This window comes from Streptomyces sp. NPDC049970, from assembly GCF_040660235.1.
Taxonomy (GTDB): domain Bacteria; phylum Actinomycetota; class Actinomycetes; order Streptomycetales; family Streptomycetaceae; genus Streptomyces.
Genome location: NZ_JBFALP010000015.1, coordinates 32,342 through 88,676 on the forward strand (window position 1 = coordinate 32,342; position 56,335 = coordinate 88,676).

At 70.7% G+C, this 56,335-nt stretch carries 51 protein-coding genes, 8 tRNA genes, 1 other RNA gene and 2 pseudogenes; 20 read left to right on the forward strand and 42 right to left on the reverse strand.

Annotation, left to right across the window (positions count from 1 at the left end):
* The 5 genes from AB0I83_RS23460 to AB0I83_RS23480 all read right to left on the reverse strand — a co-directional run.
* A partial coding sequence (locus AB0I83_RS23460; RefSeq protein ID WP_363306085.1) for a DEAD/DEAH box helicase occupies positions 1–2,050 on the reverse strand: 2,050 nt, incomplete at its 3' end.
* A 240-nt stretch (positions 2,051–2,290) separates the two neighbouring features.
* On the reverse strand, positions 2,291–2,851 hold the full coding sequence (locus tag AB0I83_RS23465; RefSeq protein WP_356843377.1) for a hypothetical protein: 561 nt from the start codon (positions 2,849–2,851) through the stop codon (positions 2,291–2,293).
* A gap of 111 nt (positions 2,852–2,962) precedes the next feature.
* Positions 2,963–3,346 carry a CrcB family protein gene (locus tag AB0I83_RS23470; RefSeq protein ID WP_356534917.1) on the reverse strand — a complete coding sequence of 128 codons (384 nt, stop codon included), beginning with the start codon at positions 3,344–3,346 and terminating at the stop codon, positions 2,963–2,965.
* A complete protein-coding gene (locus tag AB0I83_RS23475; RefSeq protein WP_363305997.1) occupies positions 3,343–3,753 on the reverse strand; it encodes a CrcB family protein in 411 nt (136 codons plus the stop codon). The genes AB0I83_RS23470 and AB0I83_RS23475 overlap by 4 nt, the downstream gene beginning before the upstream one ends.
* Entirely contained in the window at positions 3,750–4,103 is a 354-nt protein-coding gene (locus AB0I83_RS23480) for a metallopeptidase family protein (RefSeq protein ID WP_356534913.1), read from the reverse strand. The genes AB0I83_RS23475 and AB0I83_RS23480 overlap by 4 nt, the downstream gene beginning before the upstream one ends.
* 123 nt (positions 4,104–4,226) lie before the next feature.
* Here AB0I83_RS23480 and AB0I83_RS23485 point away from each other — a divergent pair, with 123 nt between their 5' ends.
* The 4 genes from AB0I83_RS23485 (at position 4,227) to AB0I83_RS23500 (ending at position 6,125) form a co-directional block, all read left to right on the forward strand.
* The gene (locus AB0I83_RS23485; protein ID WP_363305998.1) at positions 4,227–5,759 is read left to right on the forward strand and encodes a metallophosphoesterase; all 1,533 of its coding nucleotides are present in this window, start codon (positions 4,227–4,229) and stop codon (positions 5,757–5,759) included.
* A gap of 80 nt (positions 5,760–5,839) precedes the next feature.
* Positions 5,840–5,912, forward strand: a tRNA-Glu gene (locus AB0I83_RS23490).
* 39 nt (positions 5,913–5,951) lie between these two features.
* A tRNA-Asp gene (locus AB0I83_RS23495) sits at positions 5,952–6,026 on the forward strand.
* Between the two features lie 22 nt (positions 6,027–6,048).
* Positions 6,049–6,125 (forward strand) — tRNA-Phe (locus tag AB0I83_RS23500).
* 38 nt (positions 6,126–6,163) lie between these two features.
* Here the strand turns inward: AB0I83_RS23500 and AB0I83_RS23505 are convergent.
* Both AB0I83_RS23505 and AB0I83_RS23510 read right to left on the reverse strand, forming a co-directional pair.
* Positions 6,164–7,009: a cytochrome c biogenesis CcdA family protein gene (locus tag AB0I83_RS23505; RefSeq protein WP_363306000.1), complete on the reverse strand. Its 846-nt coding sequence runs from the start codon at positions 7,007–7,009 to the stop codon at positions 6,164–6,166.
* A complete protein-coding gene (locus tag AB0I83_RS23510) occupies positions 7,006–7,800 on the reverse strand; it encodes a thioredoxin domain-containing protein (RefSeq protein ID WP_363306001.1) in 795 nt (264 codons plus the stop codon). The genes AB0I83_RS23505 and AB0I83_RS23510 overlap by 4 nt, the downstream gene beginning before the upstream one ends.
* A 260-nt stretch (positions 7,801–8,060) precedes the next feature.
* On the opposite strand from AB0I83_RS23510, the gene hrpA reads away from it, so the two are divergent.
* The 3 genes from hrpA to AB0I83_RS23525 all read left to right on the forward strand — a co-directional run bounded on the left by hrpA (position 8,061) and on the right by AB0I83_RS23525 (position 12,699).
* The gene (hrpA, locus tag AB0I83_RS23515; RefSeq protein ID WP_363306002.1) at positions 8,061–12,023 is read left to right on the forward strand and encodes an ATP-dependent RNA helicase HrpA; all 3,963 of its coding nucleotides are present in this window, start codon (positions 8,061–8,063) and stop codon (positions 12,021–12,023) included.
* Between the two features lie 113 nt (positions 12,024–12,136).
* Positions 12,137–12,211: transfer RNA gene (locus AB0I83_RS23520), tRNA-Asp, on the forward strand.
* A 140-nt stretch (positions 12,212–12,351) separates the two neighbouring features.
* A complete protein-coding gene (locus AB0I83_RS23525; RefSeq protein WP_363306003.1) occupies positions 12,352–12,699 on the forward strand; it encodes a DUF6274 family protein in 348 nt (115 codons plus the stop codon).
* A 536-nt stretch (positions 12,700–13,235) separates the two neighbouring features.
* Here AB0I83_RS23525 and bldC read toward each other — a convergent pair.
* Together bldC and AB0I83_RS23535 are read right to left on the reverse strand one after the other, a co-directional pair.
* Positions 13,236–13,442: a developmental transcriptional regulator BldC gene (bldC, locus tag AB0I83_RS23530; RefSeq protein WP_003949541.1), complete on the reverse strand. Its 207-nt coding sequence runs from the start codon at positions 13,440–13,442 to the stop codon at positions 13,236–13,238.
* Between the two features lie 659 nt (positions 13,443–14,101).
* On the reverse strand, positions 14,102–14,947 hold the full coding sequence (locus AB0I83_RS23535; protein ID WP_363306004.1) for a hypothetical protein: 846 nt from the start codon (positions 14,945–14,947) through the stop codon (positions 14,102–14,104).
* Positions 14,948–15,124: 177 nt separating this feature from the next.
* Here AB0I83_RS23535 and AB0I83_RS23540 point away from each other — a divergent pair, with 177 nt between their 5' ends.
* Positions 15,125–16,216: a Glu/Leu/Phe/Val dehydrogenase dimerization domain-containing protein gene (locus AB0I83_RS23540; protein WP_363306005.1), complete on the forward strand. Its 1,092-nt coding sequence runs from the start codon at positions 15,125–15,127 to the stop codon at positions 16,214–16,216.
* Between the two features lie 342 nt (positions 16,217–16,558).
* Complete coding sequence (locus AB0I83_RS23545; RefSeq protein ID WP_356534898.1) at positions 16,559–16,816, forward strand: DUF3073 domain-containing protein; 258 nt, start codon at positions 16,559–16,561, stop codon at positions 16,814–16,816.
* A gap of 153 nt (positions 16,817–16,969) precedes the next feature.
* Here AB0I83_RS23545 and purM read toward each other — a convergent pair whose 3' ends face one another.
* Positions 16,970–18,043: a phosphoribosylformylglycinamidine cyclo-ligase gene (gene purM / locus AB0I83_RS23550; protein ID WP_356534897.1), complete on the reverse strand. Its 1,074-nt coding sequence runs from the start codon at positions 18,041–18,043 to the stop codon at positions 16,970–16,972.
* Between the two features lie 60 nt (positions 18,044–18,103).
* Positions 18,104–19,630 carry an amidophosphoribosyltransferase gene (purF, locus tag AB0I83_RS23555; protein ID WP_356534895.1) on the reverse strand — a complete coding sequence of 509 codons (1,527 nt, stop codon included), beginning with the start codon at positions 19,628–19,630 and terminating at the stop codon, positions 18,104–18,106.
* 570 nt (positions 19,631–20,200) lie between these two features.
* Here purF and AB0I83_RS23560 point away from each other — a divergent pair.
* Both AB0I83_RS23560 and AB0I83_RS23565 read left to right on the forward strand, forming a co-directional pair.
* The gene (locus tag AB0I83_RS23560) at positions 20,201–20,293 is read left to right on the forward strand and encodes a putative leader peptide (RefSeq protein ID WP_363306006.1); all 93 of its coding nucleotides are present in this window, start codon (positions 20,201–20,203) and stop codon (positions 20,291–20,293) included.
* Positions 20,294–20,318: 25 nt separating this feature from the next.
* Positions 20,319–20,822: pseudogene (locus AB0I83_RS23565) on the forward strand (sulfatase-like hydrolase/transferase); the annotation flags it as partial.
* Between the two features lie 69 nt (positions 20,823–20,891).
* On the opposite strand, the gene AB0I83_RS23570 reads toward AB0I83_RS23565, so the two are convergent.
* From AB0I83_RS23570 to purS, 8 genes are all read right to left on the reverse strand, one after another.
* A complete protein-coding gene (locus AB0I83_RS23570) occupies positions 20,892–21,740 on the reverse strand; it encodes an META domain-containing protein (protein WP_363306007.1) in 849 nt (282 codons plus the stop codon).
* Positions 21,741–21,792: 52 nt separating this feature from the next.
* Positions 21,793–22,593, reverse strand: coding sequence for a sterol carrier family protein (locus AB0I83_RS23575; RefSeq protein ID WP_363306008.1), 801 nt, complete (start codon positions 22,591–22,593; stop codon positions 21,793–21,795).
* A gap of 49 nt (positions 22,594–22,642) precedes the next feature.
* The gene (locus tag AB0I83_RS23580; protein WP_363306009.1) at positions 22,643–23,836 is read right to left on the reverse strand and encodes a hypothetical protein; all 1,194 of its coding nucleotides are present in this window, start codon (positions 23,834–23,836) and stop codon (positions 22,643–22,645) included.
* A 116-nt stretch (positions 23,837–23,952) separates the two neighbouring features.
* A complete protein-coding gene (locus AB0I83_RS23585) occupies positions 23,953–24,780 on the reverse strand; it encodes a M23 family metallopeptidase (RefSeq protein WP_363306010.1) in 828 nt (275 codons plus the stop codon).
* A gap of 28 nt (positions 24,781–24,808) precedes the next feature.
* On the reverse strand, positions 24,809–25,333 hold the full coding sequence (locus AB0I83_RS23590) for a helix-turn-helix domain-containing protein (protein WP_363306011.1): 525 nt from the start codon (positions 25,331–25,333) through the stop codon (positions 24,809–24,811).
* 107 nt (positions 25,334–25,440) lie between these two features.
* Positions 25,441–27,690 carry a phosphoribosylformylglycinamidine synthase subunit PurL gene (gene purL / locus AB0I83_RS23595; RefSeq protein ID WP_363306012.1) on the reverse strand — a complete coding sequence of 750 codons (2,250 nt, stop codon included), beginning with the start codon at positions 27,688–27,690 and terminating at the stop codon, positions 25,441–25,443.
* On the reverse strand, positions 27,687–28,367 hold the full coding sequence (gene purQ / locus AB0I83_RS23600) for a phosphoribosylformylglycinamidine synthase subunit PurQ (protein WP_363306013.1): 681 nt from the start codon (positions 28,365–28,367) through the stop codon (positions 27,687–27,689). The genes purL and purQ overlap by 4 nt, the downstream gene beginning before the upstream one ends.
* The gene (gene purS / locus AB0I83_RS23605; RefSeq protein WP_015610108.1) at positions 28,364–28,615 is read right to left on the reverse strand and encodes a phosphoribosylformylglycinamidine synthase subunit PurS; all 252 of its coding nucleotides are present in this window, start codon (positions 28,613–28,615) and stop codon (positions 28,364–28,366) included. Before purS ends, purQ begins: the two co-directional genes overlap by 4 nt.
* Positions 28,616–29,002: 387 nt before the next feature.
* Here purS and AB0I83_RS23610 point away from each other — a divergent pair, with 387 nt between their 5' ends.
* The 6 genes from AB0I83_RS23610 to AB0I83_RS23635 all read left to right on the forward strand — a co-directional run bounded on the left by AB0I83_RS23610 (position 29,003) and on the right by AB0I83_RS23635 (position 32,059).
* Positions 29,003–29,338: an Lsr2 family protein gene (locus AB0I83_RS23610; RefSeq protein ID WP_363306014.1), complete on the forward strand. Its 336-nt coding sequence runs from the start codon at positions 29,003–29,005 to the stop codon at positions 29,336–29,338.
* A 152-nt stretch (positions 29,339–29,490) separates the two neighbouring features.
* Positions 29,491–29,562 (forward strand) — tRNA-Gly (locus AB0I83_RS23615).
* 79 nt (positions 29,563–29,641) lie between these two features.
* Positions 29,642–29,714 (forward strand) — tRNA-Gly (locus tag AB0I83_RS23620).
* Between the two features lie 247 nt (positions 29,715–29,961).
* Positions 29,962–31,341, forward strand: a complete 1,380-nt coding sequence (locus AB0I83_RS23625; RefSeq protein ID WP_363306015.1) for a histidine kinase — start codon at positions 29,962–29,964, stop codon at positions 31,339–31,341.
* The gene (locus tag AB0I83_RS23630) at positions 31,338–31,961 is read left to right on the forward strand and encodes a response regulator transcription factor (RefSeq protein WP_363306016.1); all 624 of its coding nucleotides are present in this window, start codon (positions 31,338–31,340) and stop codon (positions 31,959–31,961) included. The genes AB0I83_RS23625 and AB0I83_RS23630 overlap by 4 nt, the downstream gene beginning before the upstream one ends.
* Positions 31,962–31,983: 22 nt before the next feature.
* Positions 31,984–32,059, forward strand: a tRNA-Gly gene (locus AB0I83_RS23635).
* Positions 32,060–32,100: 41 nt separating this feature from the next.
* Here the strand turns inward: AB0I83_RS23635 and AB0I83_RS23640 are convergent.
* From AB0I83_RS23640 to ffs, 6 genes are all read right to left on the reverse strand, one after another.
* A complete protein-coding gene (locus tag AB0I83_RS23640) occupies positions 32,101–33,027 on the reverse strand; it encodes a phosphoribosylaminoimidazolesuccinocarboxamide synthase (protein ID WP_356534871.1) in 927 nt (308 codons plus the stop codon).
* A 229-nt stretch (positions 33,028–33,256) separates the two neighbouring features.
* Positions 33,257–34,711, reverse strand: a complete 1,455-nt coding sequence (locus AB0I83_RS23645; RefSeq protein WP_356534868.1) for a N,N-dimethylformamidase beta subunit family domain-containing protein — start codon at positions 34,709–34,711, stop codon at positions 33,257–33,259.
* Between the two features lie 184 nt (positions 34,712–34,895).
* Positions 34,896–36,686, reverse strand: a complete 1,791-nt coding sequence (locus tag AB0I83_RS23650; protein ID WP_363306017.1) for a hypothetical protein — start codon at positions 36,684–36,686, stop codon at positions 34,896–34,898.
* A gap of 432 nt (positions 36,687–37,118) precedes the next feature.
* Complete coding sequence (gene purD / locus AB0I83_RS23655; protein WP_363306018.1) at positions 37,119–38,372, reverse strand: phosphoribosylamine--glycine ligase; 1,254 nt, start codon at positions 38,370–38,372, stop codon at positions 37,119–37,121.
* A 143-nt stretch (positions 38,373–38,515) separates the two neighbouring features.
* On the reverse strand, positions 38,516–40,771 hold the full coding sequence (locus tag AB0I83_RS23660) for a DNA polymerase III subunit gamma and tau (RefSeq protein WP_363306019.1): 2,256 nt from the start codon (positions 40,769–40,771) through the stop codon (positions 38,516–38,518).
* A 79-nt stretch (positions 40,772–40,850) separates the two neighbouring features.
* An RNA gene (gene ffs, locus AB0I83_RS23665) (signal recognition particle sRNA small type) lies at positions 40,851–40,947 on the reverse strand.
* A 132-nt stretch (positions 40,948–41,079) separates the two neighbouring features.
* Here ffs and AB0I83_RS23670 point away from each other — a divergent pair.
* Positions 41,080–41,167, forward strand: a tRNA-Ser gene (locus tag AB0I83_RS23670).
* 63 nt (positions 41,168–41,230) lie between these two features.
* Here AB0I83_RS23670 and AB0I83_RS23675 read toward each other — a convergent pair.
* From AB0I83_RS23675 to AB0I83_RS23745, 15 genes and pseudogenes are all read right to left on the reverse strand, one after another.
* Positions 41,231–42,508, reverse strand: a complete 1,278-nt coding sequence (locus AB0I83_RS23675; RefSeq protein ID WP_363306020.1) for a site-specific integrase — start codon at positions 42,506–42,508, stop codon at positions 41,231–41,233.
* Positions 42,509–42,584: 76 nt separating this feature from the next.
* Positions 42,585–42,812 (reverse strand): excisionase family DNA-binding protein, encoded by a 228-nt coding sequence (locus tag AB0I83_RS23680; protein ID WP_363306021.1) that lies wholly within the window; start codon positions 42,810–42,812, stop codon positions 42,585–42,587.
* Positions 42,813–43,273: 461 nt separating this feature from the next.
* Positions 43,274–44,746 (reverse strand): ATP-binding protein, encoded by a 1,473-nt coding sequence (locus tag AB0I83_RS23685; protein ID WP_363306022.1) that lies wholly within the window; start codon positions 44,744–44,746, stop codon positions 43,274–43,276.
* Positions 44,747–44,749: 3 nt separating this feature from the next.
* On the reverse strand, positions 44,750–45,583 hold the full coding sequence (locus AB0I83_RS23690) for a DNA primase (protein WP_363306023.1): 834 nt from the start codon (positions 45,581–45,583) through the stop codon (positions 44,750–44,752).
* Positions 45,580–46,083, reverse strand: a complete 504-nt coding sequence (locus tag AB0I83_RS23695) for a DNA (cytosine-5-)-methyltransferase (RefSeq protein WP_363306091.1) — start codon at positions 46,081–46,083, stop codon at positions 45,580–45,582. Before AB0I83_RS23695 ends, AB0I83_RS23690 begins: the two co-directional genes overlap by 4 nt.
* A 234-nt stretch (positions 46,084–46,317) precedes the next feature.
* Positions 46,318–46,857, reverse strand: a pseudogene (locus AB0I83_RS23700) (DNA cytosine methyltransferase); the annotation flags it as partial.
* Positions 46,858–46,942: 85 nt separating this feature from the next.
* Entirely contained in the window at positions 46,943–47,548 is a 606-nt protein-coding gene (locus AB0I83_RS23705) for a hypothetical protein (RefSeq protein WP_363306024.1), read from the reverse strand.
* A gap of 11 nt (positions 47,549–47,559) precedes the next feature.
* Positions 47,560–47,748, reverse strand: coding sequence for a hypothetical protein (locus tag AB0I83_RS23710; protein ID WP_363306025.1), 189 nt, complete (start codon positions 47,746–47,748; stop codon positions 47,560–47,562).
* A 44-nt stretch (positions 47,749–47,792) separates the two neighbouring features.
* Positions 47,793–48,053, reverse strand: a complete 261-nt coding sequence (locus AB0I83_RS23715) for a hypothetical protein (RefSeq protein WP_363306026.1) — start codon at positions 48,051–48,053, stop codon at positions 47,793–47,795.
* Positions 48,053–48,304, reverse strand: a complete 252-nt coding sequence (locus AB0I83_RS23720) for a hypothetical protein (protein WP_363306027.1) — start codon at positions 48,302–48,304, stop codon at positions 48,053–48,055. Before AB0I83_RS23720 ends, AB0I83_RS23715 begins: the two co-directional genes overlap by 1 nt.
* Before the next feature lie 139 nt (positions 48,305–48,443).
* Entirely contained in the window at positions 48,444–50,678 is a 2,235-nt protein-coding gene (locus AB0I83_RS23725) for a cell division protein FtsK (RefSeq protein WP_363306028.1), read from the reverse strand.
* Positions 50,679–50,816: 138 nt separating this feature from the next.
* Positions 50,817–51,203, reverse strand: coding sequence for an RRQRL motif-containing zinc-binding protein (locus tag AB0I83_RS23730; protein WP_363306029.1), 387 nt, complete (start codon positions 51,201–51,203; stop codon positions 50,817–50,819).
* Complete coding sequence (locus tag AB0I83_RS23735) at positions 51,203–51,838, reverse strand: GGDEF domain-containing protein (RefSeq protein WP_363306030.1); 636 nt, start codon at positions 51,836–51,838, stop codon at positions 51,203–51,205. The genes AB0I83_RS23730 and AB0I83_RS23735 overlap by 1 nt, the downstream gene beginning before the upstream one ends.
* Positions 51,835–52,836 (reverse strand): DUF2637 domain-containing protein, encoded by a 1,002-nt coding sequence (locus AB0I83_RS23740; RefSeq protein WP_363306031.1) that lies wholly within the window; start codon positions 52,834–52,836, stop codon positions 51,835–51,837. Before AB0I83_RS23740 ends, AB0I83_RS23735 begins: the two co-directional genes overlap by 4 nt.
* Positions 52,833–53,129 (reverse strand): hypothetical protein, encoded by a 297-nt coding sequence (locus AB0I83_RS23745; RefSeq protein ID WP_363306032.1) that lies wholly within the window; start codon positions 53,127–53,129, stop codon positions 52,833–52,835. The genes AB0I83_RS23740 and AB0I83_RS23745 overlap by 4 nt, the downstream gene beginning before the upstream one ends.
* 869 nt (positions 53,130–53,998) lie before the next feature.
* Between AB0I83_RS23745 and AB0I83_RS23750 the strand changes: the two genes are divergently transcribed.
* Both AB0I83_RS23750 and AB0I83_RS23755 read left to right on the forward strand, forming a co-directional pair.
* Positions 53,999–54,766 carry an XRE family transcriptional regulator gene (locus tag AB0I83_RS23750; RefSeq protein WP_363306033.1) on the forward strand — a complete coding sequence of 256 codons (768 nt, stop codon included), beginning with the start codon at positions 53,999–54,001 and terminating at the stop codon, positions 54,764–54,766.
* Positions 54,763–55,236: an NUDIX domain-containing protein gene (locus AB0I83_RS23755; RefSeq protein WP_363306034.1), complete on the forward strand. Its 474-nt coding sequence runs from the start codon at positions 54,763–54,765 to the stop codon at positions 55,234–55,236. The genes AB0I83_RS23750 and AB0I83_RS23755 overlap by 4 nt, the downstream gene beginning before the upstream one ends.
* Here the strand turns inward: AB0I83_RS23755 and AB0I83_RS23760 are convergent.
* Together AB0I83_RS23760 and AB0I83_RS23765 are read right to left on the reverse strand one after the other, a co-directional pair.
* Complete coding sequence (locus AB0I83_RS23760) at positions 55,233–55,793, reverse strand: HD domain-containing protein (RefSeq protein WP_363306035.1); 561 nt, start codon at positions 55,791–55,793, stop codon at positions 55,233–55,235. The genes AB0I83_RS23755 and AB0I83_RS23760 overlap by 4 nt on opposite strands.
* Positions 55,794–55,804: 11 nt before the next feature.
* Positions 55,805–56,251 (reverse strand): GntR family transcriptional regulator, encoded by a 447-nt coding sequence (locus tag AB0I83_RS23765; RefSeq protein ID WP_363306036.1) that lies wholly within the window; start codon positions 56,249–56,251, stop codon positions 55,805–55,807.
* Positions 56,252–56,335: the final 84 nt, after the last annotated feature.

Here is a 56,335-nt window from a genome sequence, read left to right on the forward strand (position 1 = left end):
TGTCACGACGCTCGAACGAACGGCCACCACGGTCGCCGCCGCGGTCGTCACGACGCTCGCCACCACCGGAGCGGAAGCCACCGGACGGACGGTCGTCACGACGCTCGCCGCCACCGGAGCGGAAACCGCCCGAGGGGCGCTCGTCACGACGCTCGCGGTTGAACGACGGACGGTCGTTGTCACGACGCTCGAACGAACGGCCACCACGGTCGCCGCCGCGGTCGTCACGACGCTCGCCACCACCGGAGCGGAAGCCACCGGACGGACGGTCGCTGCTGCCGCGGAACGACGGACGGTCGTTGCTGCCCCGGTAGCCGCTCCCACCTGCGGGACGGCCACTGCGCTCGCCGGTGCGGTCGTTGCCGCCGCGGTACCCACCACGGTCGCCACCGCGGTCGTCACGACGGCCGTAACTGCCGCGGTCGTCACGGCGGTCCTCGCGGACGGCCGGCTGCTGCTCGGGGACGGCCACGGCGGCCACGAGGGCGGCCTCGGCCTCGGCGGCCACCTCGGCCACCGCTGCCTCCGGGTCGTCGCCCCGCTCGCGGGCGGCACGGGCGACCAGGCGGTCGGCCTCCTCGCGCAGCTCGACGGCACGGCGCTGGACGCGCTCCAGCTGCTTGGTGAGGTCGGCGGCCTCGCGCTCGGCCTGCTTGGCCGCGTTGTTCGCGGAGTCGGCCTGGACCTCGGTCAGCGAACGGGCGCCGGTGATCTCGGCGACCTCGGGCTCGAAGACCCCCGCGCCCTGCACGATGTGGCGCGAGGCGTCGACGCCCGCGTCCTCCATCAGGCGGAAGATCTGGCGGCGCTGGTGCGGAAGCGCCAGCGAGACGACGACACCGGACTTGCCGGCGCGGGCGGTACGGCCCGAGCGGTGCAGGTAGTCCTTGTGGTCCCCGGCCGGGTCCACGTTCAGGACCAGGTCGATGCCGTCGACGTGGATACCGCGGGCGGCGACGTCGGTGGCGACGAGCGCGTTGACGAAGCCCTTCTTGAAGTCCTCGAGCACGCGGGTACGGGCACCCTGCGTCATGCCGCCGTGCAGCGCGTCCGCCTTCACGCCGGACTCGATGAGCTGCTCGGCGATACGGTCGGCGCCCAGCTGGGTGCGGACGAAGATGATCGTGCGGCCCTTGCGGGCGGCGATGGCGGCCGTGACCGGCGCCTTGTCCTTCGGCTTCACGACGAGGACGTGGTGGGACATCGTCGAGACGTTGCCCTGGGCGCTGTCCACCTCGTGGGTGACCGGGTTGCTCAGGTAGCGCTTGACGAGCGTGCCGATCTCGTTCTCCATCGTGGCGGAGAAGAGCATGCGCTGGCCGCCACCGGGGATCTGGTCGAGCAGCTCGGTGACCTCGGGCAGGAAGCCCAGGTCCGACATCTGGTCGGCCTCGTCGAGGACCGCGACCTGGACGTTGGCCAGGGAGCAGGCGCCACGGTTGATGATGTCGCGCAGTCGGCCCGGGGTGGCGACGAGGACGTCGACACCGCGCTCCAGCGCGAAGATCTGGTTGCTCATCGACGTACCGCCGCAGACGACCTTCATCTTCAGGCCGAGTACGTCGCCGTAGGGCTGCAGTGCGTCCGCGACCTGCATCGCGAGCTCACGGGTCGGCGTGAGGATGATCGCGCGGGGCTTCTTCTTCTCGGTGTGACCGCCGGCCAGCGTGGCCAGGGTCGGCAGACCGAAGGAGAGCGTCTTGCCGGAGCCGGTACGGCCGCGGCCGAGGATGTCCTTGCCGGCCAGGGCGTCCGGGATGGTCGCGGCCTGGATCGGGAAGGGGGCCGTCACACCGTTCTGCGCGAGCTTGCGGACGATGCCCTCGGGCAGACCGAGTGAGGCGAAGGTGATGCCGGGTTCGGCGTCCTCGTCGGCGATCTCCTCGGTGGAGGAAGCGGGGATCTCCTCGGTGGAGGCGGGGGCGATCTCCTCGGTGGAGGAAGCCGGAGCCTCGTCGGCGGGGGTCTCCACGACCGCCGCGGGGGCCTCGGCCACCACGGCCTCGGCGGCCTGGACGACCTCGATGTTCTCGACGTCGTTCTCGGGCATGACGGTGTGGTCAGAACTGGAAATTGACATGCGAAATGCGAAACCTTCCGGAGTCTCGGCACGCGCCCGTAACTCCGTGTTTTCGCAATTTCGACCGCCTCAATGCGGTCCAGCCACGGCAAGGGAGAGTACGCGCCACACGGCGCTCTTCTGTGTCGGCGCCGGGCAATGGGATCAAACGATCTACTACCATACGCACCCTCCCCCACTTCGTGCAAACCCGCCGGTCAGAGCGCCGGATCAGGCCGGTGCGAGCTGCGGCGACACCCTCGGGGTCGGCCACGTCCGGACCCCGTCCCGCGCCCGGTTCGCACCGTTGTGGAACTGTGCGGCGGGCGAGGCCGAGGGCGGCTCGGGCGGCTGCGACGGCTCCGGCTCGGGCGAGGGCGGGGGCGGCTCCTGGGTGGCGGGAGGAGCCGGCGGTTCGCCGGGCCCCGGCGCGCTGGGCTCCGGGGTGGGCAGCGGACCGCCGCGGGTGGGCTCCGGGACACCGGGGACGCCGGGCACCGGGCGGGGGTCCGCAGGACCGGCGGACGCGCCGCGGCCCGAGGACTTCGCGTCCGGCCTGCCGGAGGAGGCGCCCCGGTCGGACTGCGCCTCGGCACGGCCGCCGCCGGAACCTGAGCGCCCGGAGCCGGACACGGTGTCGCCGTCCGGCCGGGCCGAGGCCCCCTTCCGGTCCGCCTGCCGGGACGGGGACGGGTCCCCCGCGTCGTCGCCGACGCTCATACAACCGGTGGACGCGGCGATCGTCAGCGCGGTGACGGCTGCCCAGCGGATGCGAGTGGACAACTGGCGCACGGGATGACACCTCCGGGGAGGAGAGGGACGGGAGAGCGATGTGTTCAACTCCCCTGCCCCCGTCGGGGACACGCCCGGACGCGACACCGGCACAGGCACCCGCCCGCCGGATCAGCCCCCCGGGCCCCCGAAGCCTCCCGCCACTTCCGCCCCGAGGAACACCGCCCCGAGCCCGACCAGCACGGACGCGAGCACATTGGCGCCCGCGAGGAAGCCGCGGCCCCGCTCGGCCAGCCGCAGCGTCTCGTACGAGAAGGTCGAATACGTCGTCAGCGCCCCGCAGAGTCCGGTGCCCAGCAGGGCGTGGACCGGTGCGGACACCGCCGCCCCGGTGAGCACCCCGAGCAGCAGGCTGCCCGCCGCGTTGACCACGAAGGTCCCCCAGGGGAACTCGTACGGCAGCCCCGCGCCGTGCCGCGCCTGCACCGCACGGTCCGTCAGATAGCGCAGCGGCGCCCCGACTGCGCCCCCGACCGCGACCAGCAGCCAGTTCACGCCGCCCTCCTCATCCCGTCGGCCAGCACCCGGGTCAGCGCAGCCGCCACCCAGACCGCGCCGAGCGCCGCCACGGCCGTCACACCCGCGTACACCATCGCCGTCGCCACCTCCTGACGCACCAGCAGCTCGGAGACTCCGACGGCGTACGTCGAGAACGTGGTGAACCCGCCGAGCACCCCGACCCCGAGGAACGGCCGCACCAGCGGATGGGAGATCCTTCCGCGCTCGACGGTCAGCACCATGAGCACGCCGATCAGGGCGCAGCCCGTCACGTTGACGACGAAGACCGCCCAGGGGAACCCGCCCTCGGCCGCCGGCCAGGCGAGGGAAGCCGCGTAGCGGGCCGTGGACCCGACCGCGCCTCCTGCGGCGATCACCGCCAGGACCCGGCGGGGCGCACTCACCCGTAGCCCAGTTCGTGCAGCCGCTCGTCGTCGATACCGAAGTGGTGGGCGATCTCGTGGACGACGGTGATCTCGGTCTCGGCGACGACGCGCTCGCGCGTCTCGCACATCCGGAGCGTCGGCCCCCGGTAGATCGTGATCCGGTCCGGAAGCACTCCCGCGTACCACTCGCCTCGGTCGGTGAGCGGCGTGCCCTCGTACAGCCCGAGCAGCTCCCGCTCCTCCGGATCCTCCGGTTCGTCCTCCACGAACACCGCGACGTTGTCCATCAGCCGCATCAGCTCGGACGGGACCCGGTCAAGAGCCACGCTCACCAGCTCTTCGAACTCCTCGCGCGTCATCTCCAGCACCCGCCCATTGTCACTTACGAGCGGCCGGAGCGGGCGGGCCGCTCCCCGGAGCGGGCCACCCGCCCGGCCCACCCGTGTCCGCCCGCCCGCATGGCCGCAGCCCGATCCGGGCATACGCGCCCAATGGCACGCCCGTTCCACGCCGCAGCCGTCCGTCTCCGCCGACTCCGCCGCTCCCGCTCCCGCACCACCCCCGGGACCGGGCTGACCCCCTCCGCGCACCCCTGGAAACGCGCGCTCGGACTGCTGGCCGTCGTGGTGCTGGGCGCCTGGCTGGGGCTGCTGGTCGTCGGCAGCGTGCGCACGCCGGTGGGCCCCATGGACACGACCATGACCCTGCGGCCTTCGGTGAGCGGCGGCACCAAGATCAACGTCTCTCCGCTCGGCGCCCTGGAGCTGGACTCGCACCACGCCCCGGTCCGCCTCGACGTGGACGTCGACCAGCTGGACCCGGAGCGCTCCCAGGCGCTGGTGAAGCACCCCGAGCGCCTGGCCGGACTACAGGACGAGGTCACCGACGACGTCGTCTCCGGCACCCGCGAGCTGGCCGTCCGCTCCTGCGTGGCCGTCGTGTCCGGGGCCACCGCGCTCGGCCTCGTCGTCTACCGGCGCCCGCGCCGCGCACTGGCCGCCGGGGGACTCGCACTGGCCCTGCTCGCGGCCTCGGGCGTCAGCGCGTACTCCACCTGGAACCCGAAGTCGGTGCTGGAGCCGAAGTTCTCCGGGCTGCTCTCCAGCGCACCGTCCGTGGTCGGCGACGCCCGCTCGATCGTCACCGAGTTCGACGTCTACCAGCAGGAACTGGCCCGGCTGGTCACCAACGTCACCAAGCTGTACGACGCCACCTCCACGCTTCCGGTCTACCAGCCGGATCCGGGCACCATCCGGGTCCTGCACGTCTCCGACATCCACCTCAACCCCGCCGCCTGGCACATCATCGGCTCGCTCGTCGAGCAGTACGAGATCGACGTGATCATCGACTCCGGCGACACGATGGACCACGGCACGGCCGCCGAGAACGGCTTCCTGGACCCCGTCCGCGACCTCGGCGCGCCCTATGTGTGGGTGAGGGGCAACCACGACTCGAAGCAGACCCAGGCGTACCTGGCGAAGACGAGGAACGCGCACGTCCTGGACGGGGGCGACGCGGTGAGCGTGGCCGGGCTGCGCATCGCGGGCACCGGCGATCCGCAGTTCACCCCCGACCGCGTACGCCCCACGGGCGGCAAGGCGGCCGAGCAGCTGGCGGGCATGCGCCTGGCCTCGGCCCTGCGCGACCAGAAGCGGGCGGGCACCCCGGTGGACATCGCGGTGGTCCATGATCCGAACGCGGCCCGGGAGACCGACGGAACGGTTCCGCTGGTCCTGGCCGGCCATGTGCACCACCGGGTGAACGAACTGCTCGCCCTGGGCACGCGGCTGAAGGTCGAGGGCTCCACGGGCGGCGGCGGGCTGCGCGCCGTGCAGAACGAGAAGCCGGAGAAGGTGCGCGCCTCGGTGCTCTACCTGGACCGCTCCACCCGCCGTCTGCAGGCCTGGGACGAGATCACCCTGGGCGGCCTCGGCCTCACGACCGCCGAGGTCGGGCGGCATCTGCCGGAGGAGAACCTGAAGTCGCCGTCGCCTTCGCCGAGCGCCCCCACGGCCTCCCCGTAAACCGTTTTGGCGATACCTCCCCGCATCCCATATGCTTCTCACGTCCCCGACGCGCTGGAAAGCGCGCAGGTGGGCCCTTAGCCCTCATCGTCTAGTGGCCCAGGACGCCGCCCTTTCAAGGCGGTAGCACGGGTTCGAATCCCGTTGGGGGCACGCTTTACCGTGTGCGAGACTTGTCTCGCACATTAGCTTGGTCCTGTGGAGCAGTTTGGAGTGCTCGCCACCCTGTCAAGGTGGAGGCCGCGGGTTCAAATCCCGTCAGGACCGCTGCAGCCCGTACGAGCTGCGTGGCTGGGTAGCTCAGTTGGTACGAGCGATCGCCTGAAAAGCGATAGGTCGCCGGTTCGATCCCGGCCCCAGCCACCACCCGAAGGCCCCGTCCACGGACGGGGCCTTCGTCGTTGTCAGACCACTTCCTCTTCCTTCCGCCCGGTGCGCCGCCGCCACACCCGCACCGCGAGGATCAGCAGCACCACCGACACCACTGCCCCCAGGGCCAGGGGGTCGGGGACATGCCGGCCGACGTCCTGCGCCCACTGTTCGACGGCGAACGAGTCGTCGACGTCGAGGAGTCCGGGCAGCGCGGTCGTCCCGTCGTAGGCGAGGAAGAGCGCCCCGAGCCCGACGAAGAGGAGGCCGGAGAGCAGCGAGGTGCTGTGCACTCCCAGGCGGCCGACGCGCAGCGTCCTGCCCCGCAGCCAGGCCCTCCGGCCGAGGTCGAAGCGCTCCCAGAGCAGTGCGAGCACGAACAGGGGCGCGGCCATGCCCAGTGCGTAGACGGCGAGCAGCAGCCCGCCGTACGCGGGGCTCCCGCTGACGGCCGCCACCGTGAGGACGCTGCCGAGGATCGGGCCGGCACAGAAGCCGGCCAGCCCGTAGACCGCGCCCAGGGCGTAGACGGAGAGGGCGGTCGTGGGCCGGATCCTGCCACTGACCGCGGCGATCCGGCGGGAGGCGAAGCCCAGTCCCGCGATCTGGGCGAGGCCGAGCCCGATGATCAGCCAGCCGGCGCCGAGCACGAGTGCGTCGCGGTGCCCGTAGAAGATCCGTCCGGCGTACGAGCCCGCCGCGCCGAGCGGGACGAGGGTGGTGGCCAGACCGGCGTAGAAGAGGCCCGTGCGCGCCAGGAGCCGCGCCGCGGAGTCGGCGGAGTACGCGAAGAAGGCGGGGAGCAGCAGGGCGCCGCAGGGGCTGACCAGGGCGAGCAGCCCGCCGAGCAGGGCCGCGAAGTAGCCGATGCCGGGGGTCACTTCGCTCGGCCCGGGGCGTCGGGGTCCCCTGCGTCGTTGCCCGCGCTGCCGACGTTCGCGGCCTCCGCCGCGGCGCTCTCGACGGCCTGGGCGAACACCGCCGTCGGCTGGGCCCCGGCGACGGGGTGGCCGTTGATCAGGAAGGAGGGCGTGGACGTGGCGCCGATCCCGTAGGCCTGCTCGCGGTCCTCACCGACCGCTTCGGTGGCCGCCGGACTGTCGGCGTCGCGGGCGAAGCGGTCGAGGTCCGCTACGCCCGCCTGCTGGGCGAGGGCCCTGAGCCGGGCCTTGCCGAAGCCCTTCTCCTTGGCGCCCTCGGCGTAGGCGGCCCGGTGGAAGGCCCAGAACCGGTCCTGCTGCCCGGCCGCCCAGGACGCGCGGGCCGCCGCCTCGGACGCCTCGCCGAAGATCGGGAAGTTGCGCCACTCGATCCGCAGGGTGCCGTCGTCGACGTACCTCTCGACCAGTTCGGGTTCGGTGTCCCGGGCGAACTTCCCGCAGTAGCCGCACCGGAAGTCGGCGTACTCGATGAGGACGACGGGGGCGTCGGCGCGTCCCCGGGCCAGCTTGTCGCCGGCGTCGCGGCGGGCCAGGCCGGCCAGTTCGCGGTAGACGTCGGAGTCGGCCCCCGCTGTCGTACGGACGGCCGGGGTGTCCGCACCGGAGCTTTCGGGGGCTGTCGCCCGGTAGGAGACGAAGCCGAGCACTCCGGCGGCTAGAGCGACGGCGAGGCCGAGGAACAGCGGCTTCTTCGCACTCGACGAGGTGCGGTCGGGTGGGGGCACGGGCATGCGGCACTCCGGGCGGTGCGTGCGTGTGGGATCTGCGGGACGGGGGGCAGGGGAGGCGGGCTGCCCGTCCGTACCCCTGGCACGGACGGCTCGGCGGGTGCGGCTGTCGGGCAACGGGTGATCAGCTGCCCGGAATAGTACGCCGTGTGACCGCCTCGCAGCACTCCGTGACCGATGGCGGCGAGTGCGGCCCGCCGTGACACGGCCCGCGCGAAATGCGTTCGCCACTCCTCGCGCCCGGGTGAGATCCTGGGGTCCGTATGTCTACTTCCTTCGCCGATCTCCAGTCCCAGCTCGGGCAGCTCTCGCTCCGCGACGCGAACCGGCTCGGCCGTCGTCTCGAGGGTGCCCGCCGCATCCGCAAGCCCGAGGCAAGGCAGTCCGTCCTGGACGAGATCGCCGCCGAGGCCGGAAAGGCATCCGAACGGCTGGCGGGACGCGCCGCGCGGATGCCCGCCCTGTCGTACCCGGAACAACTCCCGGTCAGCCAGAAGAAGGACGAGATCCTGGAGGCGATACGCGACCACCAGGTCGTGATCGTCGCGGGCGAGACCGGCTCCGGCAAGACCACGCAGATCCCCAAGATCTGCATGGAGCTGGGGCGCGGCGTCCGGGGCATGATCGGGCACACCCAGCCCCGCAGGATCGCGGCCCGCACGGTCGCCGAACGCGTGGCGGACGAGCTGAAGACCCCGCTCGGCGAGGCCGTCGGCTGGAAAGTGCGCTTCACCGACCAGGTCAACCCGGACGCGACCTTCGTGAAGCTGATGACGGACGGCATCCTGCTGGCCGAGATCCAGACGGACCGTGAGCTCCTCGCCTACGACACGATCATCATCGACGAGGCCCACGAGCGGTCGCTGAACATCGACTTCCTGCTGGGCTACCTCGCCCGGCTGCTGCCCAGGCGCCCCGATCTGAAGGTCGTCATCACCTCGGCGACCATCGACCCGGAGCGCTTCGCGAAGCACTTCGGCCAGGCGCCGATCGTCGAGGTCAGCGGGCGGACCTATCCCGTGGAGGTCCGCTACCGCCCCCTCCTGGAGGGGGCCGACGGGGACACGGAGGACTCCGACCGGGACCAGATCACCGCGATCTGCGACGCGGTCGACGAGCTGGCGGGCGAGGCCCACGGCGACGTCCTGGTCTTCCTCTCCGGCGAGCGCGAGATCCGGGACACCGCGGACGCGCTGAACAAGCGCAACCTCAGACACACCGAGGTGCTCCCCCTCTACGCGCGCCTGTCCCACGCCGAGCAGAACCGCGTGTTCCAGCGCCCCCCCAACGGCATCTCCCGCCGGATCGTCCTGGCGACGAACGTCGCCGAGACCTCACTGACCGTCCCCGGCATCAAGTACGTGATCGACCCGGGCAACGCGCGCATCTCCCGCTACAGCCACCGCACCAAGGTCCAGCGGCTCCCGATCGAGCGGATCTCGCAGGCCAGCGCCAACCAGCGCAAGGGCCGCTGCGGCCGTACGTCGGACGGCATCTGCATCCGGCTGTACTCCGAGGACGACTTCCTGACCCGTCCGGAGTTCACCGATCCCGAGATCCTGCGGACCAACCTCGCCTCCGTCATCCTCCAGATGACCGCGGCCGGCCTCGGCGAGATCGAGAAGTTCCCCTTCATCGACCCGCCGGACCACCGCAACATCCGCGACGGCGTGCAGCTGCTCCAGGAACTGGGCGCGCTCGAACAGGGCGAGAAGTCCCCGGAGGGCAAGAAGGGGCAACGGCTCACCCCGCTGGGCCGCAAGCTCTCGCAGCTGCCCGTCGACCCGCGCCTGGCCCGTATGGTCATCGAGGCCGACCGCAACGGCTGCGCCCGTGAGGTCATGGTCATCGCCGCCGCGCTCTCCATCCAGGACCCGCGCGAGCGGCCGTCGGAGAAGCAGACCCAGGCCGACCAGAACCACGCGCGCTTCAAGGACGAGACGTCCGACTTCCTGGCGTACCTGAACCTCTGGCGCTACATCCGCGAGCAGCAGAAGGAGCGCGGCTCGTCCTCGTTCCGCCGGATGTGCAAGCAGGAGTACCTGAACTTCCTTCGCATCCGGGAGTGGCAGGACATCTACACGCAGCTGCGTACGGTCGCCAAGCAGATGGGCATCGCCGTCGAGGAGCCCAAGGACGACGAGGGCGTCCCGGAGCAGGCGGTGCACACCTCCCTGCTGGCCGGACTCCTGTCGCACATCGGGCTGAAGGACACCGAGAAGAACGAGTACGTCGGTGCCCGCAGCGCCAAGTTCGCGATCTTCCCGGGCTCCGCGCTGTTCAAGAAGCAGCCCCGCTTCGTGATGTCGGCCGAGCTGGTCGAGACGTCCCGGCTGTGGGCGCGGGTCAACGCGAAGGTCGAGCCGGAGTGGATCGAGCCGGTCGCCCAGCACCTGCTGAAGCGCACCTACAGCGAGCCGCACTGGGAGAAGGACCAGGCGGCGGTCATGGCGTACGAGCGGGTCACGCTCTACGGGGTACCGATCGTCGCCCAGCGCAAGATCAATTTCGGCCGTATCGACCAGGAGGCGTCCCGCGATCTGTTCATCCGCAACGCCTTGGTCGAGGGGGACTGGCGCACACACCACCAGTTCTTCCAGGACAACCGCAAACTGCTCGGCGAGGTCGAGGAGTTGGAGCACCGCGCCCGGCGCCGCGACATCCTCGTGGACGACGAGACGCTCTTCGACTTCTACGACCGGCGGATCCCGGAGCACATCGTCTCCGGCGCCCACTTCGACTCCTGGTGGAAGCACAAGCGCCGCGACGAGCCCGACGCGCTCGACTTCGAGCGCTCGATGCTCATCAACGAGAAGGCCGGGGCCGTCACCAAGGACGACTACCCGGACTCCTGGCGGCAGGGGAAGCTCAAGTTCCGGGTGACCTACCAGTTCGAGCCGGGCGCGGACGCCGACGGTGTGACGGTCCACATCCCGCTCCAGGTGCTCAACCAGGTCACCTCCGAGGGCTTCGACTGGCAGATCCCGGGCCTGCGCGAGGACGTCGTCACCGAGCTGATCCGCTCGCTGCCCAAGCCGATCCGCCGGCACTACGTCCCGGCGCCGAACTACGCCGCGAAGTTCCTGGACCGGGCCGTCCCGCTCCAGGAGCCCCTGCCGCTCACGCTGGCCCGTGAGCTCAAGCGGATGGTCGGTGTACCGGTCACGGCCGACGACTTCGACCTGTCCCGGGTCCCGGACCACCTGAAGATCACCTTCCGGATCACCGACGAGCGGCGCCGCAAGGTCGCCGAGGACAAGGACCTGGAGGCGCTGAAGGTCCGGCTGCGCCCGAAGGCCCGTCAGGCCCTCTCCCAGGCCGCGGCGGCGACGGCCGGGCCCTCGGGCGAGTCCGTCGAGCGCTCGGGCCTCACGGACTGGACGATCGGCACGCTGGACAAGGTCTTCGAGGCCCGGAGGGCCGGCCAGCCGGTGAAGGCCTACCCGGCCCTCGTCGACCAGGGCGGGACGGTCGCCGTACGGCTCTTCGACACCGTGGCCGAGCAGCAGCAGGCGATGTGGCGCGGCACCCGGAAGCTGATCCTGCTCAACATCCCGGTGAACCCGGCCAAGTTCGCCTCGGACAAACTCACCAACCAGCAGAAGCTGGCGCTGTCCCGTAACCCGCACGGCTCGATCCAGGCGCTCTTCGACGACTGCGCGACGGCGGCCGCCGACCGGCTGATCGCCGCGCACGGCGGCCCGGCCTGGGACGAGGCGTCCTTCCGCGGGCTGTACGACAAGGTGCGGGCGGACCTCGTGGACCTGACCGTCCGCACGATCGGGCAGGTGCAGCAGATCCTGGCCGCCTGGCAGGCCTGCGAACGCCGGCTGAAGTCCACGAACAGCCTGGTCCTGATCGACAACGTGACGGACGTACGCGATCACCTCGCCCGCCTCGTGCCCCCGGGGTTCGTCACCATGACCGGGCTGCGCAGGCTGCCCGACCTGATGCGCTACCTCGTCGCCGAGGACCGCCGGCTCCAGCAGATGCCGACGAACGTCCAGCGCGACACCACGCGGATGGAGAAGGTCCACGAGATGCAGGACGAGTACGCCTGGCTGCTGGAGCAGTTGCCGCAGGGCCGTCCCGTTCCGCAGGAGGTCCTGGACATCAGGTGGATGATCGAGGAGTTGCGGGTGAGCTACTTCGCCCACGCGCTGGGCACCGCGCAGCCCGTGTCCGACAAGCGGATCGTGAAGGCGATCGACGCGGCGGCGCCGTGAGGGCACCTGGCGCGTCGTGACGGCGCCCGCACCGTGGGTGAGTTCGACCTGGCCCCGCGACCTCCTGTAGTGTCTGTCTTCGCAGCAAGCCGCAAGGCAAGCGGCGAAAACCTGGTCCTGTGGAGCAGTTTGGAGTGCTCGCCACCCTGTCAAGGTGGAGGCCGCGGGTTCAAATCCCGTCAGGACCGCAGTAGACGAAAGCCCGGATCCCCTGGATCCGGGCTTTCGTGCGTCTTGACGCCGGGACCGGTCGCGGGTAACCCCGTAGGACGGAGTCCGTCCTCGTTCCACCCGACAGGGCGGCCGGGTCCACCGGGAGGCCGCACGCATGTCTGCGCCCACGGCAAGGCACGAGACCCGCGCGCTGCTGCGCGCCCATCTGGCGGCGGCGTCCGGCTACCGCCACCTCACCCGGCACTGCCCGATCTGCCACCGCCTCCTGCGGCTCGCCATGGAGCCCCTGACGGCCCCACAGGAACTCCCGGCACTCCGGGAACCCGGCAACTCACCCGAGGCACGGAACGCCCCGGAGGCGGCCGGTGACGGCCACGGAAGGGGTACCGAGGAGGGGAGCGGCCCGGCCGGCACCCCGACCGAGGACGGGAACGTCCGCGCGGAGCCCGACCGGGACCGCCACGCGACCCGCCCCGGCGGCGAAGGCCCTCCCGCGGCATGACGGTCCGTCGCGGCCGAGGACGTTCCCGCGGTGGCGCGCCCGCAGTTGGCAAGGGCACGCCGATGTGACGGGAGTCACTTAATCCGTTTTGCCGAAGGGGTACTTTACGCACTTCCTACAACTGGCGAATTTAATATGTGCAATTGCACTGCCCGTGAAGTACATCCCGGACCGTTCAGCACGAGCTGCCCCACGACGTCCGGGACCCGGGCGAACAGGCCCGAACAGTCCCGCCCACAGTCGCACTCGGGCCCGCGCAAACCGACTCGTCGGCCGGTTCGGGCATCCACCACGACCGTTCGGAGCCCGCCGCACTCCGGCAACGACCGGCCCGGACTCGCTCCCGCGAACCTTTCGGGAAACAAAAGATCGCGCTGGACCCGGCGGAGTCCAGCGCGATCGAACGACGAATCCTGTAAGTGTCACAGGCACGGCGCCCGTTGGGGCAGGCGCCCGTCGTGTGGAGCTATGAGTGGGATCACCGGGGGTTGGGGGACCCGACGGTGCCCTGTTGTGGCTGCGGCGACAGGGGTGTGTCAGGCCTCACTGCGCTGCTGCGGAATACCCGCAAGCAGTGCGCGGACCTCTGCCTCGCGGTACCGACGATGTCCACCGAGCGTGCGGATGGACGTGAGCTTGCCGGCCTTTGCCCACCGTGTGACCGTCTTCGGGTCCACGCGGAACATCGTGGCAACCTCAGCCGGGGTCAGCAGCGGCTCGGCATCAGGGGTGCGAGCGGTCATGAGCGGCCTCCTCGGGAGAACCGAACAACCTCGGTTCTTTCCTCTAAATTCTGCACCTTGACCCGCGTTGCCCGAAATGGCGGACGCGGGCCGAGTCGGTTATAGGACGAACGGCTTGTCCTCGGCACTACAACTACACCATCCGTCCAGCCACGTCGGCCAAACCGATGGAATTGCCCTCCCAGGTGTTCATCAGCGACGGAAGCCGATGGACCATGCCATAGCGGACAGTCACACCCCAGTGACGATCAGTCACAGGACAACCAGGAGTCGTCAGAAGTCGTCAGACCCCCCATAGCGTGCAATGCAGAGCATTGCGCACACACTTGGGCGAACAGAGCCCTCCCCGGACTCCTTGTCCTATTTTGGCATGAGGAGTAGGGAAGGGCGCAAGGGCCCCGTAAGTGCTGTCCGTCACGCTTGAGGCAAAGGCCCGGTTCAGGACGTAGGTCCCGGCCCCGAAGGAGTGACCCTTCACCTCACCTGTCACACGCATCACGGCGCGTACAGGTTCACGGACCCTCGGATCACCTCACCGCATCCCCGTTCACCTCCGCCGCACTCCTGGCGCCCCCGGATGTCGGACACCTCACGCGATGTCTATTCCCTTACCTAAGCTCCTCTATGCGGCGGTGCGTTGGGATTAACACCGCTTCGGGCTAGTTGAAGGATTGTAGGTCGCGAACCGCCCGCCAGCGGTCGGCGAGACGCCCGTACGCGACACCCGCCGCGTCGTTGTCCCCGGCCCGCAGCGCCGCGATGCCCTCGGCCACGTCCGCGGCCGACCGGTCACCGGCGAGCTGTTCAGCGCTCAGCGCGTGCACCAGACCGCCGTAGTCCAGCTCGACCAGGCCACGCGGATGGAACTCCTCCAGCCAGCGCCCCACATCGACGAGCCCCTCGGTGAGCGGGCCCTCGTCGACCGTCTCCCGCAGTGTCCGCAACGCCCTCGCGAGCCGGCGGCGGGCCTGCACCATCGGGGTGCGGTAGCGCAACAGGGGCCGCACCCCGCCGGCGCCCGCAGCGACGTACTCGCGCTCCTCGTCGTCGAACAGCACGAACCAGCGCACCGGCACGTGCCACACCGTCGTCCGGATCCAGGGACGGGCGTCCGGGTTCCGCTCCGCCCAGCGCTCGTAGTCCGAGGCGGCCTGGCCCCGCACCACCGGGGGCAGCACCGCGTCCAGCACTGTGGCCGGAAACAGACCCCCCAGTTCACTCAGGGCCATCCAGCCACGCATCCGGGTCCGCCACGGACAGACGCAGACCTCCCCGTCGAGGACCGAGACGAAGGCGTCCCCGCTCTCGTGCACCCGCACCGGCACCGGCGGCGTGGAGACCAGGTCCGCCAGCGAGCGGCGCAGTTCGTCCTGTGCCGTCGGGAGCTCGGAGCGCTGCGCGTAGCGCGCCCAATGGCTGCGTTCGGGCTCCCCGAAAGCCGCGAGCGGCTCGTACACCCGCAGATAGGACGTGTATGGGACGAGCACCGAAGACACCACCGACATGCGGTAAATCGTGTCACGCCCGTACTCCACCAGGGGGTGATCCCGCGCACCGGAACAGATCCGCGTGTTCCGAGGACTTACGCTCTTGCCCAGTCGGACCGGCCGGTGCCGGTCCGTCCGGGACCCTCCCCACCTTCAGGAGGGTCTTCCGCCGCTTCGTACTTGGGAGTCACCACAGTGACCGATGTGACCGGCGTACCTGTAGACGTGCTGCGCACCCTCTTCCGCTCGGAACAGGGTGGCCACGAGCAAGTCGTGATCTGCCAGGACCGCGCCACCGGCCTCAAGGCCGTCATCGCCCTCCACTCGACCGCCCTGGGCCCCGCCCTCGGCGGCACCCGCTTCTACCCGTACGCCTCCGAGGAGGAGGCCGTCGCGGACGCGCTGAACCTGTCGCGCGGCATGTCGTACAAGAACGCCATGGCCGGCCTCGACCACGGCGGCGGCAAGGCCGTGATCATCGGCGACCCGGAGCTGATCAAGTCCGAGGGACTGCTCCTGGCCTTCGGCCGGTTCGTGGCCTCGCTCGGCGGGCGCTACGTGACCGCCTGCGACGTCGGCACCTACGTCGCGGACATGGACGTCGTCGCCAGGGAATGCCGCTGGACCACCGGCCGGTCCCCGGAGAACGGCGGGGCGGGCGACTCCTCGGTCCTCACCGCGTTCGGCGTCTTCCAGGGCATGCGGGCCTCCGCCCAGCACCTGTGGGGCGACCCCACGCTGCGCGGCCGGAAGGTCGGCGTCGCCGGGGTCGGCAAGGTCGGCCGCCACCTCGTCGCGCACCTGCTCAGCGACGGTGCCGAGGTCGTCGTGACCGACGTGCGCGAGGAGTCCGTACGCGCCATCACCGACCTGCACCCCGAGGTCACCGTGGCCGCGGACACGGCCGCGCTGATCCGCACCGAGGGCCTCGACGTCTACGCCCCGTGCGCACTGGGCGGCGCGCTCAACGACGAGAGCGTCCCCGTCCTCACGGCGAAGGTGGTGTGCGGAGCGGCCAACAACCAGCTGGCCCACCCGGGCGTGGAGAAGGATCTCGCCGACCGTTCGGTCCTGTACGCACCCGACTACGTCGTGAACGCCGGTGGTGTGATCCAGGTCGCGGACGAGCTCCACGGTTTCGACTTCGACCGGTGCAAGGCGAAGGCGACGAAGATCTTCGACACCACGCTGGCCATATTCGCACGTGCGAAGGCGGATGGAATCCCTCCGGCCGCGGCGGCGGACCGGATCGCCGAGCAGCGCATGGCCGAGGCGGCCCGCCGCTGACGTACGGCGGGGCGTCGAGCCTCCGTCACCGGGCGCGGTCCGGATCCCGGTGACGGAGGCGTCGTACGGCTGGGGGCGGCCGGCGGGCCCCGGGGAGACAAGACTCACTCCGGTCGGCGGGTCGGCCGTCCACAAGAGGTTAAAATCGGGTGTGACCAGCGAGGACGGGCTCCTCCACGGTCCTGCGGGACGGCGCGTGACGCGGGCGGCGTACCGTATGGCCAAGGAAGCAGGTACCGTTAAAGCCACGGGCGCGGTCTCTCAACTGAGAGTCCGTCCTGAAACATGAACGCGTGTCAAGACTCTGGGGCCGTCGAGCCCCGTCACCGAGGGGGTCGAGCCATGGGGCGCGGCCGGGCAAAGGCCAAGCAGACCAAGGTCGCCCGCCAGCTGAAGTACAGCAGCGGCGGAACCGACCTGTCGCGTCTGGCCAATGAGCTGGGCGCATCGCCTTCGAGTCAGCCACCGAACGCAGAGCCGTTCGAGGACGACGACGAGGAAGATGACCCGTACGCACAGTACGCGGATCGTTACAACGACGACGAGGACGCGGACGGGGACGACAAGTCCGGTCCGTCGTCACAGCGCCGCGGCGCTTGACCTCGCACTGACACATCAACCCGGTCCGGGCCCGCCCGGACCGGGTTCTGTGCTGTCCGGGGCCGAAACGGTCCACGCACTCGCACAGGACCTCGTGACCGGCGCCACGTGCCGCCGGTCCGGTGCTGTGGCCGGACCGGCGGTCATGGCGTCCTACCGTGCGTAGTTCCCGGTCAGCTCGGCGCCCGTGGAGTGGTCACCGCGCTCGGTGATCTCACCGGCGACCCAGGAGTCGACACCACGGTCGGCCAGAGTGGTCAGCGCGGCGTCCACCGAGTCGGCGGGGACGACGGCGATCATGCCGACGCCCATGTTGAGCGTCTTCTCCAGCTCCAGGCGCTCCACCTGTCCGGCCTTGCCGACCAGGTCGAACACCGCACCGGGCGCCCAGGTCCCGCGGTCGACCGTCGCGTGCAGCGCGTCGGGGATCACCCGGGCCAGGTTGTTGGCCAGGCCGCCACCGGTGACGTGGCTGAAGCCGTGCACCTCGGTCGTGCGGGTCAGCGCCAGGCAGTCCAGGGAGTAGATCCTGGTGGGCTCCAGGAGCTCCTCGCCCAGCGTCCTGCCGAACTCCTCGACCTCTCGGTCCAGCGTCCAGCCGGCGCGGTCGAAGACCACGTGGCGCACGAGCGAGTACCCGTTGGAGTGAAGACCGGACGACGCCATCGCGATCACGGCGTCACCCTTGCGGATACGGTCCGGGCCGAGCAGCCGGTCCGCCTCGACCACTCCCGTGCCCGCGCCCGCGACGTCGAAGTCGTCGGGGCCCAGCAGACCGGGGTGCTCGGCCGTCTCGCCACCGACCAGCGCGCAGCCCGCGAGGACGCAGCCCTCGGCGATGCCCTTCACGATGGCCGCGACACGCTCGGGATGCACCTTGCCGACACAGATGTAGTCGGTCATGAAGAGCGGCTCGGCACCGCAGACGACCAGGTCGTCTACGACCATGCCGACGAGGTCGTGGCCGATGGTGTCGTACACGCCCATCTGCCGGGCCAGATCGACCTTCGTGCCGACGCCGTCGGTGGCCGAGGCGAGCAGCGGGCGCTCGTAACGCTTGAGCGCCGAGGCGTCGAAGAGCCCGGCGAACCCGCCGAGGCCGCCGAGGCCCTCGACCTCGGGGCGCCTCGTCTTCTTCACCCACTCCTTCATCAGCTCGACGGCGCGGTCACCGGCTTCGATGTCGACGCCCGCCGCAGCGTAGGAAGCACCTGTTGTCTCAGACATTGCCCGGGATCTTTCGTGTGGGAGTACGGGGCTGGTGGGGAAGCAGCCGGCCGGTCCGGATCACGGACGACGCAGCGCGTCGGCGGCCGCCGTCGCGGCGGGGCCGGCCGCCAGCTCGGTCTCCAGCAGCTGCTTGCCGAGCAGCTCCGGGTCCGGGAGCTCCATCGGGTATTCGCCGTCGAAGCAGGCGCGGCAGAGGTTCGGCTTGGCGATCGTCGTCGCCTCGACCATCGCGTCGAGCGAGATGTACGACAGGGAGTCGGCGCCCATGGAGGTGGCGATCTCGTCGACGGACATGCCGTTGGCGATCAGCTCGGCCCGCGTCGCGAAGTCGATCCCGAAGAAGCAGGGCCACTTGACCGGCGGGGACGAGATCCGGATGTGGATCTCGGCGGCGCCCGCCTCACGGAGCATCCTCACCAGGGCGCGCTGGGTGTTGCCGCGGACGATCGAGTCGTCGACGACCACGAGGCGCTTGCCCTTGATGACTTCCTTGAGCGGATTCAGCTTCAGCCGGATGCCCAGCTGGCGGATGGTCTGTGAAGGCTGGATGAAGGTCCGGCCGACGTAGGCGTTCTTGACCAGACCGGCCCCGAACGGAATTCCGCTCGCCTCGGCGTAGCCGATGGCCGCGGGGGTCCCCGATTCCGGCGTCGCTATGACCAGATCGGCCTCGACGGGTGCTTCCGCCGCCAGCTTCCGGCCCATCTCCACACGGGAGAGGTAGACGTTCCGGCCGGCGATGTCGGTGTCGGGGCGGGCGAGGTAGACGTACTCGAAGACACAGCCCTTGGGCTTCGCTTCTGCGAAGCGAGTGGTGCGCAGGCCGTTCTCGTCGATGGAGACGAGCTCGCCCGGCTCGATCTCGCGGACGTAGCTCGCACCGCAGATGTCCAGGGCGGCGGACTCGGAGGCCACCACCCAGCCGCGCTCGAGCCGGCCCAGGACCAGGGGGCGGATGCCCTGCGGGTCACGGGCGGCGTAGAGGGTGTGCTCGTCCATGAAGACGAGCGAGAAGGCGCCCTTGACCTCGGGGAGCACCTTTGCGGCGGCCTCCTCGATGGTGAGCGGCTTGTCGTCGCCGTCCCGCTGGCCGGCGAGCAGCGCGGTCACGAGATCGGTGTCGTTGGTCGCCGCGACCTGGGTGGCCCGGCCGTCCTTACGGGGAAGGTCGGCGACCATCTCGGCGAGCTGGGCCGTGTTGACCAGGTTGCCGTTGTGACCCAGGGCGATCGAGCCGTGCGCGGTGGCACGGAACGTCGGCTGCGCGTTCTCCCACACCGAGGCACCGGTGGTGGAGTAGCGGGCATGACCGACCGCGATATGACCCTGGAGTGAACCCAGAGAGGTTTCGTCGAAGACCTGCGAGACCAGTCCCATGTCCTTGAAGACCAGGATCTGGGACCCGTTGCTCACTGCGATGCCCGCGGACTCCTGTCCACGGTGCTGCAGGGCATACAGTCCGAAATAGGTGAGCTTGGCGACCTCTTCGCCGGGAGCCCAGACACCGAAGACGCCGCAAGCGTCCTGGGGGCCTTTCTCTCCGGGGAGCAGGTCGTGGTTGAGTCGTCCATCACCACGAGGCACGGCACCGAGTGTAGGCGAGATCGACCACCGGTCCGAATTGGGCGAACGCCCGGCAGGCACTCCGCGAGCGCCGCGAGCAGGCCCGTGGGCGGCTCCGCAGGCCGGTCGGGGGCGAGTTCGGGCGATCACCGCCAGTGACCACGGGCGCGCCCCGTCGGAGGGCGGAAGCCGCCGGGGGGCTTCCGAGGACCGGGATGGACGGCGGTTACCGTCCGGTCGGTCCCCTCACCCCGCCACCCGTGCACGGGCTCCCCGGTGGCCTTCGGTGAGCCCTGCGACCCTCGCGGAACGAGCCGTGGCCGAACGCGCGTTTCGTGGTGAGCCTCACACCCCGGGAGCCCTGTTCGGGGCCGCTGAGCCGGTCCGGACTTCCCGCACGTGTCCCGGAAGGACGCCGCCGAGCGGCCCCGGGGGGCATCCGTGGAGCGCGTGACGCCTCGACCGCTCCCCCGCGCAGGCGTCGGCTGCTCCCGCAGGAGGGTTCCGGCCGGTCCGCGGGCCCCGGGACGGCCGTCCGAAGTGGGAGACCGGCGTTGACAGGCTCATGGCCCGTTGGCAGGCTCCTGCCTCATGCAGCTCACCCGTGATCGTTCGGTCACGCTCGTGGAACGCAGCCACGTCGATCTGGGACGTGTCGCGAGCGCCATCTGTCGCCACGTCTGAGAGCCCCACGCGCTCCGGGACTTAGGACACCCTGGTCTTCTTCGCCAGCGACAACGGCGGAGAACGGTTCTCGTACAACTGACCGCTGTCCGGCAACAAGAGCTCGCTCCAGGAGGGCGGCATCAGGGTGCCCTCCGTGCTGCGCCGGCCCGCGCGCATCGACGGTCACCAGGTCAGCGGTCTCCCGGTGTTCTCGCCCGACTGGACCGCGACGCTTCTGGAGCTCGGCGGGGCGCGGCCCGACCCCGCGCATCCGCTGGACGGCGTGAGCCTCGCCGGATACCTGTTGCGGAACGAGGTCCCGAGGGAGCGCGACCTGTTCTGGCGCGTGCGTGGGGAACGAGCCCTGCGCCGGGGCGACTGGAAGTACTACCGGAGCAAGGCCGGCAAGGACCAGCTGTTCCGGCTGGCCGACGACCGGCGCGATCAGGCCGACCGGGCCGCCGCGGAACCGGAGTTGCTGGCGGAGCTGCGGGCGTCGTGGGAGCGGGTGGACTCCGGGCTGCTCCCGTACACGACCGGTTCCTGAGACGTACACGACCGGTTCCTGGGGGCCACCACCGGTTGAGGGCCCGTGAGAGGACCCGCGCCTCGGCGGTCAGCCCTTGGAGTCCTCGGGCGCCTCGGCCGCCGGGGCGGATGCCTCGATCCCCTCGCCGCCCTTCGCGGTGAGCGACAGGGTGCGGTGATCGACCGTGAACTCCGTCCTCCCCTTCAGGGCCCCGAGCAGCGCCCGCTCCAGCTCCATCGGCCCCTCCGGGCACAGCTTCCGGGTCGAGGCGAGCGGGCCGAACGTGACCGTGGCCCCGGAGACCGCCGCCTTGCCGTGGAAGGAGTTGCAGCCGAGGTTCCCCTCCACCGTGCCGTCCTTGCCGAAGCTGAGGTGCGCCTTGCCCTCGGTACCGGTGGGCAGGGAGGTGGCGACGCTGCCGGAGCGCAGGCCGGTCACCTTCCAGGCAGTGCCGGTGAGCGGGGCCGGGGGCTCGGAGTCGAGGGCGATGGAATCGCCGTCGGCGCTGGTCAGGGTCATGGTCCTCGCGTCGCCACGGCCCGACACGGCGGCCTTGAGCTCACCCTGGAAGGCCCGGCCCATCGCACTCTCGAACCGCTGGGCATCCCCCGCGCACGCCATTCCGGTGGCCGTGCTCCGCCCGACGGTGACCTTGTCCCCGTCGAGGCGGACGTCCGCGCTGAAGCGGTTGCAGCCCAGATTGCCGGTGGCCTTCCCCTGGGGGTCGATCGCGATGTGGGCTCCGGAGGGCGCGGCGGTCCTCTTCCCGCCGGTGGTCAGGGAGGACACGGTCCAGTGGACACCGGTCACGGGCAGCTCGGAGCGCACCGCACCGCTGCCGTCCCCGGAGTCCCCCGGATCGCCGGACCCAGCACCGGAGCCCGACTCCGTACCGCAGGCGGCGAGGGTGAAGAGGGCCAGGACGCTGACAGCCATACGTTGATTTCGCATGGCCATGGGACGGATCGACCGGCTGATCCGGTTCCCCTCAGCCCATCAGCGGGAGCAGCGGGGCGAGATCGGCCCGCTCGCCACTGGCGCTGACCTGCGCCGAGTCGAGCGCCGACGCCCACCGCGTACGGCCCGTGGCCAGCCGCATCCAGGTGAGCGGGTCCGTCTCCACGACGTTCGGCGGCGTACCCCGGGTGTGCTTGGGGCCGCCGATGCACTGGACGACGGCGAAGGGCGGGACGCGCACCTCGACGGAGCCGCCGGGCGCCCTGTCCGCGAGCGCGTCGGCGAGCAGCCGGGTGCAGGCGGCGAGCGCCTGACGGTCGTACGGGACGTCGATGCCGGTCGCCCGGTGCAGATCGTCCGTGTGGACGACGAGTTCGACGGTGCGGGTCACCAGGAAGTCGCCCAGCCTCATCGTGCCCGCCCGGGTCGGCACCAGGCGGTCCTGATCGCCGTCGGGCACCAGTGCCGTGAACCGGGCCAGTGTCTCCTCGTACAGCGCGTCGAGGTCGGTGCGGTCCGCTGCCGTCGCACGGGCTTCACCGGCGATGTCCTGGGCCTTCGCGGCGGTGGAGAACGGCCACTCCAGCAGGGAGGTCTCCGGCTTGGGTCCGCCGACGGGCCGGGGCTGCTCCATGCCCCGGCTGACCCGTTCCAGGGCCGTCGGCACGTGCGCGGCCAGGTCCCGTACGGTCCACTCCCCCGGTCCGGGCAGGGCGAGTTGCTCGGGCGTCAGGGTGCGGACGGCGTCCCGCAGGTGGGTGAACTGGGCCAGGACCGCGGCCCGGGTCCTGGCGACGTCGTACGCGCGGGGGCGCTTCTTGGCCGGGGGCATAGGGGCGAGACTAACCGGCGGTTCCGACGGTGCCCCTCCCGTGCCGCACTCAGTGCCGCGCGAAGTCCGCCGTGTCGGGACGGACGACATCCGTGCAGCCACGGCGTTCCGTCGCGTCGTCGACGTAGGCACGGAACAGGGGCTCCAGCCGGTCGCGGAGGATGCGGTCGTACGGGTAGGACACCTGCATCAGGTGCAGGGCGGGCCGGCCGTCGCAGACGGAGGATGCCCACCAGGCGGACCCGTCCGTACCCGCGGTGCCGGGACGGATCGCCGTCCGGTCCTGCAGGCCGGTCCGTATCCCTCTGGTGCCGTCGCCGACGAGGGTCTCGGTCTTGACCCACAGGGGAGAGTGCAGGAGCACGATGCCGAGGTCCCGTGGGCGCGTGGTGGTCTTCTCGTAGGCGGGCCAGATCCTCCGGGTCTCGTCCTCACCGAGTGCGAGCAGGCAGGCGTCGTGGGCGCTCGCCTTCCCGGCCGGCGCGGCGAGTGCACGGTCGGGAAGGGAGCCTCGTCCCTCGGCGGCTATCAGTCGGCCGTACCAGGCACACGTGCCGCCGGCCCCGGCCGCCGGGCCGAGGGCGAAGGTCGGCTCGGGGAACTCGGCCGGCAGCGCGGGAAGTTGGGACCGGCATCCCCGCTCCTCGGCCGCCCTCTCCACCGCCTGACGCGCCAGACCGGCGAGCGTGCGGCGGTCCTCCGCCGTCGCGACGTCCGCGTACTTGGCGATGGCCGACGCCTCGATGGAAGAGGTCTCGCCACCGTCCGCGCACAGCGCCCTGGCCGTCACCAGGTGGCTCTCGTACTCACCGAGCCCGCCGTCGCCCAGCGGGTGCGGCACGGCATGGTCCGCCGCGCCCGCGATGTCGTCCACACCACCGCGCCGGAGGTCGAAGGGCTCGTCGTCGAGAGCGATCCGGCGCTCGTCGGCGTTCGGGTCGGCCGGGTACACGGACAGGGTCAGGGCGAAGTGCCCGTACACCGTCCCCGAATCGCCCGCCCGTTGGACGACGCAGTTGCTGACCCGCCGGGCGGGGTCGATCTGGTAGCGGTCCGCGAGCTCCACCCGGTCGATGTCACTGTTCAGCCCGAGCACCAGGTCGGGGTCGACGAGGCCGCCGCACCCCGCCTCGATGCGCTCCCGGCTCTCGGACCGGGCGCGGAGGTCGGACACCTGCATGACGATGGCCCAGATGCTCAGGCCGATTCCCGCCACGGCGACCAGGCAGAACAGTGCGTTCAAGGCCTTCGGGAAGCGCCCGCGTCCGGTCGGCTCCCCTATCGGCCCGGATGCCCCGGCAGCGCTCGTATCGTCCATGACCGGCCCCCGTACGACGACAACGCATGACGCCCGGAAAGCTACCAGTCGGTGCCGACGGCCTCACCGGCCACGAACGCCTCACCGCCGGCCGGTACGCCGACGCCCCGCCAGGTGAAGGGGATACCGCGCGCCACGTCGAGGTCGGGGTGGTCCATCAGCTGGAAGTGCACGTGCGGCTCGGTGGAGTTGCCGGAGTTCCCGCAGCGAGCGAGCACCTGCCCCTCGCGGACCGTGTCCCCCGCCCCGACCTGGAGCGAGCCGCGCCGGAGGTGGGCGTACGCGGCGTACGTCCCTTCGCCGAGGTCGAGCACGATGTGGTTGCCGACCATCCTTCGGGCACCGGCCATGTCGCGCACGGAGGCCTCGGCCAGCATCAGGTAGGCCAGCGCAGGACCGGAGTTGCGGCTGAGATGATCGCGCTGACCGCCGCTCGCGTGCACCACGGTGGCGTCGGCGACCGCCAGTACCGGGGCGTCGAACGCGGGGAAGTCGCGGTTCGGCCGGGCGAGCGGCCACAGCCACCGGAAGGGCGGGCGGCCCCCTCCCACGGGTTCGGCGACGACGTCGATCGCGTACGTCTGCCCGTAGCCGTGGGTGCCGTGGCTCGGGACCTTGTCAGCCGGGCTGTTGAGCGCCGTCCAGCGACCGGTCACCGGCGGCCCCACCTCGACCGCCGGCCGGGACCCCGACGGGTCCGCGCCGCCGCGGCGGTTCACCAGCAGTCCGATGACGATCGCCGCCGCGGCAGGCACGAAGGTCACCCCGTACGGGACCAGCGGATCGGCGATGACGCTCACCAGCACCAGGACGACAAAGGCGATCCAGCAGCAGCGGTAGAGGATCATCGCGGCTTTTCGTACGGACATGGGTCCCCCTCGTCTCGGTCTGCGGCTGTCACGGCCGGGCGGCCGTGAGAACCACCAGCAGCGGCACGACCCGGGGGCCCGGCACCTCGTAGCGCCCTCGCCCCGCCGTGTGCAGCCAGCCCGCGGCGGTGAGGAGCCGCAGGTGGTGGTAGATCTGTCCGGTCGTGCCCGTCTCGTCGAGCTCGGCCAGTTCGGCTGCCGTACGCCGGCCGCCGAGGATCTCGCGGAGCATCCGGAGCCGGACCGGGTGCCCGAGCGCCGCCAGTGGTTCGGCGGCCGTCGCCCAGTCGGACCGCTCCTCCTCCGGGCCGAGCAGCCCTGAGGTCAGCGCGCCGTACTGCCATTCGTAGCGCTCGCCCGCGGGCAGCCTGACCGCCCCGGTGAACAGCACACCGCCGTCGGCGGCGGCGTCCCCGACCAGGCCGAGCTGGTCCTTCAGCCCGTCCAGCGCCCAGAAGTCGCCGTCACCCAGCTCCGGCTTCCCGCCACCCGCCGCCGACTCCAGCAGCACCAGCCTGCGCTCCAGTTCGGCGACGCGCTCCTCGAGCTCCATGCCCACCACCTTACGTAATTACGTAATATCGATCAACGGCTGTTGCGGGAACGCCGAAGCCCCCGTCCGGTCGGCCCGGACGGGGGCTTCGGAGGGTCGGTCGGAAATCAGGCGAACAGACCCTTCAGGGTCCCCTCGTGCGCCGTCCGCAGCTCACTCAGCGGAATGCTGAACTCGCCCTGGACCTCGATCTCCTCGCCGTCCACGACACCGATCCGGGCGACGGGAAGGCCCCGCGCACCGCACATGTCGTTGAAGCGGAGCTCCTCGCTGCGCGGAATCGAGACGACCGCGCGGCCCGCCGACTCCGAGAACAGGAAGGTGAAAGCGTCCAGGCCGTCCGGGACGACCAGCCGGGCACCCTTCCCGCCGCGCAGGCAGGACTCTGTGACCGCCTGGATCAGGCCGCCGTCGGACAGGTCGTGCGCCGCGTCGATCATGCCGTCGCGGGAGGCCGAGATCAGGATCTCGCCCAGCAGCCTCTCGCGGCCCAGGTCGACCGCGGGCGGCATCCCGCCGAGGTGCTGGTGGACGACCTCGGACCAGGCCGAGCCGCCGAACTCCTCGCGGGTGTCGCCCAGGAGGTAGATCAGCTGGCCCTCGTCGGCGAACGCGACCGGCGTGCGCCGGGTGACGTCGTCGATCACGCCGAGCACCGCCACGACCGGCGTCGGGTGGATCGCCGTCGCACCGGTCTGGTTGTACAGCGAGACGTTGCCGCCGGTGACCGGGGTACCCAGCTCCAGGCAGCCGTCCGCGAGACCACGGGTGGCCTCGGCGAACTGCCACATGACGTCCGGGTCCTCGGGCGAGCCGAAGTTCAGGCAGTCCGAGATGGCGAGCGGCTTGGCACCGGACGCCGCGACGTTGCGGTAGGACTCGGCCAGCGCGAGCTGCGCACCCGTGTACGGGTCGAGCTTCGCGTACCGGCCGTTGCCGTCGGTCGCCATGGCGACGCCCAGGTTCGACTCCTCGTCGATCCGGACCATGCCCGCGTCCTCGGGCATCGCGAGGACGGTGTTGCCCTGCACGAACCGGTCGTACTGGTCGGTGATCCAGGACTTGGACGCCTGGTTCGGCGAGCTGACCAGCTGGAGGACCTGCTCCCGCAGCTCCGCGCCGTTCGCCGGACGGGCCAGCCTGCCGGCGTCGTCGGCCTGCAGCGCGTCCTGCCAAGAGGGCCGCGCGAACGGCCGGTGGTACGTCGGGCCCTCGTGGGCCACGGAGCGCGGCGGCACGTCCACGATCTGCTCGCCGTGCCAGAAGATCTCCAGCTGCGAACCCTCGGTCACCTCACCGATGACGGTGGCGATGACGTCCCACTTCTCGCAGATCTCCATGAAGCGGTCCACGTGCTGCGGCTCGACGATCGCGCACATGCGCTCCTGCGACTCGCTCATGAGGATTTCCTCGGGCGAGAGGGAGGAGTCGCGCAGCGGCACGGTGTCCAGCTCGACGCGCATACCGCCGGAACCCGCGGAGGCCAGCTCGCTCGTGGCGCAGGAGAGCCCGGCGCCGCCGAGGTCCTGGATGCCCGCGACGAGCTTCTCCTTGAAGATCTCCAGGGTGCACTCGATGAGGAGCTTCTCCTGGAACGGGTCGCCGACCTGGACGGCGGGGCGCTTGGTGGGCTTGGTGTCGTCGAAGGTCTCCGAGGCCAGCACGGAGACACCGCCGATGCCGTCGCCGCCGGTGCGGGCGCCGTAGAGGATCACCTTGTTGCCGGGGCCGGACGCCTGCGCGAGGTGGATGTCCTCGTGCTTCATCACGCCGATGCAGCCGGCGTTGACGAGCGGATTGCCCTGGTAGCAGGCGTCGAAGACGACCTCACCGCCGATGTTCGGCAGGCCGAGGCAGTTCCCGTAGCCGCCGATGCCGGCGACGATGCCCGGCAGGACCCGCCGGGTGTCGGGGTGGTCTGCCGCACCGAAGCGCAGCGGGTCGACGACCGCGATCGGACGGGCGCCCATGGCGAGGATGTCGCGGACGATGCCGCCCACGCCGGTCGCCGCACCCTGGTAGGGCTCGATGTACGAGGGGTGGTTGTGCGACTCGACCTTGAAGGTGACCGCGTAACCCTGGCCGACGTCGACCACACCGGCGTTCTCGCCGATGCCGACGAGCATCGCGTCGTTGGCGGGGACCTTCTCGCCGAACTGCTTGAGGTGGACCTTGCTGCTCTTGTAGGAGCAGTGCTCGGACCACATCACGGAGTACATGGCGAGCTCGGCGCCGGTGGGGCGGCGGCCCAGGATCTCGCGGATCCGGGCGTACTCGTCCTCCTTGAGGCCGAGCTCCTTCCAGGGCTGTCCGGCGTCCGGGGTTTCGGCCGCGTGCTCGACCGTGTCCAGGCTCATGCGTTGACCAGCTTCTTGATGATCGAGGTGAAGAAACCCAGGCCGTCGGTGCGACCGGTACCGATCAGCGGCTCGACGGCGTGCTCCGGGTGCGGCATCAGACCGACGATGTTGCCCGCGGCGTTGGTGATGCCGGCGATGTCGCGCAGCGAGCCGTTCGGGTTGACGTCGGCGTAGCGGAAGGCGACGCGGCCCTCGGCCTCCAGCTCGTCGAGCGTGTGCTCGTCGGCGGTGTACCGGCCGTCCACGTTCTTCAGCGGTACGGAGATCTCCTGGCCGGCCGCGTAGTCCGAGGTCCAGGCGGTCTCCGCGTTCTCCACCCGCAGCTTCTGGTCGCGGCAGATGAAGTGGAGGTGATTGTTCCGCAGCATCGCCCCGGGCAGCAGGTGCGCCTCGGTCAGGATCTGGAATCCGTTGCAGATACCGAGGACCGGCATACCGGCCTTCGCCTGCGCGATGACGGTCTCCATCACCGGCGAGAAACGCGAGATCGAGCCGGCGCGCAGATAGTCGCCGTAACTGAATCCGCCCGCCAGGATGACCGCGTCGACCTGGTGGAGGTCCTTGTCGCGGTGCCAGAGCGATACGGGTTCGGCGCCCGCGATCCGAACGGCCCGCAGGCTGTCCTGGTCGTCGAGCGTGCCGGGAAAAGTGACGACGCCGATACGGGTGGTCACTTCTCCTCCTCCACCTTGACGGTGAAGTCCTCGATGACTGTGTTGGCGAGGAAGGTCTCGGCCATCTCGTTGATACGGGCGAGGGCGGCGTCGTCGACCGGCCCCTCGACCTCGAGCTCGAAACGCTTTCCCTGACGAACGTCCGCGATTCCTTCGAAGCCGAGACGGGGCAGCGCGCGCTGCACAGCCTGTCCCTGCGGGTCGAGGATCTCCGGCTTGAGCATGACGTCGACTACGACGCGTGCCACTGGCACTCCCGGTGGTGTGGTGCGGCTGTGTCTCCGAGGGGTTCCCCAGATCCCCGCGGGTCCACTCAGCGTACCTGGCCAGAAATTCTACGCGGGTAGATATACGGTGGTCCCGATCACGCCGAGATATCGGAGGGAGGTTGCGCACGGGTAAAACCCGGGGAGAAAAATCTCCACCCGGATTACGCGCGGACACATGGACGCAACACGCGGATGCAATTGGCAGGGCTTCACAATGCGGCTCCCACCGCTGTACAAATGAATACAGGGAAAGCACGATTACCCCTGGGACAGTCGACACCGGCCGATCCGTATCCGCCCAGCCGCCGGAAGGCCGGCATCACCGCATGTCAGATGCGACGATGCCGCAGGAAAGGACCGATATCCGTGGCTCAGCGCGTCGTGGTAACGCTCTCCGACGACATCGACGGGGGAGAAGCGGCGGAAACGGTCACCTTCGCCCTGGACGGCAAGTCGTACGAGATCGACCTCAATCCCGCCAATGCCAAGAAACTACGCAAGACGCTGGCTCCCTACCTGGCGGCCGGCCGAAAGCAGACAAATGCCGGCAAGCGCGGTAGGACACCGGTGTCCTACCACCACACCTCACTGGCCCCCGACCCCGCGGCCGTGCGCGCGTGGGCCCGCTCGCACCGGATGGAGGTACCGGCCCGCGGCCGGATCCCCAAGAAGGTCTACGAGGCGTTCCAGGCCGCCAGTTGAGGGCCGCGCCCGGAATGTTCCATTCCGGTCTGGCGGGCGACGGCCCCCGGGGAGACGTCCCGGGGAGCCGACTTGCACAACACCCCTGCAGGTCGGCTAGAGTCTGGAGCACGCCGAAGGGCAAGGCCGAAAAGCCGGGTCCGACGCAGCGTGCGGGTGTAGTTCAGTAGTAGAACATCCCCCTTCCAGGGGGAAGGCGCAGTGTGCAATTCCTGTCACCCGCTCTGCACTGCCTTACCGGGCCACTCAGTGGATCAGGTAGAGTAGTGAGCGCTCCACCGGTGAATGCCGAGTGGCAGCAATGCGGACGTAGCTCAGTTGGTAGAGCGCAACCTTGCCAAGGTTGAGGTCGCCAGTTCGAACCTGGTCGTCCGCTCTTGATTCAAAGGCCCCGGTCGAAATCGACCGGGGCCTTTGACGTTTCCGGTTGCCGACGCATGACGTATGTCATGAACAGTGATGACAGCACGCACTGTCCTCCGCCGGGTCCCGGCGGAAGTCTTGGACCATGACCAGCGGCGACTTCCTCCCGGCGGAAAGCGGGATCTCCGGCGCCGCCGCCGAGGGTGGCGGGACGCCGCGGCGCCGTGCCGGGGGCTTCGAAGACGGGAACGGAGAGCACCGTGGCAGAGGGCATGACAGGCCGGACCGGCAGGTGGCGGCTCGCCGGCGGCCCCTGGGTGCGGCCGGCGGCCAGAAGCGACACGGCGAAGGTCGAGCTCTACACCCGGTACACCTTCCAGGCGATGGCCGGGCTCGAAGTGGGGGCACTGGCCTTTCCGCTGCTCCTCGGGGAGCGGAGCCCCTCGGACATCTGGCTGTTCCTGCTGCTCCTCGGGCACTCCGCGATGTGCGCCGTCGTGTCCACCAGGGCTCTCGACTGGCGGCTCGGCCGCAGGGAACGCTCCGGGGCCCTGCTCGCCGCCTCCGCGGCGCTGACGGGCGTGTGCCTCGTCGTGCTCATCCTCCTCCTCGACAGCGGGGCCCTTTCCAGGGACGGCGACTTCGCACTCCTGCTGATGGGGATCACCGCCTTCGGGCTGGGGACGCTCGCCCTCGGTCTGCGTACGACGCGGGAGCGCGTCCTCTCGGTGATAGCCGCGGCGACGGCCACCGCCGCCGCCACGGCGCTGCTGGGTCTGGGATGGCGGCAGACCTGGCTGGACTTCGTCGGCGTCGCCTGCGCGGGCGCGCTGTTCGTCGTGACGTACGTCTTCTCGGCCTGGCTGGCCGGTGTGGTGAAGGAGCTGGATGCCGCACGTGAGCTCCAGACCCGCGTCGCGGTCGCCGAGGAGCGGCTGCGGTTCGGCCGCGACATCCACGATGTGATGGGCCGTAACCTCGCGGTGATGGCGCTGAAGAGCGAGCTGGCCGTCCAACTCGCCGAGCGTGGAAGGCCGGAGGCACTGTCCCAGATGGCCGAGGTCCAGCGGATCGCCCAGGAGTCGCAGCGTGAGATCCGGGACGTCGTACGCGGCTACCGGCAGGCGAGCCTGCGCACCGAGCTCGAAGGCGCCCTGAGCGTGCTGCGGGCCGCCGGCATCGAAGGTGTGGTCCACGGCCTGGACGACGGCCCGGCGCTCCCCCCGGACCTCCAGTCCGCGCTGGGCTGGGTCGTGCGGGAGGCGACGACGAACGTACTGCGGCACGGCGACCCCCGTGGCTGCACCATCCGGCTCTCCACGGGTGAGCGGGCCGGCGGGAAACAGGAGCGCGGGGACGCGCGGCAGGAAGAGGTGGTCCTCATGGTGCAGAACGACGGCGTGCCCGAACCGGCCGGCCCGCCCGACGGAGGCGCCGGAGCGGGCGGGGGCCCCCGGCAGACGCCGGGCACGGGGCTGACCGGGCTGCGGGAGCGGCTCGCCGCGCACGACGGCACGCTGGAGGCGGGCCCTGTCGGCGGCACCGGCTGCTTCCGCCTGACGGTTCGGGTGCCCCTGCCCGCACCGGCGGACGGCACGTACGACGGTCCGGGCACCGCCGGTGGGGAAGCGGCCGCGTGAGCACCGGACCGGGCCCCGTGCGGGTCCTGCTCGCCGACGACGAGCACCTGATCCGGGGCGCGCTGGCGGCACTCCTCGCGCTGGAGGACGACATCGTCCTGGTCGCCGAGGCCGCCACCGGCCCGGAGGCGCTCGCCATGGCGCTGGCGCACCGCCCCGACGTCGCCGTCCTCGACCTGGAGATGCCGGGCGCGGACGGTGTGAAGGTGGCCACATCCCTGCGGTCGGCGCTGCCGGAGTGCCGCACCATGATCGTGACGAGCCACGGCAGACCCGGGAATCTGAAACGGGCACTCGCCGCGGGTGTGCGGGCGTTCGTACCGAAGACGGTCAGCGCCCGGCGGCTGGCCGAGATCATCCGCACCGTGCACGCGGGAAACCGCTACGTCGACCCGGACTTGGCGGCCGACGCGATCGCCGCCGGCGACTCCCCGCTGACCGCCCGGGAGGCCGAGGTGCTGGAACTGGCCGCCGACGGGGCACCGGTCGCGGAGATCGCGGAGCGCGCCTCGCTGTCGCAGGGCACCGTGCGCAACTACCTGTCGGCGGCCGTGTCCAAACTCGGTGCGGAGAACCGTCACTCGGCGGTGCGTCTCGCCAGGGAGAGAGGTTGGGTATAGTGAGCACCGCGCTTCGGCGCCTGCGAACGTAGCTCAGCTGGTAGAGCGCAACCTTGCCAAGGTTGAGGTCGCGAGTTCGAACCTCGTCGTTCGCTCCATGCAAGAAGGCCCCGGTCCTCGTGACCGGGGCCTTCTTCCGTCAGCGGCCCTCGGTCGACCAGTTGAGGCCGGTGAGGAGCTCGTACGCGTCCAGGTACTTCGCACGGGTCGCCTCGACGATCTCCCGCGGAAGCGCCGGCGGCGGCTGCTCGCTGTGGCGGTCCCAGCCGGAAGCGGGAGACGTCAGCCAGTCACGCACGAACTGCTTGTCGTACGAGGGCTGTGCCCTGCCCGGCTCCCAGGTCTCGGCCGGCCAGAAGCGCGAGGAGTCCGGGGTCAGCACCTCGTCCGCGAGGATCAGCTCCTCGCCGCCGTCCGCCGTGGGCGCGAAGCCGAACTCGAACTTCGTGTCGGCGAGGATGATCCCGCGCTCACGCGCGATGTCCCGGGCCCGCCCGTACACGTCCAGGGTCGTACGGCGCAGCATCGCCGCCGTCTCGGGACCGACCTCGCGGGCGACCTCCTCGTACGACACGTTCTCGTCGTGGTCGCCGACCGCGGCCTTGGTGGCCGGGGTGAAGATCGGTGCCGGGAGCTCGGAACCGTCGACGAGGCCCTCGGGCAGCGCGAGCCCGCAGACCGTGCGGGCCGCGTCGTACTCGGTCAGCCCTGACCCGGTCAGATATCCGCGCGCCACGCACTCGACCTGGACCATCCGCAGCGAACGGCAGATCAGGGTGCGGCCGGCCCAGTCGCCGGGCGCACCGGCGGGAAGGTCGGTCGACAGCACGTGGTTGGGGACGAGGTCGGCGAGCTGGTCGAACCACCACAGCGACAGCTGGGTGAGGACGCGGCCCTTGTCGGGGATCTCGGTGGGCAGGACCCAGTCGTACGCGGAGATACGGTCGCTGGCGACCATGACGAGGTCACCGGCCTCGTTCCGGTACAGGTCGCGCACCTTGCCGGTGTGCAGGTGGGTGAGCCCCGGCACCTGCACGGGCTCGGGCTTTTCTACGAAACCGGACACGCTGCCTCCGCGTAGGTTGATCCAGGAGTCGTTCCGATTGTCCCGCATACGAAGGGGCCACGCGGACAGGGGTCGCGCCGTGGACGTGCGGAGGTGGGTGCAGGGGACCTGGGCGTGCCGCGCGGTACCCCGCCACGGACCGGCGTGCGACAAAGGCCGCGCCGCCGCCGGGTCACCGGGCAGGCCGCCCCGGCCTGGGGCGTGTCGACCGGCAGCCGGCCCGCACCGCTCAGTCGCGCTTGCAGATCCGGTCGAGCAGGTTGGCGGTGGCCCGCTGGATGCGGGAGTCGACGTGCCCGGGGCGGTCGAGCGCCGGGGACCAGGCGAAGGTGCCCGAGGCGAAGACGAGCGCGCCCGACGGCGCGCGGTAGAGCGAGGTCTCCTGGTGCCGGGTGGCCCCTTCGCTGTCGCGGTACGGAGAGTGCGCGAGCAGCATGCGGTTCTCGTGCTCCGGCAGCGTCGTACGCGGGAAGTAGCGGTCGGCCTCTCCGGCGACCAGCCCCTCGAGCTCGTCGCCCTCGGCCGCTCCGGTCGCCTCCCAGAGCCAGTGCCCGCCGTTGCGCACGACCAGGGGGTGGGGCTCGGGGACCCGGCCCGCGTACTGGATGCCGAGCAGCTGCTGTTCGGCACGGTCGACCTCACGCCACAGCGCGGGCTTCCCGGGGCCGTTGCGCTTGCGGCAGGTGAGCAGGCGGTCGGGGACTCCGGAGGCGGACGGGCCGAGCCCGACCTGCCAGTACATCGTGTTGGCGGAGAGAAAGACGAGGGACGTGCCGGTGTCCCGGGCGCGCTCGGTGGTGCGGCGCATGGACAGCGACCAGTACTCGTCGTGGCCGGGGAACACCAGGCCCCGGTAGCGGCTGGGGTCGACACGGCCGGCGTGCAGGTCGCGGGCGTCGGCGTAGGCGAGGTCGTAGCCGTAGCGCTCGGCCCAGCGGATGAAGTCGTAGGCGTGGCCCACGTGCAGGGGCAGGCCCGCGCCCGCGTAGGGACGGTCGAAGGAGATGGTGACCGCGGCGTCCTCCTCCCCCAGCAGCCGGCCCTCCCCGTCCCACGCGTGGTAGAGACTCGCGCCGGTGCGGCCGTCCTCCGGGTAGAGGTTGTAGGCCTGCCACGTGACGTCCGGCAGCAGGAGAAGCAGGTCCGCCGGCTGGTCGTCGCGGACCGTGAAGGGGATGTGCGAGCGGTACCCGTCGGCGGTGGTCAGGACGGCGACGTACGCGCCGACCGACCAGTAGCTCGGGATCTGCAGCCGCCAGGAGAGCCACCAGTGATGGCAGGAGACCGTCCGGCCGGCCATCAGCGGCGGCGGCTGGACGATGCCGGACAGGCGCGGGCTCGTGGTGATCTTGGCCGCGCCGTCACCGGCGTAGTGCCCGATGCGGTAGACGTCCACGGAGAACTGCTGGGGCGGGTCCACGGTGATGTGGAAGTCGATCGCCTCGCCGGGGGCCGCGGCGCCGGGGGACACGAACCCCTTGATCTGGCGGTGCACGTCGTCGGCGGTCCGCGTGCCCCCGCCGGCGCCGCGGCCGAGGTCGGCGTACCAGGGGACGACCTGGCCGGTGTCGTCGAAGTAGTTCTCACTGCCGCGCAGCCATGGCAGCGGGCCCTGCCCGAAAGGGTCGCTCACGGCGTGCGCGAGGGCACCCGATTCCCATCGCCGGATCTGCTCCGCCCCCATCCCGCTCCCCTCCCTCGCCCCCCGAAAGACCTGGTGCGCCGGATGCCGGCGCCGGTCTCCAGCACATCACATAACGCACGCACTCCGTCACCGTTCGTCGCGAATTGACGTGAACGGAAGGAGATCATCCGGATATGGAGCTGACATACGGGATATTTCGCGTCTTCGGTGGACGAACGGTCGTTCAACCCAGGCGTACGGGTTTGTCGGCGCGGACGCCCACCTCGGTCAGCCAGGAACGCAGCGGCTCGGCGTCGCCGTCCTCGACGAGGCTGAGCACCGGGGCACCCGGATCCGACCTGCGTCCACCGTCGACGAGGAGGGCGGGACCGTCGAGCCAGTCGAGGCCGGGCGCGGCCCCCGCCGTGTCCACGGCGGCGCAGCAGACCATCGCCACCACGTGGTCGGCGAGCAGTTCCGCGCCCGTACGCGGCGGCTGGAGGGGGAAGAGCGGCAGCGGCACGGGGCCCCAGGGATCGAGGAGCCCGATGGCGGCCCCGGCGGCCGACGCACCGGTGGCCGCCGTGCCGGTCGGAGCGCCGGTGGCCGTCCCGGCCTGGGAACCACCCGCCGGGGTGCCACCGGGTCCGCCACTGCCGGCTCCCGGTGCCGTACCCGGCTCAGCGCCCGCCTCGTCACGGGCGACGGCCGCCCCGATCCCGGCGGCGAGGGCCTCGCTGTCGGCGCCGGGCGCGGCGAGGTGGTCGATGACGCGCGCCAGCGTCGGGACCGGAGGGCTGTCCGCCCCCGGCCGCCCCACGCTCGTGGTCACCCCCAGCGCGTCCAGCACCTGGTGCAGCCTGGCCGCCTCCGAACGCCACTTCCGGTCCACGACCTCCTCCGGGTACTGCTGCCAGTCGACGGGGGCCCAGCCGGGGCCCGTCTCGGCCGGCCCGCCGTGGAACAGCCGGGCCGCCAGCAATGAGGCCGCCTCGTCGGCGGCGCCCGGCTCCTCGATGAGGTCACAGGCGGGGCGCTCCCCCAGCCGGCTGGTGAATCCTTCGGCCAGCCGGTCGCGCCGGGAGAGCTCCGTCAGCGCGGACACGACGCCGGCGTCGAGGCGGGACGGCCAGCGGCCCATCCGCCAGGCGGGCAGCGCGACCCGGGTCAGCAGCCGGTCCCATCCGGCGTAGGCGAGACCGACCTGCTCCTGGGCGCGGATCCTCAGTCCGTAGTCCACTTCCTGGGCGCGGCCCGAGGCGGCGGCTGCGACACAGCGCTCCATCTCGGCGGCGTGACCGCGGCAGCCGCGCAGCATCACCTTGGCGATCCATCCCACGAAGGCCGTGGGAATCCCGCGTACGAACCCCTGCCCCGGCAGCGCGGCGTCGGCCACCGCCGCGTCCAGCCCTCGGACGAAGCGGCGGGCAGCGGCTATGTCGGGATGGGCGGACGGCCCGGTACCCGCGACGACCGGGGCCAGCACCGCGCGCAGCTCGGCGACCCGCATCCACCACAGGAAAGGTGAGCCGATGACGAGCACGGGGGCCGCCGGGACGCGCCGGCCGCGCCCGGCGGCCGGCATCCCCTCGGCCGCGCCTGCGGCCCCGGACCGGGCGGCCGGATGCGTACGGTCCTCCAGCCAGCTGTCGCAGTCGGGGGTCAGCTCTATGGCCGACGGGGCAGGGACGTCGAGCCGGTCGGCGAGATCGCGGACCAGCCGGTACAGATCGGGGGCCGCAGCCTCCGTGAGGGGCACCGTGGGGCTGACGGCGGGCCTGGCTCGCGCCACCGCGACGGCGACGGCCGCGGCGACCAGCAGCACCACGACCGCGAAACCCGCCAGCGCCCAGCTGACCGTGGACCACGCACGTCCGTCGAGGCGCCCCTGGGCGTTCGCGACGAGCAGCACGACGGCCGCGCCCGCCGGCAGGATCGCCAGGGCGGTGGCTCTGCTGCGGATGCGCAGCAGAGCCACCGCCCTGGCCCGCGCTGCGTGCGCGCCCAGCTCCTCAACCGAACCGGTACCGGACATGGCTGTACGTCACCCCCTCTGCCCCCGCGACGGTGTTGGTCACTCCCCCACTGTGGCACCCGCCACCGACATCGCAATGCCGGTGGGCCAAGTGCCGGAACGCCTGCGCCGCACCCTAGTTGGGGCCTCGGCGGCCGTCATCCGGATGGCGGAGTCGTCACCCGATGGAATGGCTTTGGGCAAAGCTGCTGACGCGCGGGCGGACAGGGGTCCGGTGATACCGCCCGCGCCCTTCCGGCTGCGCCGACGGGCCTTGAAAACCCCGCCCGGCCTCGGATGACGCGGGCCCGGACGCACCTGTGCCCGGCACCTCCGGAGGGGGGCCGGGCACGGGGAACGGTCGTGGCGCGGAGCACGGCCGGCGTCTCTCAGGGACGAGCCGCGTCCCTCAGGAAACGGCCGACGCGCGGCTCAGGGAACGGCCGACGCGGCTCAGGCCTGTTCGGCTGCCTTGCGCGCGATGTCCGTACGGTGCTGGGATCCGTCGAGCCGGATCCGTCCGACCGCCGCGTAGGCGCGGTCACGGGCCTGCGTGAGGTCCTTGCCGGTCGCCGTCACGGAGAGAACGCGCCCGCCGGCGCTGACGACCGCGTCACCGTCCTGCCGGGTGCCGGCGTGCAGGACGAAGGCGTGCGGCGCATCCTTCGCCACCACGTCCGCGAGACCGTCGATCGGGTCTCCCGTACGGGGCGTCTCCGGGTAGTTGTGCGAGGCCACGACCACGGTGACCGCGGCGTCGTCGCGCCAGTGCAGGGCGGGTACGACGTCCAGGGTGCCGTTGGCGGCGCCGAGCAGCACGCCGGCCAGCGGCGTCTTCAGCCGGGCCAGGACCACCTGGGTCTCCGGGTCGCCGAACCGGGCGTTGAACTCGATGACCCGCACACCGCGCGAAGTGATCGCGAGGCCGGCGTACAGCAGCCCGGAGAACGGGGTGCCACGGCGCCGGAGCTCGTCGACGGTCGGCTGAAGGACCGTCTGCATGACCTCGTCGACCAGCTTCGGGTCGGCCCACGGGAGCGGGGAGTACGCGCCCATGCCGCCGGTGTTCGGCCCCTCGTCACCGTCCAGGGCGCGCTTGAAGTCCTGGGCGGGCTGGAGGGGCAGCACCGTGGTGCCGTCGGTGATCGCGAAGAGGCTCACCTCGGGACCGTCGAGGAACTCCTCGATGACCACCCGGCCGCAGGCCAGTGCGTGGACACGGGCGGCTTCGACGTCGTCCGTGACGACGACGCCCTTGCCGGCCGCCAGACCGTCGTCCTTCACGACGTACGGGGCTCCGAAGGCGTCCAGGGCCTCGTCGATCTCGGCGGCCGTGGTGCAGACGTAGCTCCGGGCCGTCGGGACGTTGGCACCGGCCATGACGTCCTTGGCGAACGCCTTGGAGCCCTCCAGCCGCGCGGCCTCGCGCGAAGGGCCGAAGCAGGGGATGCCGGCCGCGCGGACGGCGTCGGCCACACCGGCGACAAGCGGCGCCTCCGGGCCGACGACCACCAGCTCGGCGCCCAGCTCGGTGGCGAGGCGCGCGACGGCTTCGCCGTCGAGTGCGTCGACCGGGTGCAGTTCGGCCACCTCTGCGATTCCGGCGTTGCCGGGGGCGCAGTACAGAGCGGTGACATCGGGGTCGTGGGAGAGAGAGCGGCACAGGGCGTGTTCGCGGGCGCCGCCGCCGATGACGAGGACCTTCACGGGGTGCAGCCTAGCCGCCGGGGGCGACGGGCCTCGACGGGCGCCGCTCCGTGGACGGACCCGGGGCCGCGGCGGGGCCCGGAGCCCGGCCCACCGCTCGCCCGCTCGTCCACCGGCTCGTCCACCGGCCCCCTCCACGCCCTCTACTCGTTGGTGAACTCCTCGACGACCGTGGCGCCCAGCTCGCGGACGATCAGGTCGTGCCCGGAGAGCGCGGAGTCGACGAGATCGGGATCGTCCGCCTCGGCGGTGTCGTCCTCGGGCGCGACCGACCGCGGAGGCTCCGGGGCCGCCCGGTCGTACGAGGACGGCTCCGGCCGGCCCGACTCCTGCTGCGGGGGCTGCTGTGCCGGTGGCTGAGTCTGCTGGGCAGGAGCGGCGGGCCGGGGCTCGTACGACTGGGCCTGCGGCGCGGGCGGGGCCTGGTACGGCGCGGCCGGAGGCCTGCCACCGCCGCCACCCGCCTGCGGAGGCGCGCCGCCACCACCGGACGGGTCGACGACCGCGTCGACCCGCCAATTGGCGTTGAACTGCTGGGCAAGGGCCTGCTTCAGCACCTCCTCGCTGCCACTGCTCGCGAAGGTGTCGCGGGCACCGGCGTTGAGGAAACCGATCTGCAGGGTGGTGCCGTCGAAGCCGATGACCTGGGCGTTCTGACTGAGCAGGATCCAGGTGAAGCGGCGGCGGTTCTTCACGGCCTCGAGGATGTCCGGCCACATGTTGCGGACCTGGGCCGCGCCCTGGCCGCTCTGCGCGGGTGCCTGAGCAGCCGGGGCCGGCGCGGGTGCGGCGGTAGCGGACCGGGACGGCGCAGGAGCGGACGCGGGCGGCTGCGCCTGCGGTACACCGCCACCCGGTGCGGAGGCCGTCGGCCAGCCGCCCGGCCGTCGGACCGGCTCGGCCCCGCCGGCACCGCTGCCGGGTCCGGCGGCAGCGGGCCAGGAACCGGGACGCTGACCGGTCGGCGCGGCGGCCGGAGACGGCTCGGCCGGAGGCGCCTCCTGCGGGACGGGGGGCTGCCGCGGAGCCGCGGGCTCCTGCGCGACGGGCGGGGCCTCGGCCTGCCCGGCAAAGGACACGGCCGGGGGTACGTCGGCGGGAGCACCGCCCGGAACATCACCCCGGGCCGCGGCACGGGCGGCAGCCGGGCCTCCGGCGGGCAGTCCGGTACCGCCCGCATGGGCGTCGGGTCCCGGTACGTAACCCATGGCGGGACCGGGGGCGGCGGGCGTGAACGACGCGGCACCGCGCTCGAGCCGGTCCAGCCTGGCCTGCAGGGAACGCTCGTCGTCGAAGGCGGCGGGCAGCAGCACCCGGGCGCAGATCAGCTCCACCTGGAGCCGGGGGGAGGTCGCCCCCCGCATCTCGGTGAGCCCCTCGTTGACCAGGTCGGCCGCGCGGCTCAGCTCTGCGGCGCCGAAGACGGACGCCTGGGCCTGCATCCGTTCCACCACGTCGGCGGGGGCGTCGATGAGCCCCTTCTCCCCGGCGTCCGGGACAGCGGCGAGGATCACCAGGTCGCGCAGTCGCTCCAGCAGGTCTGCGACGAAGCGCCGGGGGTCGTTGCCGCCCTCGATGACCCGGTCCACGACCTCGAAGGCCGCGGCTCCGTCGGCGGCCGCGAAGGCGTCCACGACGGAGTCCAGGAGGGACCCGTCCGTGTAACCGAGGAGCGAGGTGGCCATGGCGTATGTCACACCGTCGTCACCGGCGCCGGCCAGTAGCTGGTCCATGACGGACATCGAGTCACGGACCGAACCCGCACCCGCGCGCACCACGAGAGGCAGCACGCCGTCCTCGACGAAGCTGTCCTCCTTGGCGCACACCTCCGCGAGGTAGCCGCGCAGCGTGCCGGGGGGCACGAGCCGGAACGGGTAGTGGTGCGTACGCGACCGGATCGTGCCGATGACCTTCTCGGGCTCGGTGGTCGCGAAGATGAACTTCAGGTGCTCCGGCGGCTCCTCGACCACCTTCAGCAGGGCGTTGAACCCGGCCGGGGTGACCATGTGCGCCTCGTCGATGATGTAGATCTTGTACCGACTCGACGCGGGGCCGAAGAACGCCTTCTCCCGCAGGTCACGGGCGTCGTCCACGCCACCGTGCGACGCGGCGTCGATCTCGATGACGTCGATCGAACCGGGCCCGTTGCGCGCGAGGTCCTGGCAGGACTGGCACGTCCCGCAAGGCGTGGGCGTGGGCCCCTGCTCGCAGTTCAGGCAACGGGCGAGGATGCGCGCACTGGTCGTCTTTCCGCAGCCGCGCGGTCCGCTGAACAGATACGCGTGATTGACCCGGTTGTTCCTCAGGGCCTGCTGCAGCGGATCAGTGACATGCTCCTGACCGATGACCTCGGCGAAGGACTCGGGGCGATAGCGGCGGTACAGCGCAAGGGACGACACACATACGAGGTTATCGGGGCGGACCGACAACCGGCCCCGCCCCGGGCAGCGCGACCGGCGGAACACCACACCCCGGACACGCAAGGGCCCCCCACGCACCCGCCAGAGCCAACCTACCCTTGCTGCCTTCCGGCCCTGGGGGAGTTCAGTCAGATAGCGCCACGTGAGGGGCTGACGCCCACCTTAGCCGATCCCAGCCCCCCGCCGTCCACCCGCTCCCCCACCCCGTCCCACCCGAGGAGCACTCCGGAACGATCTCGGGGGAACGTGTTCGCGAGCACCCCCTGACGTCTTGTATTGTTTGCCGCGGAGGATTCGCCTAGTGGCCTAGGGCGCACGCTTGGAAAGCGTGTTGGGGGCAACCCCTCACGAGTTCGAATCTCGTATCCTCCGCCATTGCTCTCACCGGGCAATACGTCGAAGGGCCCCACCGCTTGCGGTGGGGCCCTTCGACGTTGCTCAGCCCTCGTTGTTCTGGTCTTTGTCCACAGGGGCACTCGGTGCGGGGCCCCAGATCGCGTCCGCGATCTTCTGCGCCACCTCCTTCAGCATGGCGTCGGGCACGTGCAGGTACCGTGCGCGCATCCGTGAGGACGTGCCTGCCTCCCAGCCCATGATCTGGTCGATCACTCGGTCCGGGATGCCGAGCAGCATAAGGACGGTGGCAGCGGTGTGACGGGCATCATGCAGCCGCGCGTCACGCACCCCAGCGTCCTCCAGCAGCTTCTTCCAGTCGTGGTAGTCCGTGTTCGGGCTGAGCGGGCCACCGAGCGGCTTCGTGAACACGTAGTCCGACTCGTTCCACAGGTTGCCGGCGGTCTTGCGCTCCCGGGCCTGTACCTCCCTGTGCTTCCGCAGCATCACGACCAGGGGACCCGGCAGGGGGACTGCCCGGCGGCCGGCGCGCGACTTGGTGTTCTTCGTCTCGCGCCGTACCTGCTTGCGGTCCGGGCAGTACCCGGCCTTACGGCCGCAGGGAGCTGTCTCCTTGCACCCGTGGTCATACTTGGGGCGCAGCCGGTTTCGGCGCAGCTTCAGATACTCGTGGTCCAGGTCTACATCGGCCCAGCGCAGCCCCAGCGTCTCCCCCTGTCGCAGGCCGAGGGCCAAGGCCAGCATCCAACGGCCGCTGTTGCGTCGCTTGTTCACCTCGACCAGCAGGCTCTGCACCTCCTCGACCGAGTAGGGCTCGATCTCCTCCTCCGGCTCCTCTACCCGTGGCGGCTTGGCCAGAGCGGCGGCGTTCTTCGCGGCGTGGCCACGGCGGACCGCCTCACCGAGGGCGGTGCGGGCAGTGCGGTGGGCCTGGTGAGCGGTGGCTGCCTTGCTTCCGTTCTTCTGCATCCGGCGGTACAGGCTCTCCAGGTGCTCCGGCTCCAGGCGGTCAATGCGGTGCTTGCCGATGCCGGGCACGAGGTGCACGCGAACGGCGACCTCGTACCCGTCGTAGGTGTTCTCGCTGACGACGTCCTTGGCGATGTTCTCGACCCAGTGCCACAACCACTTCTCAACCGTCCAAAGCTTGCCGGGCTGCTGCGCAGTTCCGTGGTCGCGCTGCTTCTCCAGTCGCTTGACCTCTTCAGCCAAGGCGTCCTCAGTCGGCCGGGTGATGTGCCTGCGGTAGGGCTCACCGTTGTCCTTGTAGCCCATCGGCACCCGGGCGTGCCAACGGCCGTCCTTGCCGAAGTAGACGGCTGTTTCACCGTTTGCACGGCGAGTGCGCTTCTTCTCCGCCACGGGCGGTCTCCTTCAAGTTCAGGTGTGAGCACGGGACGCCGCCCGGCGGGGGGCGTCCCGTGTGTGCGGTGGTTGTTCAGGCGGCGTGTTGCTCGGCTCGGCGGCGTGCGAGGTACGCGGCCGGGGCATCGGCGGGGACACGGCGAAGGGTGCCGATCGTCAGCGACTCCAAAGCGCCCGAGCGGATCAGGGCGAAGCAGGTGGTCCGGCCGACGCGGAGGCGGCGGGCGGCCTCCTCCACGGTGAGCAGGATCAGCGTGGAGTCGTCTGCCGCATGGGGTGCGGCTGCATGAATCTGGTGCACGGGCTCGCTCCTTGGCGGTGAGGTAGCGCGAGATGTGTCCGAGGCTGTGATTTCTGCGTCACCACGTCATCCGCGTCACTCGTGACGTCTGACCTGCGGTTATGTGGTGACGCAGGGGGCTGGGGGTGCGTCATCGGTGACGCAGGCGTGCGTCATGAGGTGGTGCGGGGTGACGCAGGTGACGCGGGGTGACGCAGCCGAAGCCGTCCTGCGTCACCTTGATCGCCGCAGTTCAGGGGTTGTTTCGGGCCTTGTGGTGACGCGGGTGACGCACCCTTCCCTTTCTTAAGAAAAAAGAGAGGGGGTGTCTGTTGTGGTGTGGTGCTGCTTCGGGCGTGAAGTGGGGAGCCGCTTCGCGGCGCGACCTTCGGGCGGCGTTCCGCCGAACAGCAAGAGGAGCACCCGTCGCCATGGCGGGTGGTGCTCCTCTTGCTTGTCCTGACCCCGGTCGTGTGTGCGGGTCAGAGCGACTGCTGTTCGTGGGGCGGCAGGGCCGGGCGTCGGGTCATTTCGACGTACCGGCCCGCTTTGGTGCGGCCCCAGTCGACGAGTAGACCCCTGGCGGCGAGTGTGGGCTGGAGGCGCTTGAGGCGGTCGGAGAGGACTTTCCCGGTTGTGGGCCACCCTTTGGGCAGCGGACGGCAGTCGTCGCCGCTGTAGAGGCCGCTGAGGAGGTGCAGCCACTCCGAGGACGTCATCCGCGTCTCGGTGCCGGGGTCGAGGCCGGCGGCGTGCTTGAGGACGGTCTGCGCGAGGAGGTCCCCTTCGATGACGTCGTCGTTCAGCTCGTCCAGGCTGCTGCGGTAGGCGGGGAGCGTGCCGAACCCCGTGGCGGCGTCGATCTGCGCGCACAGGTGAGCGAAGTCCGCCATCCGCAGGTCACTCGGGATGTCCGCCTCGGTCGCCCTCACCTTGACCGTCAGGTCGAGGAGAGAGCCGAGGATGACCGGCAGGGCCGCTTCGAACTCCCGCCACAGCTCCGCTTCGGTGCGACGCACGCTCGGGCGTTCCAGACGCAGCGGCAGGAGGCGTTCGGCGAGGTCGGGGCGGATGACGCCGACGTCGATCCCGGTCAGCAGGAGAGGGCGGCGGTAGCGGGAGCGGACGACATCCCCGTCGCTGAACAGGGCCCTTTTGATGCTCTCGGCTCCGGTGACGATGCAGCACATGAGGTCGGACAGGTCCGGGGCCAGGTGCGAGAGGTTGTCCAGGGCGGTGACCCATCCTGCGGCGACGGCCGTGATCAGGTTCTCTTCGTCCTTCGGGGCCCTACGCAGGTCGCCGGTCATGCCCTCGATGATCCGCACGAGCATCCGGCCGGCCGTGGACTTGCCCGCGCCCTGCGGGCCGGTGAGGAACGGGGCCGGGACGGGGACGGACGGGCCCAGACAGCCGATGAGCCAGGCCAGGGCCAGGCTCTCGGTGTCGGCGGTGGCGAAGTTCGTCAGCCGCAACAGCTGGTCGATGCCCTTGCCCTCGGTGTCCCGGGCGGGCATCGGGAGTTCTCCGGTGAGCTGGGTGCGCCGCCAGCACACCTCACGCGGGTCGGGGATGAGGACGTCCCAGCCGTTGGGGTGGATGCGGACGGACTGCCCGTCGTCGCGGCCCAGGTCCAGCCACGTCGCCCCGTCGAACCCGGGTGCGACACGGATGTGTGTGGGCTGTACGTCCTGACTCAGCGCGAGTGCTTCGATCAAGTCCAACGCCTCCTTGAGCGACGTGCCGTTGAAGACGCCGACCCCGTCGTTGAAGAGGTCGACCATGAGTTCCTGCCGGTGGCTACCCGTGGTGCCCTGGGAGCGGATCGGGCGGGCCACGGGGTGGCCGAGCCGCTGGGCGTAGACGGTGCCCTCCGTGGTGCGGAAGTACCGGAAGTGCGACTGCGCGTACTCGGTGATGACCTCACGCGCCGGAGTCTTCTCGTCCTCGGACATGACTCACATCCCCAATGCCGTACGGGCGTTGGTCCACGCGTCCGAGCAATGCCGGGCGCTCTCGCCCTGCGTCTGGGCGGCGGCGAACAGCCGGGCGGCGTGGGCCTCGGTGAGGCACCCGCACCGGCCGTGCGTGGACAGGACGGCGAGGAAGGTGCGGTAGACGGTCGTGTGGACCGTGCTGCGGGCCGCGGTGATGCGCTGCTCTGCCATGGCGATGCCACGGTCCAGATAGGCGGGCATCCGGTGAGGGCAGTCCCCGGCCCGTGCAGGCGCGGTGATCGCGTGCGGCGCCGGCCGGGCCGTGGAAGGCTCCTTGACGGCCAGTGCGCGCACTACGTCCGGGAGCTCGGTCATGGTGCCGGTGCCGGGGCCGAGCCACCGGGCATAGGACATGGACGACTTGATGTCGACGTCGGGCCGAACCGCGTTCACGGACCGCATGGTGCCTCGGTAGATCCAGTGCTCGCCCCGCGTCGTGGGCACGGTCCGCGTGGTGGGGAGCGTCTCGCGGGCCCATTCCACGGCCTGCGCGTTGTCCAGGTCAACGACGGTCAGCCCGGCCCCGCCCGGGTGGTAGGCCACCGCCTGCGTATCCTCCCAAACGGGCGCCCACGGGCGTCCGGTGAGAACAGCGCGGTCGGTGGTCGCGGCGGCCCACGCGTGGCAGACACGCGGGCAGTCGCAGGGCCCGGGCACCTTCATGTTCGGCCGGCCACCGCACGCGTTGCGCCGGCAGGCCCGGCAATTTCCGAACGGCACCTTCCCCGCACGCAACGGCAGTACCGGCACGTGCCGTGCGGCCAGGCCCAGGGCGGTTCCCAGGTGGGTGTTCATGCGGCCACCGCCTGGGGGGTGTTCCACGCTGCCGGTACGACTCCGAGGAGCCAGGCGTAGGCGTAGGTGGCTTGTTGGGGTACGACTCCGTTGCCGATGATGCGGAGCTGTTCCTTGCGCGGGATGTCGGGAACGTTGGTTACCCAGCCGGCGGGGAGGCCCATGAGCCATTCGGCGAAGGCGGGGGAGAGGCGGCGGTTGCCGCGGGTGCCGGGTTCGGTCGGGCAGGGGGCCGGCCGTCCGGTGATGTGTTCCCAGCGGCGGATGGCGGGTCCGTAGTCGGTGCCGTCGGTCGCGACCCACGCGGGGTCGAGGCGTACGGCCTGGCCGGGGAGGTAGTAGCGGCCGGACGTGTCGCGCTGGTTCGGTCCGCCGTGCGGCCCGTCCGAGGCCTTCGGGGTCGGCAGCAGATTTACGACCACTTCGTCCAGAGGCCGGGAGTTACGGCCGAGGAAGTTGGACGCGCCGGGCTTCCAGTCCCGCGCGGCAGAGGTGGGCAACAGGCTGCGAACGGCGTCCGTCAGGGTGTTCCCGTACCCGTTTCCATACGGTGTCCCATCGGCCCTGAAATTCGCAGTCCCCCTTGAGTCGGCCGCTGTGGGCGTGGGAAACAGCCTCACCCCTCCGGGGGTGGTGCCGGGAGCCTGGTCACCGCGGTCCGCAGGTTCAACCCGCCCTTGCGCTTGGGTGAGGTGCCGGGTCCGCCAGTGCCGTCCGAGGTGGTGGGGGTCGGCATCAGCTGGATGGGCAACTGCGAACCAACGGTCCCGCGGGTGCGGGGCGCCGATTTCGGGGTCACCAGCTCGTAGACATGTCCACCGGACGTCATACCCGTGCGCGGCCAGGTCCGCGGCGACGACGTCCAGCCCCCTCGAGCGGAGCGCCGCCACGTTTTCCAGGAAGACGTAGCGCGGTCGAATGACGCCCACAGCCTCAGCGACGTTCTTCCAGACCTTCGACCACTGGCCATTGATCCCATCCCTTCGTCCGGCGTTGCTGATGTTGCGGCACGGGAACCCGGCGCCGACGATGTCGGGTCGGTACAGGTCACGGACCCGCTCCCAGTCGATGCGGGTGATGTCCCCGAGGTTCGACACCCCGGGGTGGTGGGCGGCGAACACCTTCGCCGCGTAGGGGTCGTTCTCGGCGTAGGCGACCGGCACACCGCCGGTCCCCGCACCGATGGCCGCTTCCAGACCGCCGTATCCGGCACAGAGACCTAAGACGCGGGGCTGATATCCGGGCACTCGCCGGATCGGGGTGGGTTGAGCCATGCTGGGGTTTCTCCTGTTTCTGCGAAGGGACAGTGGAGCCGGGGCGGTCGCGGTCTTTGGCGAGAGGCGACCGCCCCGGGCATAGCTATTCGTGCTCGGTGCCTGCGGGGAGCTCGGGCAGGCCTGCGTCTGTGAGCGCCTGCGGGTTGAAGTGGGGTAGTGCGGCGCGGGTGACAAGTGCGGTGGCGAGCTGTTCGGCGTAGACGGCCCTTGCGCGGGCAGCCTCGATCTGCGCGCCAGCGCGCAGGGCTTCGACGCGCTCGACGTGGCCGTGTTCCTCACGCCGAACGGTGGTCTGCCGAGTGTGGGCGATGGTGTCGCGGCGGTCGGTGCGCCAGTAGCGGGCGGCGATCCCGTACGCCACGGCGGTGGCGACGGCCCACAGCAGAATGGGGAGGGACGATCCGTCGGCGTATCCGGCGACCCCGGCGAGGGCGAGGCCGCCAGACGTCGCGAACGCGGTCGCAGCGAGGACCCCGTCACCGCCACCTCGGCCCCCGGCGGCGAACGCGCCGGCCGTTGCCGCACCGGCCGCGAGGACGACCATCAACGCCGCGTTCCCGGTGCTGTGTTCGGCGCCGTTGGCGTTCCAGATCCGGCCCAGGATGAGCACGGTGGACGTGGCGAGAGCCGGGGCCACCCTCGGGGCGGCGAGCGCCACCCAGTGGTGCTGGATCAGGGGCTCGTTCATGGCGGTGCCTCCTACAGGTTCGGTACGGCGTTGATGACGGCGGTGGTCAGCTCGTTGATGGGTCCGGAGGCGCCGGTGGAGGCGAGGAAGAACCCGAACATGACGGCGATGAACGCGGATCCCCAGCCGAGGGTGCTGGAGCGGAGCAGGAAGAACAGGACGAGCCCGAACAGGAAGACGAGCGAGACGGTGATGGCCACGACGGGGCCTCTTTCCGGTGCTGGTGGTGCCGGGGGGTGGGTGGTCAGTTCTGCGTGCAGCTCGGGTAGGCGCGCTGGGGGCGGCAGGCGTTGTAGTCGTCGACGTGGACCTGGAAGGTGCGCTGCTTGCCGCTGTCGGTCCGTACCGTGAGTTCGAACCGGCTGGCCTTGGTGGCGGGGTCGTGGCTCTGGTCCCTGCTGACGACCTGTCCGGCCGGTCCCTGCGGGTAGGGCTCGCAGCCGACAGAGCCAAGGACGGTGGCGGCGCTCAGCGCGGCCACGACGATGTTGCGGGTGTGGTTCATCAGCGGGTGCCGTCGCGGTGGAGGCGGGCGGCGACGTTGTAGAGGTGGCGTCCGATGCGGATGCGTTTGCCGGTGGCCTTGCAGCGGCGGCAGTCCCTGCCGCGCTTGGTGCGGCCCTTGCGGTCGGTCTTCGTCGCGAAGCCCCAACCGCCGCACTTGCGGCAGTCCCCGAACGGCGAGGCCGCACACAGGGACACGTAACCGAGGGTGACTAAAAGGAGAAGTGCGCTAGCGAGCAGGGCAGGGGTCATGAAGGGCCTCCCGGGCCTGTTTCAGGGGTTTGTGCAGGTGGGGCGCTAGTGACTAGCTCCCTGATCAACACGGGTTTGGGGTGCTAGCGGTGCCGCTAGACCTAGCGGGGTGTGCTGCTAGGTCTAGCGGCGAACTCGACTAGCCCGCGTCTCGGTTCCCGTCACGCTCTGCAATCACGGTGAGGATGCGGGAGCGCTCGATACCGCGCCGGTTGGCACCCTTCCCGGCCTCGGTCTTGCCCCACACCTGACCGGTATTGATGCCGTGCGGCTTCAGCGCCGCTGCCAGCTGCTCAGACTCCCAACCGCCGTAGACGTCCGGCCGAAGCTCACCGAGGCGGGCCACGACGACTTCGGACCACAGCTTGGGCTCTTCGGCCGGCACGACAGCGAGGATGTCCGCGAGCAGGTCGAACCCGCTGGTCTCGCGCTCTTCGAACGTCTCGCCCGCGGCGTGACCGGTGAGGCGTCCGGCGGCCTCGCGCAGGCGGCGGGCCCGCAGCCCGATCACCTCGGCCATCGGTGCGTCGATGTAGACGGAGGAGACGATCCGCGCGTCGGCGCCCTCACCGACGAAGTAGTGGATGCCCTTGTCCTTCCACGAGAACATCGTGGCCCGGATCCCCCGCTTGTAGCTGCTGGTGCCGAGGACCATGTCGTTCTCCAGCTGGCCCATGACCTTGAGGCACCAGCGGGCCGACGCGTTCGCGCTGATGCCGGTGGGCAGGGCTTTTGCGTCCGGCCGTTGTGTGGCGAGCAGTAGGACAATGCCGGTGGCGGGGCCGCGCTTGACCAGGTCGGTGCAGATCTCTTCGAACTCCGCCCCATGCTTGGGGTGCTCGAACCAGACCTGGCACTCATCCACCCCGATCACGATCGGGTGCAGACCCAGCTTCGGCTTGTCTGCCAGCTCGGACGTCACCTTCGACTCCGGGCAGATGTCCCGGGGCAGGGAGCGGATCATCTTGGCCCGGCGGCGCAGCTCGGTGCGCACTTCTCGCAGGTCAGCGAGCGCGTATTCGATGTCTTCGTCATCGTCCCCGGCCCGGTGGCGGTGCGAGACGCGCTCGCCGACGGGGTCGAGGTCGCCGGTGCCCTTGAGGTCGTAGGTGTGGACCTCGGCCCGGGAATCGAGTGCGGCGATGAGCAGGAGCAGGCGGAGCAGGAACGTCTTGCCCATGCGGGGGATGGCTCCGATGACGCCTGCGATGTACATCAGGGTGATGTCGACCCAGCGTCCGCGCTGGTCAGTGCCGAAGGCGACCGGCTTGAACAGGTCGACGGACCCGCCCTTGATGAGCGGCCACGCGGGCTTCGTCGCGGTGGACATGTCCTGGTCGCCGACCCAGATCACGAGGCGTCCGGTGTGCTCGTCCGGGACCGGCTCGGGCCATACGCACCCGAGCTTGCGGCGCAGGCCGGAGGCCAGCTTGTCCCGCTTCTCGATCACGTCGGTGGCGGTGACGCCGTAGGGGAGGTCACCCTCCGCACGCCAGCCCGGCCCATCGCGAGTGATGGGGGCGGTGAACGTGAACCCGTCCCGCCCCTTGCTCTGCGCCTGGTTGATCGCCGGAATGCCGATCGCCCCGAGCGCACGCAGGACGATGTCCGACGTGAGCTTGGGCGCTTTGGTCATCTCCACCGCGCGGGTGATGACTGGGGCATCGGCCTGCGTGCCGGCCGACCCGAGGGCCAGCAGCAGCGCACCGACGGACAGGGCCTGTACCCAGCCGGGGGCGAGGACGTACACGGCGAGGGCGGTGGCGAGACCGATGAACATGGCGAGGGTCGCCACGATGGTGCGCAGTCGGACCCGCCCATCACGCTGACGGGAGAGCTTGAGGTACTCGGCTGCGTCCTCGCGCCGGACGGAGGCGAGTCGGACCGGTTCGCCCTCCCGGTCGGCCACCCACCGCGCCGTGCCGCCCACAATCTTCGCTGCCCCGCGCGGTGCCTGGAAGACTAGGCGGGTCGCGTAGTACGGGGAGCGCAGCGAGTGGTAACCGGCAAGGTGCCCGTAGTGGCCAGCGGCCCAACGGGTCGCGATCCGCAGCTCGGTGGTGGAGCGCATCCACACCGGGAGGATCGCCCGCCGCTTCGCGCCCATGAGTCGGCCCAGGAACCCGGGGCCGACTTCCGCCGGACCATCCACCATCATCGGCTCGGTCGGGTCGCCCGACTCGTCATCCGATCCGCCACCCGACCGGGAGCGGGTCGGGTCGGCCGACCGGTCGGCGCGGGAGTCGCCCGACTCAGACCGGGCCGACCGTGCCTTGTCGAGGTCGACCACGTCCCCACCCGAGTCGGGTCCGGCGGGGGTGTTCATGTCGGCTTCGAGTCGAGTGAAGAGTTCACTTTCGTCGTCGTGATTCACTGAATGTCCTTCCTGGACAAGGGAGTAGGCACGGGCCCGGCCGTCGCTGTGAGAGGTGAGCAGTCGGGCCCGTGCGGTGATGTTGGCTCGGGAGAGAGGCCCATCCGATATGCAGGCCCTATCGCCGGGCGTATCGGTTCAGGCAGCGCTCTGTGCTATGGGGTAGGCGCAGGACACGCACATGCCGAGGGACGTCGGGATGCAGTACCCGGCGTCCGTCCGGCACTCCGGGCAGGTACGGCGGGCGGCCATGGCCTTGGCGAGCGCTTCGGCTCGGCGCGGGGTCATCGGGCGGACCGGCTTGGCGTGCTCGACGCGGTAGAGGTAGGCGACCAGCACGCCGGACTTTCGGCCGCGGGAGCGGCGCATCAACTGCGCCTGCACCTGCTGGCCTCCGGGCCGAAGTCCGCGGGCCCGGAGTTGGCGGCGGGTGGCGTAGCCGTCCGGGGCGAGCCACCACGGGAACGTCGGTATCCCGTGCCGGGCCCCGGTCGGGTCGTAGCACTTGGCGTAGGTCAGCGCCATCACGCCACCGCCTTCGAGGCGCTCGCGCCGCGTCGGCCGGCACGGCGGCCGGAGAAGGTGGCGAAGATCCTGCCGAGCCCAGCCCGGGAGACCCCGGCCCGGTCCTGCTTCGCCGCGTACATCGCCTCATCCGCCCGTCGCAGCAGCGCGGACAGTTCCTCACCGGGATGGTCTTCGGCACGGACCCAGCCGAGCGACACCGTGGTGTACACATCCGGTGTCGTGCTGGCCGGTCGGGCGAGTACCCCGTGCAGGACGGCGAGCAGGTCTCCAACGGTGCCGTGGTCGTCGATGACGACCGCGGCGAACTCATCGCCACCGAGCCGCCCGGCAACCCCGCTCCGGCCGACGTAGTGCGCCAGCCGGGCAGCAGTCGCCTGCAACAGCACGTCCCCCGCCGCATGGCCGTGCACGTCGTTGATCTGTTTGAAGTGGTCGACGTCCGCGAGGACCACCACCGCGCGGGGGTCCTTGAGCAGGGTGGTGGCGCGGCGCGTGAAGCCGTCGCGGGTGTGGAGCCCCGTCAGTGGATCGAGGCGGGCGATGTGCAGGCGGCGGCGCATCCACATGGTGTGGACGGACCATCCGGCCGCGAGTGGCCCGGCTGCGGCGAGCACGGATAAGAAGGTGTTCATGCCGCCACCACCTCGGTGTCGTCACCGTGGTCTGCCTGCGCGGCGTCGACGGAGTGCAGCGGGATGGCAGCACGTTCGGCCTTGAGGGTGTCGCGGAGAGTGCGAGCGGTGTGCTGCGAGACGTGCAGCTCGGTACGGATGCGGTCCGCAGTCAGTGCCTTGTCTGGCCACGCGGTGGTGACCTTTCGCGCCTCGGTCAGGATCTCGGCCGGGGTCCGCTTCCCCTTCGCCTTGCCCGCGGCGCGGCGAGTGGGCCGCTTCGCGGCCGGTGTGGGCGTGCTCTCCGGCTCGGGCTGCGGTTCCGGCGCGGCGGTCGGTGTCTCCTGCTCGCTTTGGGGGCTGATCTCTCCGAGCTTGAGCAGCACCCGTGCGCGTCGTGGTGTCTTCGTCCTCCACATGCGGCCGTGCGTCTCGCGCAGCTCGGCGCGGGCCAGGACGCGTTCCCGCTCCCGGGCCAGTGCATCGGCGTACGAGGTGATCTCCCAGAGCGTCATCCGGCGCCACAGGGCGAAGGTGGAGGGGAAGGCGAGCAGCCAGCGGGAGGCGCGGATCTTGTCCATGCGCCGACCGGTGACCGCGCCGATGCGGGAGGCGTAGATGTGGGCGCCGATCTCGGAGAACACGACCCACAGCAGCGGCATCGTGCCGTGCGCGACTTTCGCCCACATCCCCTGTCCTGCGGAGACGTTCAGTCCGCAGGTGACCAGGGTGAGGACCCAGGGCACGAACCGCACCCATACCAGTGCCATGTCCATCCGGATCAGCAGCAGGTTCGCCACGGAGAACACCGGGATAGAGACGTCCATCCCGACCGGCACCATCCACGGCTCACCGAACCCCCACCGGGCCGCCGCCTCGGACACCGCGTCGAATGACGAGATGAGTCCGAGTGCGCCGACCCCGGCGGCGGCGAGCGCGCCGACACCCGCCAAACCGAGTTCCGGGCGGGTCAGCGGCGGAACCGCCGGCCGGTCCGTGTTCAGCGTCTGGGTGCTCATGCCGCCACCCAGCCCGGGGACTGACGGCGGCGGACCGGCCGCCGGACGGGGAGCGGGATGAGGTTGAACAGCTCCGGCGCAAACGCCTCGATCGCCTCAGCGGCAACGCGGCTCACGCGGTCGGGGAAGTCGGGGTTATCGGCGAGGATGTCGCGGGCCGCGTCCATCCGGGCCGCGGCGTCCATCTCGCTCTCGCCCTCCACACCCAGCCACAGGTCCAGCGGGGTGCCCAGGGCCAGTTCCACGAAGTCGGTGTCCGAGACGGCCTCATGGCCGCCGATGTATGTGCGCATTGGGTACTCCTGATCAGCGAAGGGAGCTGGGACAGCCTCGGTCTTTGGCGAGAGGCGGCCGCCCCGGCGAGACCCCCGGGCCGCGAGTGCGGCGGAGGCAGTACCCCGGCCGGGAGTCGAACCCGGCCTGCGACCATCGGGGCGGTGACGTGGTGAGGAATCAACGGCGTGCGCACGTACGGGCGTTGTCCTCGCTGCGCTTGTTCACTTCGGCGTTCTTGCGGGCCAGCTCGGCTCGCTGCGCATCTGTCAGACTCGTGACCACAGGGACCTCCCAATCGGGTGCCTGTCAGCGCCGCCCGGAGTTGCATCTCCGGGCGGCGCGCTTGTTGGCGCCGGCGGAACCCGGCTCCCCTCAGCCCCGCCCGTACGGCCCGCACGAAGCGGACCGGACGGGCAGGGGAGGCAACCGGCCGTAGCGCCGAAGCGCTGCGGTGTTGTGGGTTGCGCTGTGCATCACGCGGAAGATCCGCGTGGCCGCCTACTTGGCCGAGGAGAGGCGGCGTGATCCCCATTCAGTTGTCAAAGAACAGTCGCTCCCCGGCAAGCGCGGTAACCCCTGGTCAACAGGGGCTCCCGTCCTCACAGGACCCGCCGGGCGCTCTGCGGTCGTGCACTTCGGGGCCTGAGTCAGCGCCGCCGAACAGGTACTGCCGTACGAGCGGTACATGTAGTACGTGTTCCTCATCATGCAGAGAGGGATTCGCTCCGTCAAGCCCTTCGGCTGTTCGGGCCGCGAGCCCCTCGCTGTCGACGTGCTTACAGATTGGCCCGGGAAGAGAAGACGATCGACCCCGTACATGCACGACCTGCAGACGACTTCGCTAGGGTGAAGTCGTCCCAAGTCGTCCCAGCAGGGAGAGCGCGACATGGCGAACGAGAGGCTTCGAGGCGCGATCGTTGAGAGCGGCCTTACCCTCGATCAAGTGGGCGCCCGCTTAGGGGTGTCGGCGAAGACGGTCGAGCGGTGGATCGGCGATCCGAAGCGCAAGCCCTACCGGCGATTCCAGTTCGCCACTGCATCGCTACTGCAATGCGAGGTGTCCTACCTGTGGCCCGAAGAGCGCACCGCAGCCGAGGTCACCGAGGCCGGGAACGCTGAGCTGATCAAGCTGTACCCGCACCGCTCAGTGGTGCCGAACCGGCTGTGGCCGCAGCTCTACTCGCAGGCCCGTGAGCACTTCGATGTACTCGTGTACTCGGGGTTCTGGCTTACCGAGGACGCGGCGTTTCACCGAGTCGTCAAGGAGAAGTCGGCGGCCGGCGTACGTATCCGGTTCATGCTCGGAAGCCCTGGCAGTACCGCCGTGGCCGTTCGTGGTGAGGACGAGGGGATCGGCCCCGCCATGGCCAGCAAGATCCGCAATGCCCTCGTCAACTACGGCTCGCTTTTCGGGCTGCCCGGGGTGGAGTTTCGGCTACACGACACGACGCTCTACAACTCGATCTACCGTGCCGACGACGAGATGTTGGCCAATGGCCACCTGTACGGCGTCGGCGCGTACATGGCTCCGGTGCTGCACCTGCAGCGGGTCCCCGGAGGCGAGTTGTTCGATGCCTACGCTGAGAGCATCGAGCGGGTCTGGGAGTCGGCCCGCCCCATCTCATCCCCCACCGATGGAGGTCTGCCGGCATGAGCCGCATCGACTACTTCCGAGACCCCCACGCGCCCGAGGCCAACTCCGTCGTGCCTTCGGTCACGGCGGTCGTCCGCGACGACGAGGGGCGGATTTTGATCATCCACAAGACCGACAACGACCTGTGGGCCCTTCCCGGGGGCGGTCATGACATCGGCGAGAGCATCGGGGACACGGTCGTCCGGGAGGTAGTTGAGGAGACCGGGATCACCGTGCAGGTCGACAGCATCGTGGGTCTGTACACGGACCCCGAGCACGTTCTGGCGTACGACGACGGAGAGGTTCGCCAACAGTTCTCTATCTGCTTCCGCGCGCACCCGACTAGCGGGGCCCTGCGAACGAGCAGCGAGTCGAAAGAGGTCCGCTGGGTCGCCCCAGCGGACCTCGACAAGCTGAACATCCACCCGTCCATGCGTCTGCGCATCCAGCACGGGCTGGACGACTCACGACGCGAGCCCTATATCGGCTAACCGCCGGCAGGCGCGGCGACCAGGCGGCTCTCTACTCGCTCCGCGGCCGCGTAGATTTCCGGTGCCGCACGTTGGATGAAGCGTCCGACGATCGTGTCGGGGCCGTACCGCTCCACGATCTCGCCCAGACGTTGCGCCGGTGTGGTGTGTCCACCGGTTGGCGTGGTCGTCATGTCGCAGAAGATCAACGCGTCAACGAGCTCGGGGCGTTCGAGCTCGAACTCGCTCTCCAGTTCTTGCCGGAGGCCCCGCTCCTCGGCCTCCAAGAGCGCACAGGAATGGTGAGCGACCAGGCTGACCACCCGTTCGTCTGCGCTTTCCTGGTCACGCAGGAACCGGGCCCCGTCCAACGGGTGAAAGCCGGTGGTGGCGATGCTCGGCGAGTAGCCGATGTCGTGCAGCACCGCCGCCGCTTCCAGGAGCTCCGCGTCATCGCCCAGGATCGGCGCCAAAGAGCGAGCGCGACCAGCGACCCCCAGGACGTGCGCCCACCGGCGCGGGAGAGGTTCGGAAAGCAGCGCTTCGGATAGCGGGTACGCCCACTCATTCAGTCCCATGGCGGCCAAGACTACGACCGGCCGGCGGAAGTCGGGAGGGCGCGCACCGTGCGCCCCTTGCCGTGAATGGTGGCCAGCAAGCCAGTCCCCTCCATGTGGGCAAGCACGCGCCGCACCGCCGTTCGCGATGCTCCGAAGCGCTCGCAGAGCTTCGCCTCGGACGGATACGTGTCGCCGACCGCCAGAGAGTCCTCAGCGATCACGTCCGTCATCCGCTCCGCAAGGGAACGACGGTCGCCGCCTTGGGCGACTCGCCAGCCGATCCCCGGGACAGCCTCAAGGGCACCCTCGGCTTCGAGCACCTTGAGAGCACGACGGATCGTGTTGCGCGCGACGCCATGCGTGCGCATGAGATCAGCCTCGGAGGGCAGGGGGCCGCTGATCTCCCCCTGTTCGATCCCCTTCCGCAGCGCCTCCGAAATCACGAGGTAGGTTCCACGCGGGTTGGCCTCTGACACTTCGGCTCCTCTCGCACCTCGTTGCTCGCTGCTCGCTGCTCGCTGCTCGCTGCTCGCTGCCAAGGGTGCCACGATCCCGCAGGG

What these genes read in the sequence shown, in the direction of transcription:
- AB0I83_RS23715 (WP_363306026.1), bottom strand. Translation starts at nt 48,053, where the DNA reads ATGAACCACACCCGCAACATCGTCGTGGCCGCGCTGAGCGCCGCCACC.
- AB0I83_RS23685 (WP_363306022.1), bottom strand. Translation starts at nt 44,746, where the DNA reads ATGTCCGAGGACGAGAAGACTCCGGCGCGTGAGGTCATCACCGAGTAC.
- hrpA (WP_363306002.1), top strand. Translation starts at nt 8,061, where the DNA reads ATGTCTACTTCCTTCGCCGATCTCCAGTCCCAGCTCGGGCAGCTCTCG.
- AB0I83_RS23720 (WP_363306027.1), bottom strand. Translation starts at nt 48,304, where the DNA reads ATGACCCCTGCCCTGCTCGCTAGCGCACTTCTCCTTTTAGTCACCCTC.
- AB0I83_RS23750 (WP_363306033.1), top strand. Translation starts at nt 53,999, where the DNA reads ATGGCGAACGAGAGGCTTCGAGGCGCGATCGTTGAGAGCGGCCTTACC.
- AB0I83_RS23585 (WP_363306010.1), bottom strand. Translation starts at nt 24,780, where the DNA reads ATGTCCGTACGAAAAGCCGCGATGATCCTCTACCGCTGCTGCTGGATC.
- AB0I83_RS23755 (WP_363306034.1), top strand. Translation starts at nt 54,763, where the DNA reads ATGAGCCGCATCGACTACTTCCGAGACCCCCACGCGCCCGAGGCCAAC.
- AB0I83_RS23570 (WP_363306007.1), bottom strand. Translation starts at nt 21,740, where the DNA reads ATGGCTGTCAGCGTCCTGGCCCTCTTCACCCTCGCCGCCTGCGGTACG.
- AB0I83_RS23690 (WP_363306023.1), bottom strand. Translation starts at nt 45,583, where the DNA reads ATGAACACCCACCTGGGAACCGCCCTGGGCCTGGCCGCACGGCACGTG.
- AB0I83_RS23510 (WP_363306001.1), bottom strand. Translation starts at nt 7,800, where the DNA reads ATGCCCGTGCCCCCACCCGACCGCACCTCGTCGAGTGCGAAGAAGCCG.
- purM (WP_356534897.1), bottom strand. Translation starts at nt 18,043, where the DNA reads ATGTCTGAGACAACAGGTGCTTCCTACGCTGCGGCGGGCGTCGACATC.
- AB0I83_RS23705 (WP_363306024.1), bottom strand. Translation starts at nt 47,548, where the DNA reads ATGAACGAGCCCCTGATCCAGCACCACTGGGTGGCGCTCGCCGCCCCG.
- AB0I83_RS23590 (WP_363306011.1), bottom strand. Translation starts at nt 25,333, where the DNA reads ATGGAGCTCGAGGAGCGCGTCGCCGAACTGGAGCGCAGGCTGGTGCTG.
- AB0I83_RS23545 (WP_356534898.1), top strand. Translation starts at nt 16,559, where the DNA reads ATGGGGCGCGGCCGGGCAAAGGCCAAGCAGACCAAGGTCGCCCGCCAG.
- AB0I83_RS23485 (WP_363305998.1), top strand. Translation starts at nt 4,227, where the DNA reads ATGGCACGCCCGTTCCACGCCGCAGCCGTCCGTCTCCGCCGACTCCGC.
- AB0I83_RS23760 (WP_363306035.1), bottom strand. Translation starts at nt 55,793, where the DNA reads ATGGGACTGAATGAGTGGGCGTACCCGCTATCCGAAGCGCTGCTTTCC.
- AB0I83_RS23525 (WP_363306003.1), top strand. Translation starts at nt 12,352, where the DNA reads ATGTCTGCGCCCACGGCAAGGCACGAGACCCGCGCGCTGCTGCGCGCC.
- bldC (WP_003949541.1), bottom strand. Translation starts at nt 13,442, where the DNA reads ATGACCGCTCGCACCCCTGATGCCGAGCCGCTGCTGACCCCGGCTGAG.
- AB0I83_RS23575 (WP_363306008.1), bottom strand. Translation starts at nt 22,593, where the DNA reads ATGCCCCCGGCCAAGAAGCGCCCCCGCGCGTACGACGTCGCCAGGACC.
- AB0I83_RS23535 (WP_363306004.1), bottom strand. Translation starts at nt 14,947, where the DNA reads ATGTCGGTGGTGTCTTCGGTGCTCGTCCCATACACGTCCTATCTGCGG.
- AB0I83_RS23730 (WP_363306029.1), bottom strand. Translation starts at nt 51,203, where the DNA reads ATGGCGCTGACCTACGCCAAGTGCTACGACCCGACCGGGGCCCGGCAC.
- AB0I83_RS23560 (WP_363306006.1), top strand. Translation starts at nt 20,201, where the DNA reads ATGCAGCTCACCCGTGATCGTTCGGTCACGCTCGTGGAACGCAGCCAC.
- purL (WP_363306012.1), bottom strand. Translation starts at nt 27,690, where the DNA reads ATGAGCCTGGACACGGTCGAGCACGCGGCCGAAACCCCGGACGCCGGA.
- AB0I83_RS23650 (WP_363306017.1), bottom strand. Translation starts at nt 36,686, where the DNA reads ATGTCCGGTACCGGTTCGGTTGAGGAGCTGGGCGCGCACGCAGCGCGG.
- AB0I83_RS23745 (WP_363306032.1), bottom strand. Translation starts at nt 53,129, where the DNA reads ATGCGCACATACATCGGCGGCCATGAGGCCGTCTCGGACACCGACTTC.
- AB0I83_RS23735 (WP_363306030.1), bottom strand. Translation starts at nt 51,838, where the DNA reads ATGAACACCTTCTTATCCGTGCTCGCCGCAGCCGGGCCACTCGCGGCC.
- AB0I83_RS23740 (WP_363306031.1), bottom strand. Translation starts at nt 52,836, where the DNA reads ATGAGCACCCAGACGCTGAACACGGACCGGCCGGCGGTTCCGCCGCTG.
- AB0I83_RS23645 (WP_356534868.1), bottom strand. Translation starts at nt 34,711, where the DNA reads ATGGGGGCGGAGCAGATCCGGCGATGGGAATCGGGTGCCCTCGCGCAC.